Origin of the sequence: Cryobacterium cryoconiti, from assembly GCF_004403065.1 — a bacterium.
Classification (GTDB): Bacteria; Actinomycetota; Actinomycetes; order Actinomycetales; family Microbacteriaceae; genus Cryobacterium; species Cryobacterium cryoconiti.
Map to the genome: position 1 here is coordinate 107,424 of NZ_SOHA01000039.1, position 56,329 is coordinate 163,752.

General features: G+C 68.0%; 56 protein-coding genes and 1 riboswitch (2 of these 57 only partly in view). Of the genes, 24 read left to right on the plus strand and 32 right to left on the minus strand.

Annotated features, from left to right (window positions below):
* From E3T49_RS13390 to E3T49_RS13430, 9 genes are all read left to right on the plus strand, one after another.
* A protein-coding gene (locus E3T49_RS13390) for a hypothetical protein (RefSeq protein ID WP_134425397.1) crosses the window boundary here: on the plus strand, positions 1 to 53 show its final stretch. The gene continues 802 nt to the left of window position 1, outside the view; the window shows 53 of its 855 coding nt (coding positions 803-855); its start codon lies beyond the left edge, outside the window; the stop codon is at positions 51 to 53.
* Entirely contained in the window at positions 37 to 1,146 is a 1,110-nt protein-coding gene (locus E3T49_RS13395) for a hypothetical protein (protein WP_134425398.1), read from the plus strand. Before E3T49_RS13390 ends, E3T49_RS13395 begins: the two co-directional genes overlap by 17 nt.
* Positions 1,146 to 2,003: a hypothetical protein gene (locus tag E3T49_RS13400; RefSeq protein WP_134425399.1), complete on the plus strand. Its 858-nt coding sequence runs from the start codon at positions 1,146 to 1,148 to the stop codon at positions 2,001 to 2,003. The genes E3T49_RS13395 and E3T49_RS13400 overlap by 1 nt, the downstream gene beginning before the upstream one ends.
* A 55-nt stretch (positions 2,004 to 2,058) precedes the next feature.
* The gene (locus E3T49_RS13405) at positions 2,059 to 2,559 is read left to right on the plus strand and encodes a gp53-like domain-containing protein (RefSeq protein ID WP_134425400.1); all 501 of its coding nucleotides are present in this window, start codon (positions 2,059 to 2,061) and stop codon (positions 2,557 to 2,559) included.
* Entirely contained in the window at positions 2,559 to 3,353 is a 795-nt protein-coding gene (locus tag E3T49_RS13410; protein WP_134425401.1) for a M23 family metallopeptidase, read from the plus strand. The genes E3T49_RS13405 and E3T49_RS13410 overlap by 1 nt, the downstream gene beginning before the upstream one ends.
* Before the next feature lie 236 nt (positions 3,354 to 3,589).
* Positions 3,590 to 3,853 carry a hypothetical protein gene (locus E3T49_RS13415; protein ID WP_134425402.1) on the plus strand — a complete coding sequence of 88 codons (264 nt, stop codon included), beginning with the start codon at positions 3,590 to 3,592 and terminating at the stop codon, positions 3,851 to 3,853.
* Positions 3,850 to 4,512 carry a hypothetical protein gene (locus tag E3T49_RS13420; protein WP_134425403.1) on the plus strand — a complete coding sequence of 221 codons (663 nt, stop codon included), beginning with the start codon at positions 3,850 to 3,852 and terminating at the stop codon, positions 4,510 to 4,512. Before E3T49_RS13415 ends, E3T49_RS13420 begins: the two co-directional genes overlap by 4 nt.
* Positions 4,509 to 4,844: a hypothetical protein gene (locus E3T49_RS13425; RefSeq protein ID WP_134425404.1), complete on the plus strand. Its 336-nt coding sequence runs from the start codon at positions 4,509 to 4,511 to the stop codon at positions 4,842 to 4,844. The genes E3T49_RS13420 and E3T49_RS13425 overlap by 4 nt, the downstream gene beginning before the upstream one ends.
* A 241-nt stretch (positions 4,845 to 5,085) precedes the next feature.
* A complete protein-coding gene (locus tag E3T49_RS13430; protein WP_134425405.1) occupies positions 5,086 to 7,020 on the plus strand; it encodes a hypothetical protein in 1,935 nt (644 codons plus the stop codon).
* Here the strand turns inward: E3T49_RS13430 and E3T49_RS13435 are convergent.
* Complete coding sequence (locus tag E3T49_RS13435) at positions 7,004 to 8,128, minus strand: O-antigen ligase family protein (protein WP_166785556.1); 1,125 nt, start codon at positions 8,126 to 8,128, stop codon at positions 7,004 to 7,006. The two genes, E3T49_RS13430 and E3T49_RS13435, sit on opposite strands and share 17 nt — an antisense overlap.
* A gap of 307 nt (positions 8,129 to 8,435) precedes the next feature.
* Here E3T49_RS13435 and E3T49_RS13440 point away from each other — a divergent pair, with 307 nt between their 5' ends.
* Complete coding sequence (locus E3T49_RS13440) at positions 8,436 to 9,350, plus strand: tyrosine-type recombinase/integrase (protein WP_134425407.1); 915 nt, start codon at positions 8,436 to 8,438, stop codon at positions 9,348 to 9,350.
* Positions 9,351 to 9,378: 28 nt separating this feature from the next.
* Here the strand turns inward: E3T49_RS13440 and E3T49_RS16240 are convergent, their stop codons facing one another.
* Positions 9,379 to 9,546, minus strand: coding sequence for a hypothetical protein (locus E3T49_RS16240; protein ID WP_166785557.1), 168 nt, complete (start codon positions 9,544 to 9,546; stop codon positions 9,379 to 9,381).
* 419 nt (positions 9,547 to 9,965) lie between these two features.
* On the opposite strand from E3T49_RS16240, the gene E3T49_RS13445 reads away from it, so the two are divergent.
* Genes E3T49_RS13445 through E3T49_RS13455 form a run of 3 tightly spaced genes read left to right on the plus strand, consistent with a single transcriptional unit; the run spans position 9,966 to position 12,591 of the window.
* Positions 9,966 to 10,862 carry an ABC transporter substrate-binding protein gene (locus tag E3T49_RS13445; RefSeq protein WP_134425408.1) on the plus strand — a complete coding sequence of 299 codons (897 nt, stop codon included), beginning with the start codon at positions 9,966 to 9,968 and terminating at the stop codon, positions 10,860 to 10,862.
* A gap of 53 nt (positions 10,863 to 10,915) precedes the next feature.
* Complete coding sequence (locus tag E3T49_RS13450; RefSeq protein ID WP_134425485.1) at positions 10,916 to 11,266, plus strand: metallopeptidase family protein; 351 nt, start codon at positions 10,916 to 10,918, stop codon at positions 11,264 to 11,266.
* Positions 11,267 to 11,289: 23 nt separating this feature from the next.
* Positions 11,290 to 12,591 (plus strand): D-alanyl-D-alanine carboxypeptidase family protein, encoded by a 1,302-nt coding sequence (locus E3T49_RS13455; protein ID WP_134425409.1) that lies wholly within the window; start codon positions 11,290 to 11,292, stop codon positions 12,589 to 12,591.
* 29 nt (positions 12,592 to 12,620) lie between these two features.
* Here E3T49_RS13455 and E3T49_RS13460 read toward each other — a convergent pair whose 3' ends face one another.
* The 5 genes from E3T49_RS13460 to E3T49_RS13480 are packed head-to-tail and all read right to left on the minus strand — an operon-like array spanning position 12,621 to position 16,437.
* A complete protein-coding gene (locus tag E3T49_RS13460) occupies positions 12,621 to 12,881 on the minus strand; it encodes a hypothetical protein (protein WP_134425410.1) in 261 nt (86 codons plus the stop codon).
* A 9-nt stretch (positions 12,882 to 12,890) separates the two neighbouring features.
* Complete coding sequence (locus E3T49_RS13465) at positions 12,891 to 13,463, minus strand: nucleoside/nucleotide kinase family protein (RefSeq protein WP_134425411.1); 573 nt, start codon at positions 13,461 to 13,463, stop codon at positions 12,891 to 12,893.
* 40 nt (positions 13,464 to 13,503) lie between these two features.
* Positions 13,504 to 14,286: an energy-coupling factor transporter transmembrane component T family protein gene (locus tag E3T49_RS13470; protein WP_134425412.1), complete on the minus strand. Its 783-nt coding sequence runs from the start codon at positions 14,284 to 14,286 to the stop codon at positions 13,504 to 13,506.
* Complete coding sequence (locus E3T49_RS13475) at positions 14,283 to 15,794, minus strand: ABC transporter ATP-binding protein (RefSeq protein ID WP_134425413.1); 1,512 nt, start codon at positions 15,792 to 15,794, stop codon at positions 14,283 to 14,285. The genes E3T49_RS13470 and E3T49_RS13475 overlap by 4 nt, the downstream gene beginning before the upstream one ends.
* A gap of 10 nt (positions 15,795 to 15,804) precedes the next feature.
* A complete protein-coding gene (locus tag E3T49_RS13480) occupies positions 15,805 to 16,437 on the minus strand; it encodes an ECF transporter S component (RefSeq protein WP_134425414.1) in 633 nt (210 codons plus the stop codon).
* A gap of 37 nt (positions 16,438 to 16,474) precedes the next feature.
* Positions 16,475 to 16,584, minus strand: a riboswitch (TPP riboswitch).
* A gap of 69 nt (positions 16,585 to 16,653) precedes the next feature.
* On the opposite strand from E3T49_RS13480, the gene E3T49_RS13485 reads away from it, so the two are divergent.
* Together E3T49_RS13485 and nhaA are read left to right on the plus strand one after the other, a co-directional pair.
* Complete coding sequence (locus E3T49_RS13485; protein ID WP_134425415.1) at positions 16,654 to 16,833, plus strand: hypothetical protein; 180 nt, start codon at positions 16,654 to 16,656, stop codon at positions 16,831 to 16,833.
* A 92-nt stretch (positions 16,834 to 16,925) separates the two neighbouring features.
* The gene (gene nhaA / locus E3T49_RS13490; protein ID WP_134425416.1) at positions 16,926 to 18,302 is read left to right on the plus strand and encodes a Na+/H+ antiporter NhaA; all 1,377 of its coding nucleotides are present in this window, start codon (positions 16,926 to 16,928) and stop codon (positions 18,300 to 18,302) included.
* A gap of 78 nt (positions 18,303 to 18,380) precedes the next feature.
* Here the strand turns inward: nhaA and E3T49_RS13495 are convergent, their stop codons facing one another.
* Both E3T49_RS13495 and E3T49_RS13500 read right to left on the minus strand, forming a co-directional pair.
* The gene (locus tag E3T49_RS13495; protein WP_134425417.1) at positions 18,381 to 18,713 is read right to left on the minus strand and encodes a hypothetical protein; all 333 of its coding nucleotides are present in this window, start codon (positions 18,711 to 18,713) and stop codon (positions 18,381 to 18,383) included.
* A 9-nt stretch (positions 18,714 to 18,722) separates the two neighbouring features.
* Complete coding sequence (locus E3T49_RS13500; protein WP_134425418.1) at positions 18,723 to 20,033, minus strand: DNA polymerase IV; 1,311 nt, start codon at positions 20,031 to 20,033, stop codon at positions 18,723 to 18,725.
* 184 nt (positions 20,034 to 20,217) lie between these two features.
* Here E3T49_RS13500 and E3T49_RS13505 point away from each other — a divergent pair, with 184 nt between their 5' ends.
* Complete coding sequence (locus E3T49_RS13505; RefSeq protein WP_134425419.1) at positions 20,218 to 20,778, plus strand: TIGR03086 family metal-binding protein; 561 nt, start codon at positions 20,218 to 20,220, stop codon at positions 20,776 to 20,778.
* Positions 20,779 to 21,133: 355 nt separating this feature from the next.
* Here the strand turns inward: E3T49_RS13505 and E3T49_RS13510 are convergent, their stop codons facing one another.
* Genes E3T49_RS13510 through E3T49_RS13535 form a run of 6 tightly spaced genes read right to left on the minus strand, consistent with a single transcriptional unit; the run spans position 21,134 to position 27,308 of the window.
* On the minus strand, positions 21,134 to 22,240 hold the full coding sequence (locus E3T49_RS13510; RefSeq protein WP_134425420.1) for a VIT1/CCC1 transporter family protein: 1,107 nt from the start codon (positions 22,238 to 22,240) through the stop codon (positions 21,134 to 21,136).
* Entirely contained in the window at positions 22,237 to 22,548 is a 312-nt protein-coding gene (locus E3T49_RS13515; protein WP_134425421.1) for a hypothetical protein, read from the minus strand. Before E3T49_RS13515 ends, E3T49_RS13510 begins: the two co-directional genes overlap by 4 nt.
* Positions 22,548 to 24,053: an Asp-tRNA(Asn)/Glu-tRNA(Gln) amidotransferase subunit GatB gene (gene gatB / locus E3T49_RS13520; RefSeq protein WP_134425422.1), complete on the minus strand. Its 1,506-nt coding sequence runs from the start codon at positions 24,051 to 24,053 to the stop codon at positions 22,548 to 22,550. The genes E3T49_RS13515 and gatB overlap by 1 nt, the downstream gene beginning before the upstream one ends.
* Positions 24,053 to 25,615 (minus strand): Asp-tRNA(Asn)/Glu-tRNA(Gln) amidotransferase subunit GatA, encoded by a 1,563-nt coding sequence (gatA, locus tag E3T49_RS13525; protein WP_134425423.1) that lies wholly within the window; start codon positions 25,613 to 25,615, stop codon positions 24,053 to 24,055. Before gatA ends, gatB begins: the two co-directional genes overlap by 1 nt.
* 2 nt (positions 25,616 to 25,617) lie before the next feature.
* A complete protein-coding gene (gene gatC / locus E3T49_RS13530) occupies positions 25,618 to 25,914 on the minus strand; it encodes an Asp-tRNA(Asn)/Glu-tRNA(Gln) amidotransferase subunit GatC (protein WP_166785559.1) in 297 nt (98 codons plus the stop codon).
* 38 nt (positions 25,915 to 25,952) lie between these two features.
* Complete coding sequence (locus E3T49_RS13535; RefSeq protein ID WP_134425424.1) at positions 25,953 to 27,308, minus strand: alpha/beta hydrolase; 1,356 nt, start codon at positions 27,306 to 27,308, stop codon at positions 25,953 to 25,955.
* 261 nt (positions 27,309 to 27,569) lie between these two features.
* Between E3T49_RS13535 and E3T49_RS13540 the strand changes: the two genes are divergently transcribed.
* Both E3T49_RS13540 and E3T49_RS13545 read left to right on the plus strand, forming a co-directional pair.
* On the plus strand, positions 27,570 to 28,115 hold the full coding sequence (locus tag E3T49_RS13540; RefSeq protein WP_134425425.1) for a PadR family transcriptional regulator: 546 nt from the start codon (positions 27,570 to 27,572) through the stop codon (positions 28,113 to 28,115).
* Complete coding sequence (locus E3T49_RS13545; protein WP_134425426.1) at positions 28,112 to 28,906, plus strand: alpha/beta fold hydrolase; 795 nt, start codon at positions 28,112 to 28,114, stop codon at positions 28,904 to 28,906. Before E3T49_RS13540 ends, E3T49_RS13545 begins: the two co-directional genes overlap by 4 nt.
* Before the next feature lies 1 nt (position 28,907).
* On the opposite strand, the gene ligA is transcribed toward E3T49_RS13545, so the two are convergent.
* The 5 genes from ligA to E3T49_RS13570 form a co-directional block, all read right to left on the minus strand.
* Positions 28,908 to 31,199, minus strand: coding sequence for an NAD-dependent DNA ligase LigA (ligA, locus tag E3T49_RS13550; RefSeq protein ID WP_134425427.1), 2,292 nt, complete (start codon positions 31,197 to 31,199; stop codon positions 28,908 to 28,910).
* Complete coding sequence (gene mnmA, locus E3T49_RS13555; RefSeq protein ID WP_174722426.1) at positions 31,192 to 32,388, minus strand: tRNA 2-thiouridine(34) synthase MnmA; 1,197 nt, start codon at positions 32,386 to 32,388, stop codon at positions 31,192 to 31,194. The genes ligA and mnmA overlap by 8 nt, the downstream gene beginning before the upstream one ends.
* A 264-nt stretch (positions 32,389 to 32,652) precedes the next feature.
* Positions 32,653 to 32,892: a hypothetical protein gene (locus tag E3T49_RS13560; RefSeq protein ID WP_134425428.1), complete on the minus strand. Its 240-nt coding sequence runs from the start codon at positions 32,890 to 32,892 to the stop codon at positions 32,653 to 32,655.
* Positions 32,892 to 33,197: an ArsR/SmtB family transcription factor gene (locus E3T49_RS13565; RefSeq protein WP_134425429.1), complete on the minus strand. Its 306-nt coding sequence runs from the start codon at positions 33,195 to 33,197 to the stop codon at positions 32,892 to 32,894. The genes E3T49_RS13560 and E3T49_RS13565 overlap by 1 nt, the downstream gene beginning before the upstream one ends.
* A gap of 66 nt (positions 33,198 to 33,263) precedes the next feature.
* A complete protein-coding gene (locus E3T49_RS13570; RefSeq protein ID WP_134425430.1) occupies positions 33,264 to 34,448 on the minus strand; it encodes a cysteine desulfurase family protein in 1,185 nt (394 codons plus the stop codon).
* Between the two features lie 82 nt (positions 34,449 to 34,530).
* Between E3T49_RS13570 and glgX the strand changes: the two genes are divergently transcribed.
* Entirely contained in the window at positions 34,531 to 36,573 is a 2,043-nt protein-coding gene (glgX, locus tag E3T49_RS13575; protein WP_134425431.1) for a glycogen debranching protein GlgX, read from the plus strand.
* A 2-nt stretch (positions 36,574 to 36,575) separates the two neighbouring features.
* Positions 36,576 to 37,070 carry a Cys-tRNA(Pro) deacylase gene (gene ybaK, locus E3T49_RS13580; protein WP_134425432.1) on the plus strand — a complete coding sequence of 165 codons (495 nt, stop codon included), beginning with the start codon at positions 36,576 to 36,578 and terminating at the stop codon, positions 37,068 to 37,070.
* A gap of 57 nt (positions 37,071 to 37,127) precedes the next feature.
* On the opposite strand, the gene glgP is transcribed toward ybaK, so the two are convergent.
* Positions 37,128 to 39,701, minus strand: a complete 2,574-nt coding sequence (gene glgP, locus E3T49_RS13585) for an alpha-glucan family phosphorylase (RefSeq protein WP_134425433.1) — start codon at positions 39,699 to 39,701, stop codon at positions 37,128 to 37,130.
* A 77-nt stretch (positions 39,702 to 39,778) separates the two neighbouring features.
* Between glgP and E3T49_RS13590 the strand changes: the two genes are divergently transcribed.
* Together E3T49_RS13590 and glgB are read left to right on the plus strand one after the other, a co-directional pair.
* Positions 39,779 to 41,854: an alpha-1,4-glucan--maltose-1-phosphate maltosyltransferase gene (locus E3T49_RS13590; protein WP_174722427.1), complete on the plus strand. Its 2,076-nt coding sequence runs from the start codon at positions 39,779 to 39,781 to the stop codon at positions 41,852 to 41,854.
* Entirely contained in the window at positions 41,851 to 44,067 is a 2,217-nt protein-coding gene (gene glgB / locus E3T49_RS13595) for a 1,4-alpha-glucan branching protein GlgB (RefSeq protein ID WP_134425434.1), read from the plus strand. Before E3T49_RS13590 ends, glgB begins: the two co-directional genes overlap by 4 nt.
* 94 nt (positions 44,068 to 44,161) lie before the next feature.
* Here glgB and E3T49_RS13600 read toward each other — a convergent pair whose 3' ends face one another.
* Together E3T49_RS13600 and E3T49_RS13605 are read right to left on the minus strand one after the other, a co-directional pair.
* Positions 44,162 to 45,139 (minus strand): tetratricopeptide repeat protein, encoded by a 978-nt coding sequence (locus tag E3T49_RS13600; protein ID WP_134425435.1) that lies wholly within the window; start codon positions 45,137 to 45,139, stop codon positions 44,162 to 44,164.
* Complete coding sequence (locus E3T49_RS13605; RefSeq protein WP_134425436.1) at positions 45,136 to 46,947, minus strand: DUF8094 domain-containing protein; 1,812 nt, start codon at positions 46,945 to 46,947, stop codon at positions 45,136 to 45,138. The genes E3T49_RS13600 and E3T49_RS13605 overlap by 4 nt, the downstream gene beginning before the upstream one ends.
* A gap of 230 nt (positions 46,948 to 47,177) precedes the next feature.
* Here E3T49_RS13605 and E3T49_RS13610 point away from each other — a divergent pair, with 230 nt between their 5' ends.
* A complete protein-coding gene (locus tag E3T49_RS13610) occupies positions 47,178 to 48,800 on the plus strand; it encodes a hypothetical protein (protein WP_134425437.1) in 1,623 nt (540 codons plus the stop codon).
* Between the two features lie 20 nt (positions 48,801 to 48,820).
* A complete protein-coding gene (locus E3T49_RS13615; RefSeq protein WP_134425438.1) occupies positions 48,821 to 49,870 on the plus strand; it encodes an AI-2E family transporter in 1,050 nt (349 codons plus the stop codon).
* On the opposite strand, the gene E3T49_RS13620 is transcribed toward E3T49_RS13615, so the two are convergent.
* The 9 genes from E3T49_RS13620 to rpsB form a co-directional block, all read right to left on the minus strand.
* The gene (locus tag E3T49_RS13620; RefSeq protein WP_134425489.1) at positions 49,867 to 50,583 is read right to left on the minus strand and encodes an alpha/beta hydrolase; all 717 of its coding nucleotides are present in this window, start codon (positions 50,581 to 50,583) and stop codon (positions 49,867 to 49,869) included. The two genes, E3T49_RS13615 and E3T49_RS13620, sit on opposite strands and share 4 nt — an antisense overlap.
* Positions 50,584 to 50,620: 37 nt before the next feature.
* Complete coding sequence (locus E3T49_RS13625) at positions 50,621 to 50,917, minus strand: hypothetical protein (protein WP_134425439.1); 297 nt, start codon at positions 50,915 to 50,917, stop codon at positions 50,621 to 50,623.
* A gap of 39 nt (positions 50,918 to 50,956) precedes the next feature.
* Positions 50,957 to 51,586 (minus strand): aggregation-promoting factor C-terminal-like domain-containing protein, encoded by a 630-nt coding sequence (locus E3T49_RS13630; protein ID WP_134425440.1) that lies wholly within the window; start codon positions 51,584 to 51,586, stop codon positions 50,957 to 50,959.
* Positions 51,587 to 51,714: 128 nt separating this feature from the next.
* Positions 51,715 to 52,263, minus strand: coding sequence for a DivIVA domain-containing protein (locus tag E3T49_RS13635; protein ID WP_134425441.1), 549 nt, complete (start codon positions 52,261 to 52,263; stop codon positions 51,715 to 51,717).
* Between the two features lie 48 nt (positions 52,264 to 52,311).
* Entirely contained in the window at positions 52,312 to 53,319 is a 1,008-nt protein-coding gene (locus E3T49_RS13640; protein ID WP_241972823.1) for a phosphatidate cytidylyltransferase, read from the minus strand.
* A gap of 15 nt (positions 53,320 to 53,334) precedes the next feature.
* Entirely contained in the window at positions 53,335 to 53,889 is a 555-nt protein-coding gene (gene frr / locus E3T49_RS13645) for a ribosome recycling factor (protein WP_134425442.1), read from the minus strand.
* Positions 53,890 to 53,920: 31 nt separating this feature from the next.
* A complete protein-coding gene (pyrH, locus tag E3T49_RS13650; protein WP_134425443.1) occupies positions 53,921 to 54,637 on the minus strand; it encodes a UMP kinase in 717 nt (238 codons plus the stop codon).
* Positions 54,638 to 54,785: 148 nt separating this feature from the next.
* A complete protein-coding gene (tsf, locus tag E3T49_RS13655; RefSeq protein ID WP_134425444.1) occupies positions 54,786 to 55,613 on the minus strand; it encodes a translation elongation factor Ts in 828 nt (275 codons plus the stop codon).
* Between the two features lie 9 nt (positions 55,614 to 55,622).
* A protein-coding gene (rpsB, locus tag E3T49_RS13660) for a 30S ribosomal protein S2 (RefSeq protein WP_134425445.1) crosses the window boundary here: on the minus strand, positions 55,623 to 56,329 show its 3' portion. 205 nt of this gene lie beyond the right edge of the window; the window shows 707 of its 912 coding nt (coding positions 206-912); its start codon lies off the right edge, out of view; the stop codon is at positions 55,623 to 55,625.

Here is a 56,329-nt window from a genome sequence, read left to right on the forward strand (position 1 = left end):
CTGTGAACCGCCGCTACGACCTGATTGGAGCATCCAATGAGAGCGCACTCTGACGCACTCGCGCAGGTCCTCAGGGGCTCCTTCTCGCGCCGGCTGATCGCTGACGTGTTCCACGGTTCGGAGCGTGTTCTGCAAGACGTGGACCTGCTGTCTTGGTCGCTGGACGGCGATCTTGGGGCGGAGGTGAAGATGGGCGGCTCGGGTACGGTCGCGCACCAGTCAGTGCATGGAGAGTCCCTGACGCCGGAGGGGGCGGAGGGCATTCTGTCTCCGTTCCGCGCCCGCCTGTTCCTGCTCATGGAGGTAACAGTCGGCGGATTCTCGGAGACGGTACAGCTCGGCTGGTTCAAGGTGACGGGGGCCCCGTACGCGCAGGACCATTTCGCAACGGTGAACGGTGAGCGGGTGGTGATCGCGTCGGTCGTCGACCTGGTGTTCGAGTCGCTGGACGTGAACTTGAAGCGCCGCGGGTTCCGCAGCGAGGAGCAGCCGCCGTCTCTGGCGTCGTGCTGGGCTGAGATTCGCCGCATCACGAACATGCCCGTCGTCGAGTCGGTCCCTGATAAGCCAATCCCGGCCGCCATTGTGTACGAGGCGACGCGGGGTGGGCGACTCAAAGGCGTGCAGGCTCTCGCGGGGGTTCTGGGTGGGTCGGGTGTCATAAACCCGGCAGGCGCTGTCGTGGTCGTTCCCGACGTTGCTGGCGATCCGGTCGGCTCCCTGCTCATCGGCATGAACGGAACCGTGACAGATGTGCCTTATGCGGTGGAGACAGAGACCGTCTACAACTGCGTGGTGGGAAACTTCGAGACGGCTGAGCGCACGCCAATCTACGCAGTGGCACAGGTCACCATCGGCCCGCTCGCTGTCAGCGGCCCATATGGGGAGAACACCCTCTACGTGAGCAGCGACCTCGTGAAAACACAGGCACAGGCTGACGCATTCGTCGCAGCGAGGTTGGCTGCATCTGTGGGTTCGCAGCAGTTCGAGGTACCCATTCAGTGCATCATCAACCCGCTATTCGAACTGGGCGACCCGCTCAAAGTAGTTGGGCATGTCCGACCCCTGCAGGGAGTGCTCGTGAAGTTCGCCATGTCGGATTCGGAGCTGATGACGGTGACGTTGAAAGCCTCGCGGGTGCTCTGATGGCGTCGGACACTGAGCTGATCCTGAACAAGCTGGCGACGATCCCCGACGTTGGCTCCAAGCTGGGTGTGTTCGTTCGCATGGAGGGTGTGTTGGCGGTCGTGAACGTGGGCGACCGCGCCGTCACCCTCCCGTGCACAGGCTTCTACCCACCAGTCGAGGGCATGTCGGTGCAGCTTGAGCGCCGCAATGGGGCTCTGATCGTGACGGGGCCGGCCGCACAGTTGGCCCCGCTCGGTGTGATCAAGGCTGGCGGTTCCCCGAAGTGCACGGTGTTGGTCAGCGGCATCGAGCACATGCTCGGTTACCGCGACGGCTACGTGCCCGCGATCGGCGATGACGTGGAGATCAACTGGGCGACGGGCATCATTCAAGGCAAGGTGACGAGCGTTCCAGTGACGGTGATGCCAACGGAGAATCAGAGCGCGGCCCCGGTTGCGTTCGGGAACCTGCTCGTCATGGCCGCGCAATCAGGGTCGTTCAATGGGCGCTGGTGGACGAATGATGTCTACAACGGCGACAACAACACGGGTGCATGGTTCTACAGCTCCCGTGTGGCGGATGCCTTGCGCGGTGCGACGGTCACGAAGGTAGAAATATTCCTCAACCCCCGGCAGGCGTCCGGCAACTCCCCACAGATCGGCACGCACCCCTCGGGTTCAATGGGCGGCAACGTGGCAGTGTCCGGTCAGATCGCCCTTGAACCGCGCTCAGGCTGGGTGCAGATCCCGCTCGCATGGGTGGCTGCCCTCATGGCTGGCGGCGGAATCGGTGTCACCCGATCCGGATACACCATCTGGCGCGGCACCGGATCCGATGCGCTCTCGGGTGCGCTCCGGTTCACCGGCACCCGCTAACCCTTCCCATTCATGGCCTCGCTTCGGCGGGGCTATTCGCATTTAGGAGCACACTTTGGCAGCATCCACAGCAGTCGGCCCGCGCGGCCAACTCCGCTTCAACGTCCTCGAGGGCCCCGACCTGGGCGTCGACGAGGAGCTTCTCTCTGACCAGTGCGCCGAGATTGGCACGCGCCGAGTCGGCACCACTGCTGACCGCAACGCCCTCAGCGGGGCAAAAAAGTTCGTGGGCCTCCTATGGGGGGACACAACAGACAACCTCGAGTACCGGTATACGTCGACTGGGTGGAAGAAAGTGACCGGCCTCATTCGAGGCGGGGTTGGTGCCGGCACAAGCTCACAGGGCGGCGACATCACCGTGACGTTCTCATCGCCGTTCACGTCTGCCTGCACCGCCATCGTCGTCACTGACTCCAATACGGGCGGCGGCATCGGGCCGGTTCCTCTGAAGGTCGTTTCTCGGAGTGCTACGGGCGCGGTCATCCGGGTCATGCAGAACGAAGTTGCGGTTTCCGGCTTCCCGACATCGTTCAACTACATTGCGTTCGGCGACTGATGCTGAAGAACTACGTACTCAACGGGCCCTCGATCGTAATCGAGGATGACGACCGCAGCCCCGCCATTTCTTGGCTCAACCACCTGGCGCGAACCGGCGGCAAGCGCCCCGGGATCGACCTGGTGGCGCAAACCCCGCAGCCCGTGTACGCGCCCACCGATGGAGTCATGGAACGTCGACCGAACGACGGATCAGCGGGTAACTCCTGCCGGTTCTGGCACAAGCAGAACGCGGGCTGGGCGGACGTGTTCTCCCACCTGTCGACCTACGTGGGCCGCAATATGCAGGAGTTCAAACAGGGCGACCTCATCGCCTACACGGGCGACACCGGCGGGGTCACGGCGCACCTGCACCGACACCTACTCAATCCTGCCGGTGTGCGCTGCAACCCGTGGGACTACTTCATCTCATCCACCTCGCCCGCGGGGCTCGACGAGACCCCACTCCCCGAACTCTCGAAGGACACAGACATGCAGATTTTCAAAGTTGCCGGCGGCGCGATCGCCCTCGTCGGAGAACACACCGCCCTCGTCTACGGTTCGGCGTCGGGAGGCAACGCCTTCTCGATCGGCTCCAACGAGAAGGCGTTCGGCGCAGTCGGCGGGCTCAGCGCCGACGAACTGACCACCATCGTCCGTGAAGCGCAGGGCCGCCGTAACGACCTCGTGCGCGACGTCGCGGCTGCTGTTGCCAAGGCACTCCCAGCGTCTGTCGGCGGGTCCACACCAGCCATCGACTACGCAGCGCTCGCCAAGGCAGTGAACGACGACGCGGCACGCCGGCTGGCTCAGTAGCTGCCTGATGCCGTGCCGTCACGACCCTGCCTCGGTATGCCCGTGCTGGCGGTCGTGCGACTGGTGCATCTGCCCGAAGCCTGAAAGACCCAGCACCCCCGGCGCGTGATCCAACATGCGCCGGGGGCTGACCCGCCCCGCCAATAGCAGCAAGGAGGGCTAGCCATGAACGCTACCCGAGCCCACCCCGCCCACCCCCGAGCAGACCCACATCTGAGGATGCAACGAGCGCGCGCGTGACCGCCGAACCCGAGCCGAACGGGTGGGAACTCCTACGCAGCATCCGCGACCTCAAAGACTCCGTCGACGGTGTCGCCCGCGGCATGGTCACTCAGATCCAGCACACCGCGGCAACCGATCGAATCCAGAAGCTGGAAACCGACCGTGACGAGCAGCGGAAAACGAGGGCCCAGCAATGGTTCGCCATCGGCATCAGCTTCCTCGGCATGGTCGGCACCGTCGTCACAGGCATCGTCCTGTTCAGTATCAAAGGAGCATGATGATCCGCACCGAACGAAAATGGCAGATCGCCACTGGGATTGTGGGGATGCTGACCCTCTCCATATTCACGGCCGGGGCCGTCTACCTCGGGGCCGCCAACGCCGACCTGCGCTCTGAGCTCACCGCCGCCAGGCAGGACACGCGCGCGGCCACGGAGAACGCGAACGGGCTCTACCAGCAGCTGCTCACCTCCGGCATCGAGCCGGAAGCGGAGAAGCCCGCGGAGGTCATCGCGGGCGACACCGGCAAGTCCGGCAACGACGGCGCACCCGGGCGGCCACCCACCGCCGAAGAGGTGTCGTCGTCCGTGGCCGCCTACTGTCTGATCCGCCTCGACTGTGTCGGCGCTGCAGGTCCGGCTGGCCCGGTCGCTCCCGCACTCATCCCGCTCGACGGTGAGGACGGGGCCGACGGCACAGACGGGGCCGCTGGCGCAGACTCGACCACCCCCGGCCCGGTGGGCACGACTGGCGCTGATTCAACCGTCCCCGGCCCCGCTGGACCGAGCGGCCCTGGCATCACCGCCGTTGCCTGCCAGGACGACGGGGACTGGCTGTTCACCCTCACTCACCCCGACACCACCACAACCACCCTGACCGTCGCAGGCCCCTGCCGCGTCGAGCCGATCACCACCCCCTCCGAAGGAGCGACCCCATGACCATCACCTTCCCCCCGATCCGCGAACGCGCGATCGCCTACATCCGCACGTTCGTGCCCCTCGTCGTCGGCTCTGCCCTCGGCTGGGCGCTGCTCACCTTCACGTGGCTCGGTGACTTCCTCAGCTCCGCCGCGACATTCCTGCCCCCGGACGTGTCGCCACGGGTACTCCTGAACGCTGCGGCCACCGCGGCCGTCATCGCCCTCTACTACTGGGGTGCCCGCCAGCTCGGCAAACGCTGGCCGCAGGCGGAGAAGTGGCTGCTCGGATCCAGCGCGGTCCCGACCTACACCGCCGTCGAGCCCTCCCGTACAGCCCAGCACTCGCTCTAACCACCCCTGATCCAAAGGAGCACTCGTGCCCACATTTTCACCCACCCCACCCCTGCTGAACGGCGCTGAAGAACTCGCAGGCGGCACCATTTACACGAACGCGCCCACCCCGTTCTCGACCTCGGCGGGTCTGATTACCAGCGCCCGGGCCAAGGGCATCGTCAAGGCCGGCGTGATCCTCCGTGAGGATGAGCTCGGCCCGTTCGTGATCCCGGCGGCGACAGCTGACGCACCTCTCGAGGTGCTGCTCATCCTGGACTCGTGGGTGAACGGAAAGATGGAGTCGGTGTCGTGGCCGCGCACGGTGATGGTGCCGGGCACGGCGACGGTGACATGGGCCGACCTGGTCGACGTGGTGCCGGTGAACACTGCGGGCTACGCGGTACCGCTGTGGATGGCGGACGTCATCGCGGCCCGGGACGCAACCGTGACTGCCGCCGCTGCTGCCGAGACTTCCCGCGTGGCCGCTGCTACTGCCGCCGCATCCGTCCCCACCGAAGCGGAACTAACTGCCACTATGGCACCAGTGACAACGCAGGTCCCGCCGACGTTGCGTAACGCGGTCATCACCGTGAACGGTGGCACCGACCCCCGCTTTGTGGAGTATTTCGGCGGCTACATGTGGGGCGGCAACGGTTCAATCGGAGACATTTACCGCAGCGCTGATGAGGGTGTGACTTGGCAGCTGTATTGCAACTCGTGGCCCGGTGTTGGTGATGAGGCGTTCATTGGCCGCATTGTTCCCACATCGGATGGTGAGGTGCTGGTTATGTCTGCGCATGAACTGCGCAAGTCTTCTGGCTGGGCGAACGGGAACGCCGCCACTTGGTCAACGTCGAAGATCACCCCGAACGGCACCGGCATTTTCAACAGCTTCGGCCTCGACGGCGACGGAACCAAGTTCATCATGGTCGAATATTCGGCTACAACATGGGCTGACTCCCGCTACGGGTACATCAGTACCGACTCGGGCAGCACGTTCATTCGCCGGTATGACTCGGTGTTGCAGATCGGCACCGCAAACACCGCAGTGTCGCACCTGCACGGTGCCTGCTACGACCCGATCAGTGACCGCTTCTACGTGGGCGAGGGCCACGGGCCAGGCGGTGGAATCCACCACTCGTCCAACAACGGACTGACGTGGGCTGTCGCACCGGGCATGCGAATGGCGGAAGATAACGGCAACTTCAACGCGCCGACCGTGATCCGTTCAACCGTGGACGGTCTTGTTCTCGGCTCTGACAATGGGCACAACGGTCTGTTCGGTGTTGTTCGTGAGGCCGACCCCATGAAGCAGGTTGTTGTGCAAACCTGGAACATGAAAACGGGGCGTGCGGGCCTCGTCGCTTTCGCTACGGGTTCGTGGAAGGACCCGCGCGACAACTTCGTCTATGTGACGTTCCGCGCCGAATATGACGACACCCGCCCCGCCATCGCAGCCGGCACCGCACATTCTGGCGGGCTTGTCTACGAATGGCCGACCCTCCCCAGCCTTGGCGGGCAGGACTCGTTCTTCACCGCAGTTCGTACAGGGCCGAACACGATGACTGCGTATGCGCTCATCAATGGCAGCCCGACGACCGTTCGCGGCTCCATCGGTGCCCCCGGCAGTGTCCGAATTTGGGAGGCTGACACTGGGGACGTGTTCGGCGGCCACACCACCACGGACACGTCAACTGCTGTCGGCCTTGCAATGGTGGTCGGCGGACAGTCTGTCGCCATTGGTGCCGGTGCCGCTGCGACCGGTGCTGACATTGTGGCGGTCGGATACAAGACCGTCGTCACCGCTGACGCCGGAACCGCCATCGGTCGCCTCGCATCTGCCGGCAACGCCGGGACCGCTGTGGGCCGTGGCGCAACCGCCGTCAGTGGCGCGGTTGCTGTCGGGTACGGCACCAACTCGTCGGGTACGGATGCGGTAACGATCGGTGTGAACGCCAAAGCCGTGGTCAGCTCCATAGCAATTGGTTCCGGGGCAGACGCGACCGGCTACGGAAACACTGTTGCGCTCGGCGCGGGCACGGTCGTCACCCGCGCCTCACAGGTTGCCGTGGGCGACCGCGACGTGGAAGTGCAGTCCACAACGAAGGGGTTCGTGCTCGCCTCCCCCGATGGAACCCGCTACCGCATCCGCGTAGGAAACGGTGGGGCGCTCAGTATCACCGTGGCTGCGTAACCATTCGACCGTGTGACACCCGCACCGACCCGACACTCAACGGGTCCGGTGCGGGTGCCAACACGGCAAGGCGTGAGAACACGGCCAAAACCACCCACGAAGCCGGGGCCGATTCCCACGTGCCCGACAAGTAAGCGGGGGCTGACGCGAGCAAGAACGCACCCAGAAGGACAGCACGCAGGCGGGCATCAACCGCCCCAACACCATTTGAGAGCGTCGTCCAGAACAAGGCCACGAACAGCAGCAACCCCACCAGACCCAAGCTGACACCCACCTCTAACAAGGCGTTGTGCGCACCAATCCCCGTCCCGCTCTCAACATGAAACCCACCCATGCCAATCCCGGCCAGCGGGTGCTGCGCCCAAATCTGACGCGCCAACGGCCACAGAACAAGCCGCCCCGACCAGTCACCTGTCGCACGGTCGCCACCCTCAAACACAAGAGACGCCTTATCTGACACCCCCGAAATCATCAGGACGCACACCACCAGCAACGCGACCACCAGAGCCTTCAACGGCGGGCGGCGGGCAGCCCAGCAAAGAACGAGCCACACGGCAACAAGGCCCACCCCGAGCAGCGCACCACGGGTCCCTGCGAGTTCAACGCCGACCGCAAGGGAAACCAGCACAACGAGCAGCGCCACCCGTGCACGCTTGGTGCGCGGCCCCGTCATCCACAGCAGAACAATCAGCGCGAACCCGGACGCTAGGGCGTAGGCCAAGTAGTTGACGTTCAAACCCTCCACCCCAACACGAGCACCCTCTGCCGCCTGATTCTCGAAGATGGTTTGAGCCACAGCAAAGAACGCCCCTACGAGGTAGCCGGTGGCCACAAGGCGCAATTGTTGGAGGGTCTGGATGTAGTCCACGGTTGCGATGAAGATGATGAGCAGCGCCGCCCACATGATTGTGGATTGTCCCGCAGCGGGGTTGACGGACCAGCTCACAGACAGCCAAATCCAAGCCAGCAACGCGATTGCGAGGAGGACGGATGGTGTGATGCGCAACCGTCCCGGCCTGCCGAACAAGAACACGACACAGGCGACGAACGGCCCAACGGTGAGAACCAGTGTGGGGTCAAAAGTGGAGAGGCCCGCAAGTGCAGCCATGAGCCATCCGCGCGGCCCTACACCTGGCTGTGTAATGTTTTGTGGGCGCATGGTTGCGAGTGTATCTCAGCGCGCAATATCAACCGCAGGCATACCGGCCTACACCCCGTCTAAACAACCCACATAGCAGCACGACACCTCGGCCCCGGTCGCTCTCTTCGGAGGGCGGCCGGGGCCGTTTCGTCGTGGTGGTCGGCGCTGTCACCTCGAGGGCGTATAGTCGCACGAACAAGAAAGGCCCCGCCCGGTGCGCTAACACCAGACGAGGCAGTCAACCCCAGCACCGATCAGAGCACATGGAGTCAACATGACAAACCCTAGCGCCATCACGCATCTCTTCAAGGCCAGCATGACTGAGGAAGAGATCGCCGCCGCGGCCTTCCTCGCCCGGTACACCGGCGACACCCGCACCATGTACCTGGCGGACCTGCGCATCCTCTTCGACTGGTGCGCCGTCAACGGCATCAACCCCCTGCAGGCGTCCCGCGTGCACCTGGAGTTCTTCGCCCGCTACCTCGAGGAGGAACGCGGCAACGGGGCCGCCGCCGTGCACCGCCGCCTCTCCACCCTCAAAGGCTTCTACCGCATCGCACTCGCCGACGACCGCATCACGAAGGACCCGACCGTGTTCCTGCGGATGCCGAAGGTCCAGTACGACGAGGCGCGCACGCTCGGCCTCTCCCGGATCGAGCTGGGCCGCTTGGTTGCCACCGCCCGGGCGAGCTCGCCGACAAACGGTGCCCTGGTCACGCTGATGGGGTTGCTCGGCCTGCGCGTCTCCGAGGCCTGCAACGTGCAGATCGAGGACTTCGCGCACGAGGTCCGCGGCCACCAGGTGCTGCGCCTGGTCGGCAAGGGCGGGAAGCCGGCCACCATCCCCCTGCCGGTGCCGGTGCTCCGCGCGCTGCGGGAGTGCGCCGGCGACCGCACCTCGGGCCCGCTCATCCTCCGGAAGAACGGCACGCCGATGGACCGCCGCGCCGCGTACACCCGGATCAAGTCTCTGGCCAAGGCCGCCGGGCTCCCCGCCGGCGTCCACCCGCACACCCTGAGGCACGCGAGCATCACAGCGGCGCTCGATGCGGGTGCCCCGCTCCGTGACGCGCAGATCTTCGCGAGGCACTCCGACCCCCGAATCACCACTCGGTATGACCGTGGCCGGCAGAACCTCGATCGGCACGCCGCGCACCTGGTCAGCGCGTTCATCTCCGGCGCAGCGTAGCCGCCCGGCCCCTCGGCCTCGCCCCGTCCTACTCCGGTAGGGCGGGGCGTTTCGCTGTGCCCCGGAGCTCGACGACGTCGCCCTCCTGCGAGCGCAGCTGTGCGAGTCGGTGGTGGCCGGAGATCAGGTCGGGGTCGTCGTCGGGGAGGGTGTCGGGATCCTCGTCGAGATGGAGGTGTTCGAGGTCGTCTCGCATGCCCGGCAGCATACCTACATTCGGGCGGGTGCTGGTTTCCGTCTGGGTGCCGGTGGTTTCTGTTCGGGTACCTCGTTTTGGGGGTGGGTTTTCGACAGCGCCGGGGTGATTAGGTGTAGGTATACCTACATATGGGGTCTGTTTGGGGATAGTGTGGGCCTACAACCGAAAAGGGAAATTCCCTGATAATCCGCGTCATTGCCGGGAAGTAGGGGGTAAGCGCTATCGTGCCTGCACGGTTTCAAGCCCCGTTACTCACCCCAATAGAAACACGCAGTGGCCGCCCTGTGGTCGTGCGACCGGAGCATCGTCTCCCGGTCGCACGGCCACATCTCCGGTACCACCCGTTTCCCCCTGCCAGTCCTCGCTGTGGCCTCTCCATCGGTCCGACGGCTCGGGACAGCTGAAAGTAGTCCTTCATGCGTGCTCGCTCCGTCCTCCTCTTCGTGGCTGCCCTGGCCGCCCTGGCGCTCACGGGCTGCGTCGACAACACCGTGCCGGTCGCCGGCGCCGCCGGAACCGCGCCCGCCCGCGTCGTCACCGAGGACACTGCCGCCGCCGCGTTGGTCCCGGAGGAGGTGCGTGCCTCCGGCATGCTGGTGATCGGAACGAGCCCCAACTACTCCCCCAATGAGTTCAAAGACGCCTCCGGCAACCCGATCGGCTGGGGCGTCGAATTGGGCACCGCGGTCGCCGCCAAGCTGGGTCTGACCCCCGACTACACGGTGGCGAACTTCGAGACCATCATCCCGAGCCTCATGGGCGGCAAGCTCGACGTGGGCAACTCGTCGTTCACCGACAACCTCAAGCGCGAGGAGCAGGTCGACTTCGTCAACTACTACAGCGCGGGCATCCAATGGGCCTCCGCCACCGGGTCGACCGTGGACCCCGACGACGCCTGCGGCCTGAAGGTCGCCGTGCAGTCCGCCAGCTACGAGGACACCGAAGAGATTCCCGCCAAGAACGCCGACTGTGTCGCGGCAGGCAAGCCCCCGATCGTCAAGCTCAAGTTCGAAACCCAGGACCTGGCCGCCAACGCCACGGTGCTCGGCCAGGCCGACGCCTTCAGCGCCGATTCACCGGTCACCCTCTACGCGATCCAGCGGACCGCCGGCAAGCTGCAGAAGGCCGGCAGCTCCTTCGACGAGACGTCGTACGGCATGGCCGTGGAGAAGGACTCCGGTATGGCTGAGGCCGTGCAGGCCGCTCTGCAGTCGATGGTCGCTGACGGTTCCTACGGTGAGATCCTTGCCGCCTGGGGGGTCGCCGACGGCGCGCTCACGACCATCACGATCAATGCGGCCGCCAACGGCTGATCCGCCGCGGGCCTGCCGCGTGAGATGCTGATCGGGTGCCTGATTCTGAACGGATGCCGCAGCTGGACCACGAGGAATTCGAACGTCTGGTCGTCGAGGAGCTGGATCTGCTGCCCAACGACATGATCGACGGCCTGGACAACGTGATCTTCGTGGTCGAGGACCGGCCCGAGGACGGCACCCTCGACACTCTCGGCCTCTACGACGGGGTGGCCCTGACCGAGCGCGGGCAGTACGGCTTCGGTGAGATGCCCGACCGGATCGTGCTCTACCGCGAACCTCTGCTGGAACTGTGCGCCGACCTCGACGAGCTGCGCGACCAGGTGCACATCACGCTCGTGCACGAGATCGCGCATTTCTACGGCATCGACGACGACAGGCTGCACGACCTCGGCTGGGGATGACGAACCACCGTTAGCCTTGCGTCATGAGTAGATCACGGCCTGCCCGCATCATCGGCGCCACGGTCGGCGCGCTCGTCATCCTGACCGTCGGAGTGTACGGCCCGGCCACTCTGCTCGGGCCGCTGCCGGAGGCCACGGCCACACTCGTCACCCCGGCGGCGGGCGAGGCGGTGCCGTTCCCGCCCGTGCTGCCGGCCACCGGCGGCAGCGCCGTCATCGGGCTGGCAGCGATGGCCCCCGACCCGGCGGCTCCCGACGTGACCGTGCTGGACGCCGCCGCCCTGGCGACCACCGAACCTCTCGCAGTGGCCGGCACGAGCGATCCGCTGCCGATGGCCGCCGCAACGAAGATCGTGACCGCCCTGGTCGTCCTCGACGCCAAGCCCCTGGCCCTCGGTGAGACCGGACCTGAGGTCGCGATCACGGCCGCCGACTACCAGGGTTACATCGACTACGGCAATTCCGGTGCCCGCGCCGTTGTCGTCTTCCCGGGTGAGCGGTGGACCCAGACGGAGCTGCTCCAGGCGATGGTCCTCGGCTCCAGCAACAACCACGCCGACACCCTGGCCCGGTGGGCCTTCGGCTCCCTCGATGCGTACACCGCCGCGGCCAACGCCTGGCTCGCCGAGCAGGGCCTATCCGCAACGAGCGTCGCCGACGCCACCGGCCTCAGCGACGACAGCGTGGGAACGGCGAGCGATCTCGCCCGGCTGGCCGGCCTGGCCGCCACCGACCCGGTGGTCGCCGGCATCCTCGCCCAGCCTGCCTCGGCCCTGGTGGGCCAGCGCGGCGTTGACAACACCACGGCGTTCCTGGCCGAGGAAGGCGTGACCGGCATCACCCGCAGCTACACGGACGGCGCCGGCGTCTGCTTCCTCTTCACCGCCCAGGTGCAGGGCCCCGCCTCGGTGTACACGTTCGCCGGGGCGCTGATCGGCGAACCTGACTACGACACCCTCACCGCCGACGTCACGGCCCTGATGGAGAGCGCCCGTGCCGGCGTGCGCGATCTGCCCACCCTCGCCCAGGGTGACGCCTACGTGGAGTTCAGCACCCCGTGGGGCGAGACGGCCTCCGGAACAGTGCGCACGGCGAAGACCACCTTCGGCTGGCAGGCCGAGGCCCCGACCGCCGCCGAGGTGACCCTGGAGACCTTCGCCACCGGCCGGGCCGGCAAGGACGTCGGCCGGGTCACGGTCGAGGCAGGCGGAGCCGAGGTGTCGTCGAAGCTCGTGCTCGACCAGACGATCAGCGCCCCCGGACTCGGCTGGCGTCTGCTGCACCCGGTTCCGATGATCTCCGCACTGATCGAGTCGACCAGATAGTCGACCCGTCAGCCGTCCGGTTCGGGCCGCTACTCGCCTTCGCGGGTAGGCAGGTACGGATCGCTCTCGCCGGCGTCGAACCGGTACCGCACATGCAGGCGGCCCTGCACGTCGCGCGTGTCGACCTCGTCGTACCAGAACAGAGTCTCGACGCCTTCGACGGCCGCCAGCATGCTGACCCGCGGGTCATGCTTGCCGTGGATCAGTACCCGGTTGTCGACCTGCCCGGCGAGGGGCCCGTCGATGAACTCCGCGGTGTAAAGAACGTTTTCAGCACCTTGATCAGCCATACGTTCAACCTAGCCCCTCGCACGGTCTGGCGGGCGACGGATGCCCGGAGTCCCCAGGAGCACGACCGTCGCCTGCTGCTCGGGCTGCTCCCGTGCGCGGTACGCCTCCCAATCGGCCTCCCACTCGTCCCAGTGCGAACGGAACAGCTCGCCGTCTCGGGCGAGGGCCCGCTGTTTGCGGATCCGGTCGTCGGCGCCCAGCCACACCCGGATGTCGCTCCGCGCCGTGTGCGCCGCAGCGAGGGTGCCGCAACCCTCCACGATCAGCGGACGGTCCGCGCGCACCGGATGCCACTCCGCCGGTTCGCCCCGCGACCAGTCGTAGCGCTGCCAGGCAGCCGGCAGACCGAGCGCCCGCGGCACGAGCACATGCTCGGCCAGGTGCACGGAGGCGGCGTCCAGCCCCTGCCAGCCGGGGTAGATGTCGTCCAGCCGCACCAGGGTGGGGCGGAACGCACCCGGCCAGGCGTCGACCAGCGCGTCGGCGAGGGTGCTCTTTCCGGCCCCGCTCGGCCCGTCGATGAGAACGACGGGCGTGGCGCCGACGGCGGCGAGATCCCGGATCACGGGGGCCAGCAGCATCCGTCGGTCGTGGAGCGGATCGGCGGAAGCCTGAGGCCTCTCAGGTGAGGACAAAATTCCAGCTTCCCGTTGCCACGGACACGCCCACCGAGAGCAGGGCCACGGCCAGCCCGATGCCGACCAGGGCCAGCTCCCGGCCTCGGAACGTGGACTCGCGGGCCCAGCTGCGCCGTCCCGGGGCGCCGAACCCGCGGGCTTCCATGGCGGTCGCCAGTTTGCTGCCGCGGCGGATCGACAGCACGAGCAGGGCGAACGCCTGACTGAGGAGCCGCCGCACGGCCCCGCCGTCCGCGATGCCTCGGGCCCGACGGGCCAGTTCCAGCGCGCGCCAGTCCTCGAGGAACAGCCCGACCAGGCGCAGCCCGGCCAGGCCTCCCAGCACGAATCGGGCCGGCAGCTTCACGACCTGGGCGAGGCCGTCGGCCAGATCGGTCGGGTCTACCGTCACGAACAGCACCACCGACGGCAGCCCGACGGCAAGGATGCGCAGGGTCGTCGCGATCGCGAGCTCCACCGACCCCTCGGTCACGTTCACAAACCCGAACGCCCAGTAGACGGTTCCGGCCGACTGCCCGTAGAGCAGGGTGGTGACGCCCGCGGTGGGCGCAGCGATCCAGACCGGCAGGGTGCGCAGCGCGAAGGATTTCAGTGACAGGCCCGCCCAGAAGAACAGCACGAGCTCGCAGGCCAGCGCGACGGCGGCGGACACCCAGTCGATGGTGAGGATGAGCACACCCGCCAGCAGCAGGGCTGCCGCCAGCTTCGCCACCGGGTTGATCCGGAAGATGGCCCGGTGCCCCTGGGCGGGCGCGAGCAGGCTCATCGCGGCACCGCGCCCGCGGTGACGGCCGGAGCGGCCGCTCGCCCGGCCAACCGGTACTCCCGGTGCGCCACGGTGGCCACGAAATCGACGTCGTGGGAGACCGCGACCAGGGCGGTGCCCTCCCGGAGGAGTTCGTCGAGCAGGGCCACGATCTCCCGCCAGGTGCGCAGGTCCTGCCCGAAGGTCGGTTCGTCGAGCACGAGCAGTTTCGGCTGTGTGGCCAGCACGGTGCCCACCGACAGGCGGCGTTTCTCACCGCCGGAGAGGGTGAACGGATTCGCGTCCGCCAGGTGATCCAGGCGCAGCCGTTGCAGAACCTGGTCGACCCGGGCGGTGATCGCCGCCTCCGGCTGTCTGAGGGCGCGCGGCCCCACGGAGAGCTCCGCCCTGACGGTGGCCGCCACGAACTGATGCTCGGGGTCCTGAAAGACAGTACCGATGCGGGTGAGCAGCTGGCGCGACTTCCAGCGGATGGGCTCGGGGCCGGCTCCGGCGGCGAACTCCGGGACGGCGAGCACCGCTCCCCCGGCCGGTTTCAGCAGGCCTGCGAGGGTGAGCGCGAGCGTGGACTTGCCGGCCCCATTCGGCCCGGTGAGGGCCAGCGCCGTCCCGGCCAGAACCTCCACCTCGATGTCCCGGGCGACGATCTCGGCCTTGGTTCGCGCGATGGCGAGTCCGGGAGTCCGCAGCAGCGTCGCCGTCCCGGCGGGAGCGTCCCGCCGGGCGGCGACCAGGCCGCTGCCCCGCCCGGGCACCCACACGCCCGCGGCCGCGAGCCGGTCCCCCTGGCTCGTCAGCACGTCGTCGGGACACCCGTCGGCCAGAACCCCTCCGGCCGCATCGAGCACGATCACCCGGTTGACGAGGTTCTGCCAGATCGCGACCCGGTGCTCGATCACGATGAAGGTCGCCTCGGAGCGCTCGAGCACCCGGGCCACGGATTCCCGCACCTCGAGAACCCCCTCTGGGTCGAGGTTCGCGGTCGGCTCGTCGAGCAGCAGCAGCCCCGGCCGCATGGCCAGCACGCCGGCCAGGGCCAGCCGCTGCTTCTGCCCGCCCGACAACGCCGAGGTCGGATGATCCAGCGGCACGTTCAGGCCCACCATCGTGAGGGCATCCGTCACCCGGCGCCAGATCTCGTCGCGGGGCACGCCGAGGTTCTCACAGCCGAACGCGACGTCGTCGCCGACGCGCGCCAGGATCACCTGGGAGTCCGGATCCTGCAGCAGCAGGCCGGACTGGCCGCGCGCGCCGCTCGGCTCGGCGCCGTTCACAAGCAGCTGACCGCGCCGCTCACCCTCCTCCTCCCCGCCGAGCACGCCCGCAAGGGCGTGCAGCAGGGTGGATTTGCCGGCCCCGGAAGCACCCAGCAGCAGCACACGCTCGCCCGGCTCGATCCGGAGATCGACGCCGTCGACCGCCCAGGCCCGCCGCCCGGCATGCCGCCAGCCCCAGCCGCGGGCCACGACGGACGCGCCCGAGACGGATGCCGCGGCTTTCGGTGTCATGGAAGACCCCTCATACCCGGGTGCGGCTGGAGCGCCCGGCGGCGAAGCGCGACAACGCCCCGGTGCGGGCGAGGCCGCGCATGAAGAGCCAGGACAGCAACCCGGCCACGACGATGCCGGAGACGATCGAGGAGGCGGTGTAGATGGTGATGAAGGGAGCGGCCGAGCCGGGGTACCAGAGCAGCAGGTCGTTGACCGCGAGGGCGAGCCCGGCTCCCGCTCCGGCCAGCAGTGCGACGTAGAGGCGGTAGTTGGCGTAGAAGAACAGCGCGAAGACCAGCTCGGCACCGAGACCCTGCACCAGGCCGGACACCAGGATGGTGGCTCCCCAGGCGGTGCCGCCGACCAGGGTCGACACGACCGCTGCGAGCAGTTCGGTGTAGATCGCGGCGCCGGGTTTGCGGATGATGAGGCCGCCGAGGACCCCGGCGAACAGCCATCCGCCGCCCAGCAGAGCCTGCAGGCCCGGCAGCAACGGGGTCAGCAGTCCGCTGAGCGGGTTGTACGCCTGATTCCAGACGATGAAGATCAGCCCGCTGGCCACACCGATGACGCTGGCGATGACGATGTCGACGACACGCCAGCGGTACGAGCGTGGCTGCCGGGACGTGGAGGGGGTGAGAAGGGTGGATGTAGCGTGCACTGGTCGTGCCCTTTCCGTAGATGGTTCCAGGGCACGGGAACGAGAAAATCTGCCTCCCTGCGCTGGCATGATCCAGATCAGGTTCGACGGTCGAAGCTTCCGAAGCTTCCTCTCAGCCCGGTTGACCGGACTCCCGTGTTCGTTTCGAGTATAGACCGCGGCCTAGACTCACGGGATGGGATCCAGGGCGTACCGGTGCAGCCAGGCCGAGTGCCGATGACGTTCGTCGTTCCTCTGCTCCTCGCCGCGCTGCTGCTCTTCCTGCTGCGTGTGCTCATCCGGCGCCGGCGACGCATGCTGCGCGGCCTGCCCGTGCGCGGTCCCTGGCACTTTCCCGCACGCTGGCGCGGCTGGCCCGGCCGGTGGTGGCACCGCCGGCGTGGGCGGCGACGCTAGCCCGAACGCGGTACGCTCGAAGCGGTGAGTCGGGAAGTCTGGTCGACAGTATTGTTCGTGTGCCATAAAACCCGATTGCCTGAGGCTCGTCTATGACGACACCACCACCATCCCTGCCTGCCGCCCCGAAGCAGAACGTCTTCCGCCGCGGCAGCTACCGCGAGTACCTGCATGTCGCGACCATCCTGCGCAAGGAGACCGTCGGCGGCGCACTTCTGCTCGTGGCGACCGTTCTGGCGCTGATCCTGGCCAACACAGGTGCTTCCGACTTCTACTATTCGGTGCGGGACTTCCAGGTCGGCTATGAGCCGTGGCACCTGAACCTGAGCCTCGGAGCGTGGGCGGCCGATGGACTCCTGGCGATCTTCTTCTTCATCGCAGGCCTCGAACTCAAGCGTGAGTTCGTCGCCGGCGATCTGCGCAGTTTCAGCCGCGCCGTCGTACCGGTCGCCGCGGCCGTCGGCGGCGTCGTCGTGCCGGCGCTGATCTTCGCCGCCATCGCGTTCAGCTCAGGGCCGGAGATGTTGCGCGGCTGGGCCATTCCCACCGCCACCGATATCGCTTTCGCCGTGGCCGTGCTGGCCGTGATCGGCTCCCGCCTCCCCAGTGCGCTGCGGATCTTCCTCCTGACCCTGGCCGTGGTCGACGACCTGCTCGCCATCGCCATCATCGCGTTCTTCTACTCGGGAGACCTCCAACCGATCCTGCTGCTGCTCGCAATCGTGCCGCTCGGCCTGTTCGCGTTCCTGGCCCACAAGTACTCCTACCTGCTCGGCACCACGAGATGGGCCGCGGGCGCCATCCTCTTGCCGCTCGGCTTCGTGACCTGGGCTCTCGTACACGGTTCCGGCATCCACGCCACTGTTGCCGGTGTGCTGCTCGGCTTCGCCGTGCCGGTGCTGCGCAGTCGCCGCGGCGGCGGGCCGGAGGCCGGCCCGGGTCTGGCCGAGATTCTCGAGCACCGCATCCGCCCACTGTCGGCCGGGTTCGCCGTGCCGGTGTTCGCGTTCTTCTCCGCCGGAGTCACGATCGGCGGAGTGGACGGCCTGGCGACGGCGCTGACCGACCCGGTCGCGATCGGAATCGTCGTGGCCCTGGTCGTCGGCAAGCCGGTCGGTATCCTGCTGGCGACCGTGCTGGTCACCAAGACCACCCGGGGGGCGCTGGACCCGGATCTGGCCTGGGTGGACGTGATCGGGGTCGCCATGCTCGCCGGGGTCGGTTTCACGGTGTCCCTGCTGATCAGCGAACTGGCCTTCGGCCAGGGCAGCCCGCACGACGACCACGCCAAGGTGGCCATCCTGACCGGTTCGCTGCTGGCCGCCCTGCTGGCGACGGTGGTACTGCGGAGCCGCGACCGGCACTACGGGCGCATCGCCGACAAGGAAGCGCTCGACGCCGACAACGACGGCATTCCCGACGTGTTCCAGGCCGAGCCTGCTCGCGCCGGGCGCGGCACCGGGCACTGACCGCGCCGAAGCACAGTCGGCCGCCCGGCCGCCTCAACCGTGGAGGCTGGGCGGCCGGGCGGCCGGTGCTTTTCGCTGCTAGCGCTTCAGGGCGCGGATGATGCGCGCGATTGTCTTGCCGGCAACCCAGACGAACGGGATGCCCACGGCGAGCAGCGAGATGACGTTGGGTTCGAAACGCGCGGTCGCGCCGGACTTCACGTAGGCGCCGATCGGCAGGGACGCACCGCCACCGCCGCCGCCGGAACCGCTGCCGGTGGCCGCGGAGTCACCCTCGCCGCCGCCGAAGCCGTAGTAGACGAGGGCGACGGGAATCAGGGTCACGCCGTCCACCTGGACGGGATCGCCGTACGCCGACCGGACGCCGGCGGAACGGGAGATGTCTGCGAGTCGTTCTGGAAGGCTAGTCATGCTTTCAGGCTACCCCCTGTCGGGTTTGGGCTGGTCAGAGGGGCCGGCCGCGGGCTCGCGGGTGCCGGGCTCGCGGGTTCCGGGCTCTCGGGTGCCGGGCTCGCGGGCGCTCGGCTCGAGCAGCGATGCCGGTCGCACCGTGCCCCGCCCGAACCGGGCCGTCAGCGAGTCCACCGCCCGTTCCGCGCCGCGCCAGTCGTCGTCGGGGTCCCACAGGGCCACCCCGGCGCCGTCGCCGTCGCTGAGCTGTTCGACGCGCACACCGATCAGGCGCACCCGGATTCCCCGGGCCGCGAGCACCCCGAAACTGGCGGCCGCCTCCTCGTAGATGCGGCGGCCCACATCGGTCGGCTCGGCGAGTGTGCGCGAGCGTGTGACGGTACTGAAGTCCGCGTAACGCAGCTTGAGCACCACGCAGCGGCCGACGAGGCCGGCGCGGCGCAGCCGGGCCGCCACGGCGTCGGACTGCCGCAGCAGTTCGCTGCGGAGCCGGGCGACATCCGTCACGTCGTGTTCGAAGGTGACCTCGTGACCGACGCTCTTCTCCTCGTGTTCCACCGTGACGGCCCGCGGATCTCTCCCCCAGGCCAGATCATGCAGCTTGCGCCCCGAGGCCTCACCCACGCTTTTCTGCAGTGCAGCCAGCGGGATGGCGGCCAGGTCACCGATGGTGCGCAGTCCCTGCCCGATCAGGGTCTGCTCGGTCGTGGCGCCGACCCCCCAGAGAGCGGCGACGGGCAGCGGATGCAGGAACGCGAGGGTGTCGTCGGCCGGCACCACAAGCAGGCCGTTGGGTTTCGCCCGGCCCGAGGCCATCTTGGCGACGAACTTCGTGCTGGCCGCGCCGACCGAGCAGGTCAGCCCGGTCTCGGCCACGACCCGGGCCCGGATCTGCGCCCCGATCTCGGCCGGAGAGCCGTGCAGGCGGCGCGCCCCTGCCACGTCCAGGAAGGCCTCGTCGATGCCGAGCTGCTCGACCAGGGGGGTGAAGTCGCCGAAGATGCGCATCACCCGGGCGGAGTAGTCCTTGTACCGGCTCATGTGCGGTTCGAGCACCACCGCCGAGGGGCAGCGCCGCAGGGCGATGGCCATGGGCATGGCCGAATTGACGCCGTAGCGCCGGGCGACGTAGTTCGCCGCCGTGACCACCGAGCGGCCGGAGCGGTGCCCCACGATCACGGGACGGTCGACCAACTCGGGGTGGTCGAGCAGTTCCACCGACGCGAAGAACGCGTCCAGGTCGATGTGAAGCAGGGTCGCCGTGCTGTCGTCGACCGCGTCGGTCGAGACCGTGCGATCACTGCCGTCCTGCCTGCCCATGGAGAGACCCTAACCCGGACCGGTGACAGGGCGCGACAGCCGGTGGCGCCCTGCTCGCGTTTGCGCTATCGGAGAACGACGCCTCCGCCGCAGCCGGAATGCGAGGCGGCGGACGCCGGTTGTACCGTTTGAAGAGTGTCACCGTTTCACCCAGAGCCACCGCACCACACAGGGAGTCCCATACATGCACGACTGGATCGCACTCCAGAAACTGGCCGCCGACGAGTTCGCCGCCCGCCTGCACCTGATCACCGATTGGAACGCCTCCACCCCCGACACCGAGTGGACCGTGACCGACCTCGTGCGGCACGTGGTGCTCGAGCAACAGTGGGTCGCTCCGCTACTGGGCGGCCTGTCCGTGCTCGACGCCCGGCGCTCCCTCGCCCCGCTGGGCCCGGACCTGACGACGGAGTGGGCCACCCATTCGGCACGGGCAGCCGAAGCCTGGGCGGCGACACCGGCGGACGCCCCGGTGACCCTGTCGTATGACACCGTGACAGCAGCCGACTATCTGCGCGAGCAGGTCTCCGACGTCACGATCCATTCCTGGGACCTGGCCCGGGCCACGGATGCCGACGAGACGTTGGACGCCGACCTGGTCGCCGGGGTGTGGACGGTGTTCGAGGCGCAACGGGACACCCTCGAGGCCAGCGGCCTCTTCGCCTCGGCGGTGCCGGCCGATGAGAACGCACCCCTGCAGCACCGGCTGCTTGCCCTGACCGGCCGAGACCCGCGCCGGCCGTAGGCGGCGGCAGGGCTACCGGGTCACCTTCTCGGCCCCGGCGAGACCCGGTGGTCGAGCGTGTCGAGACCCGGTGGTCGAGCTCGTCGAGACCCGGTGGTCGAGCTTGTCGAGACCCGGTGCCGGCCTCGGTAGGGGTGCCACCGGCATCCGTCGTCGCCGACCGCGGTAACCTCGGAGATTTTCGCGACACGCCGATCACCCGGCCAGCAGAACCGGCGATTCCCGAAAATCTCCGCAGTTGCGTGACGACGGATCCACCGGGTTTCGACAGGCTCAACCACCGGGTTTCGACAGGCTCAACCACCGGATTTCGACAGGCTCAACCACCGGGTTTCGACGAGCTCAACCACCGGGGTTAGGCGATCGACGTTCCGAAGACGAGTCCGAGGAGGTAGGTGACCCCGGCGGCGCCGAACCCGATGATGAGCTGACGGATGGCCCGGCGCCAGGGCGGCCCACCGGACAGGAGCCCGACGGTGGCACCGGTGGCCAACAGCGCGAGCCCCACGAGTACAGCGGCGATGATCACCGCGGTGATCCCCTCGAAGCCGAACAGGTACGGCAGCACGGGCAGGATCGCCCCGGAGGCGAAGAAGCAGAAGCTCGACGTGGCTGCGCCGATGCCGGTGCCGATGGCTTCATGCTCGTCCACCGCCGGGGCCAGGCCGCCGGTCGTCTTGACCTCGACCGGGCCGGTGGCGATGGCCACCGTGCGCAGCACCTCACGCGCATGGATCTCTGCCTTCTCCGGAGACATCCCCTGCGCTCGATAGACCAGGGTCAGCTCGTTCGCGGCCAGATCGAGGTGGGACAGGACGCTCCGGGACGCCGGGTTCGGCGTGGACGCCTCGAGGAGTTCCCGCTGCGACCGCACCGACACGTACTCGCCTGCACCCATCGAGAGAGCCCCCGCCAGGAGGCCGGCGATACCGGTGAAGAGGATGGTCGCGGCGGGCACTCCGGTGGCGCCGATGCCCAGCACCAGAGCCAGGTTGCTGACGAGACCGTCGTTGATCCCGAACACGGCGGCCCGGAAGGTTCCCGCCAGACGCTGACGACCGCGGGCGGCCAGCCCGCGCACGACCTCCTCGTGGATGCGCTCGTCGGCCGCCATGGTCTCGGTGGCGTCCGCGTCTGCGTCGTACGGTGAGCGGGCCTCGGCACGCTGGGCGAGGGCGAGCACGAACACCGAGCCGAAGCGTCGGGCCAGCAGTCCCAGGAACCGGGTGCGCAGGGCTCCGCGACGGGGCGGCCCGACCTGGTCGCCCAGCAGGCGCCGCCAGTGCGCCTCGTGGCGGCCCTCGGCATCGGCGAGGGCGAGCAAGATCTCGCGTTCCTCCCCGGAGCGGCGCCCGGCCAGGTCACGGTAGACGGTCGCCTCGGCCCGTTCATCGGCGAGATACCGTCGCCAGCGACGAATCTCCTGGGAAGACGCCGGACGTTCCTGCTCCACGACGCTCATGCCTCGGGGGCGGCTTCGAGCGAGCTCTGAGCGACCCGGGCCGACGCGTGCGGGCCCGATCCGTCGAGGCCGAAGAAGGGTTCGTCGAACTGCACGACCCACACGGCCTCACGCCCGGACACGGGGGCGTAGAGTGCCGCCCCGTCGAGTTCGCCGGCCGCCACGATCACGCCGCTCGGGTCCTCCGCGGTGGCGTCCGGATAGCGCACGCGGTCCAGGCGCACGACAACCTGCGCACCGACGCCGAGCGCGCCGGCCCCGGAAGCGGTGCGCCCGGTGGCGGGCCCGCGCCTGTTCCGCAGGCCCATTACTCGGCCGTTCCGGCCCGCTCCAGCACGAGCTCGCGCACACGGGCGGCATCCGCCTGTCCCCGCATGGCCTTCATCACGGCGCCGATCACGGCCCCAGCCGCCTGCACCTTGCCATCACGGATTTTCGCGAGGACGTCCGGCTGGGCAGCGAGAGCCTCGTCGATCGCGACGATGAGCGCACCGTCGTCGGAGACGACCGCCAGACCCCGGGATTCGACGACCTCGAGCGGAGTTCCCTCGCCGGCGATGACACCCTCGAGCACCTGCCGGGCCAGTCGGTCGGTCAGGGTGCCGGCCACGACCAGCTCGATCAGGGCCGCGACCTGCACCGGCTGCACGAGCGAGTCGGCTGAGACACCGGAGACGTTCGCGAGGCGGGCGACCTCGCCGGTCCACCACTTGCGGGCGGCCTGGGCTGCGGCACCGGCCGCGATGGTGGCTTCCACGGCGTCGAGGAGGTCGGAGTTGACGACATCCTGGAATTCGAGGTCGGCGAAGCCCCAGTCGGCCTGGAGCCGCTTGCGGCGGGCGGCCGGAGGCTCGGGCAGGGTGGCACGGAGTTCTTCCACCCACTCCCGCGACGGGGCCACGGGGACGAGGTCGGGCTCCGGGAAGTACCGGTAGTCGTCGGCGTCGGACTTGGGCCGGCCGGCCGAGGTGATGCCGGTGTCTTCATGCCAGTGCCGGGTCTCCTGGGTGATGGTCCCGCCCGCGTGCAGGAGCGCCGCCTGGCGCTGGATCTCGTAGCGCACGGCCCGTTCGACCGACCGCAGCGAGTTCACGTTCTTGGTCTCGGTGCGCGTGCCGAGCACGTTCGAGCCGCGCGGGCGAAGGGACACGTTCGCGTCGCAGCGCACGTTGCCCTCTTCCATCCGGGCGTTGGAGACGCCGAGCGCCTTGACGATCTCGCGGATGGCGGCGACGTAGGTGCGGCCGATCTCGGGCGAGTCGGCCTCACCGCCCTCGATCATCTGGGTGACGATCTCGACCAACGGCACGCCGCCACGGTTGTAGTCGACCAGCGAGTAGTCGGCGCCCTGGATGCGGCCGGTCGCCCCACCCACGTGGGTGAGCTTGCCGGCGTCGTCCTCCATGTGGGCGCGCTCGATGTCGACCGTGACCTGGCGTCCGCTCTCCAGTTCGATCGTGAGCTGACCGTTGAACGCGATCGGCTCGTCGTACTGCGAGGTCTGGAAGTTCTTCGCCGTGTCCGGGTAGAAGTAGTTCTTGCGCGCGAACCGCGAGTACTCCGCGATCTCGCAGCCGAGGGCGAGCCCCAGCCGGATACTGGACTCGATGGCCTGCGCGTTCACCTGCGGCAGCCCGCCGGGCAGGCCCAGGCAGGTCGGGCAGGTGTTCGTGTTGGCACCCTGGCCGAATTCGTTGGCACAGCCGCAGAACATCTTGGTCTTGGTGTTGAGCTCGACGTGCACCTCGAAGCCGAGCACCGGCTCGAACAGCTCCAGGGCCTTGTCGTAATCCATCAGTTCGGCCTTCTTCATCAGATGGCTCCCTCTGTGCTTGTGAACGCGGCGCGTGTGATCTTTTCTGTCGACGCCAGGTCCGGCGCCTGGCTGAGGAGCGTGTGCCCCCAGGATGCCTCGAGCAGCGCCTCGACGGCCGCTCCGAAGCTGTAGAGACGGGCATCCATTTTCGCGGGCGCCATGATCTGCAGGCCCACCGGCAGTCCGTCTTCGGGTGCGAGACCCATCGGCAGGCTCATTCCGGGCACGCCGGCCAGGTTGGCCGGGATCGTGGTGACGTCGTTGAGGTACATGGCCATCGGATCGGCCATCTTCTCGCCGAACTTGAACGCGGTGGTCGGTGCACTGGGCGACACCAGCACGTCGACCTTCGCGAAGGCCGCGTCGAAGTCCCGCTGGATCAGGGTGCGCACCTTCTGCGCGCTGCCGTAGTACGCGTCGTAGTAGCCGGCGCTGAGGGCGTAGGTGCCGAGGATGATGCGGCGCTTGACCTCGGGGCCGAAGCCCGCGTCGCGCGTGGCCGCCATGACCCGCTCGCTGGTCAGGGGGCCGTCTTCCGGGTTGACCCGGATGCCGAAGCGAACCGAGTCGAAGCGCGCCAGGTTGCTCGACGCCTCAGCCGGGAGAATCAGGTAGTAGGCGGCGATCGCGTACTCGAAGTTCGGGGCGCTGACCTCGACGATCTCGGCGCCGGCCGCTGAGAGCAGCGCGAGGGTTTCGGTGAAGCGCTGCGAGACGCCGGCCTGGAATCCATCGCCGTTCAACTCCTTGATCACACCGACCCGCACCCCCTTGAGGGCGCCGTCGGCGAGGCCGGAGCGGGCCGCGGCGGCCATCGACGGCCAGGAATCCGTGAGCGACGTGGAGTCGAGCGGGTCGTGCCCGCCGATCACGTCGTGCAGCAGTGCGGCGTCGAGCACCGTGCGAGTGACCGGGCCGACCTGGTCCAGAGAGGATGCGAGAGCGATCGAGCCATAGCGGGACACGCCGCCGTACGTCGGCTTGACGCCGACCGACCCGGTGACGGCGGCCGGCTGGCGGATCGAGCCGCCGGTGTCACTGCCGAGCGCGAGCGGCGCCTCGAAGGAGCTGACCGCTGCCGCGGAGCCACCGCCGGAGCCGCCGGGAATCCGGTCGAAATCCCACGGGTTGTGCGTCGGGCCGTAGGCGGAGAACTCGGTCGACGAACCCATCGCGAATTCGTCCATGTTGGTCTTGCCGAGAGGGATCAGTCCGGCGTCCCGCACGCGCTTGACCACGGTGGCGTCGTAGGGCGGAATCCAGCCCTCGAGAATCCTGGAACCGGCGGTCGAGGGCATGTCGATGGTGGCGAGCACGTCCTTGATGGCGATGGGCACCCCGGCAAGCGGTCCGAGCACCTCACCGGCGGCCCGGCGGGCGTCGACGCGGGCGGCGGCGGCAAGCGCGGCCTCGCCGGACACGTGCAGGAAAGCGTGCACGCCGGTGTCGATGGCCTCGATGCGATCCAGGTGAGCCTGGGTCACCTCGACGGAACTGACGGACCGATCGGACAGAAGCTCGGAGAGAGCGGAGGCGGACAGCTTGATCACGTTGGTCATGGTTACTCCTCGTCCAGGATTGCGGGCACGCGGAACTTGTCGCCGTCCCTGTCGGGAGCCCCGGAGAGGGCCTGTTCGACCGTGAGCGAGGGAACGACCGTGTCGGCGCGGAAGACGTTGGTCAGCGGCATCGGGTGGCTCGTCGCCGGCACGTCCGGCGTGGCCACTTCGGCTACCTTGGCGACCGAGTCAACGATCTGGCCGAGTTCCGAGGTGAGGCGGGTGATCTCCTCAGAGCTGAGGTCGATCCGCGCAAGGTTTGCCAAATGGGCAACCTGCTCGGCCGTGATTTCAGACATGTTGCTCCGTACGATCGTCGGGGGTGGATTCCCCAATTCTATTCGGAGCCGTCGGTGACAAGATCCGCGTTGCCCGTGCCGATCAGCGCCATGTTGTGCAGGGACTCGCTGCCGAGATCGAAATAGGCATTGTGGCCGACCGATCCGGTCAGCCAGTCACCGGTGCTCCGGTCGTACGATCCGGAGACGCCGAGGGTGTTCGCCCCGTAGGATTTCGCACCGGGATCGCTGCCGAAGAACGCGCTGTTCACGGTCGGGTCCCAATCCGCACTGCCCACATAGACGTTCCGCCGGGCCACGTTCAGGCTGTCCACGGACTGCACCTGACTGCCCGGGGAACCCACGAGCACGAGCGCGTCCACCCCGAACGTGCCCCGGGCCAGGGCCGTGAGCGCCACGGTCGACCCATAGGAGTGGGCGACGAGGGAGACGAAGGGCTTGCGCGAGCCGCGGTCCGCCTCGATACCGAGAACGGACTGCTCCAGGAAGTCCGCACCGGCTTCCGCCAGACCCGTTCCCCCCACATTGAACAGGTCCGGTGCCTCGTAGCCGATCCAGGCGATGGTGGCCACGGTCGACCGGGTCGCTCCCTGCCCGGCCGCGTTCGCCTGCTCCTGCAGCACCCGGGTCTGCTCGGCGTAGACCGCGTCGGCCGTATCGGTCCAATTGACCATCTGCGGCTCGACGCCGTAGTTCATGCCGGGCACGAGATAGCTGATGAAATCGGCGCTGTCCGGATTACCGAGGGCGATCGCGGCCCGACCGCCACCGGACGGGTCGAGGAGGATCAGGGAACGACGGGGCGCTCCGGCGGGAGTGCGCAGGGCCGCCTTGACCTGGGTCAGCACGTCCAGTTCACGGCTGAGCTCCCCGCGCTCGGCGTCGTCGGTGGCTTCGGCGAGTCTCTGGGTGACGGAGGCGAGACTCTGCGTGAGGTAGCGGGAATTCGCACGGCCCCGCTCGCGAAAGGGCACGCCCTCCAGATTGCCGACCAGTTTCGGGGCGGCGGCCAGCAGCGATGACCGTTCGGCTCCGCTCAGCTCGTTCCACAGGCCCGCAACCTCGGATGCTGCCGGCGGCGAAGCGAGCAGGGAGTCCAGCTGACCCGGTGACTGCCCGACGAAAGCAGACAGGTCGGCGACCGACAGGCCGGACAGGCCGACCAGAAGACTCGTACCGGTCATCCGACGCACGGATTCCGCAGTGACGACCGTGGCGGACTGCCGGCCGGAGGCGATCGGTTGCGCGGACACTATCGGGTCGCCGGCAGCAGGCACCCCGACCGACGTGCCGGCGCGCGCCGACAGGTTCAGCCAGAGCGGGTCCGCGGCGGCAGGTTCGGCACCCCGGTTCGGCACCGGTTGGCCCTGGACGGCGTTGCTGAGAGCGTGCACTTCAAAGGTCTCACTGACTCCATTGAGAGCCAGAGAGACAGTCAGAACCGCCGCTTCCAACAGCAAACCTGGGTACGTCCCCTCACGAACACCGAGCAGCGATCAGCTCGACCTCAAAAAGACAAGCGTTGCCCCTCCAGACTACTGAAACGCACGGCACGGTCGTGCCCCCATAGCGGGGATGCACAACCCCCGATCGGGGGGCACAGGCACCACAATTGATACTTGCTTGATCTGCTATAGGTGTGATCTTATATACGCATGACGTTGAAAATGGCCCTGCTGGGCATCCTGGACCTCACCCCGATGACCGGGTACGACCTCAAAAAGAGCATCGAGGCATCCGTCGCCCATTTCTGGTCGGCCGACCAGTCCCAGATCTACCGCACGCTGGCGGCACTGGTGACCGACGGTCTCGCCGAGGCCCTGGTCATCCCACAGGAGGGGCGCCCCGACCGGCGCGAACACCACATCACGCCGGCCGGGCGCGCGTCCCTGGCCGAGTGGCTGCGCTCACCACTGGAACCGGAAACGCCGCACGACACGTTCCTGATGCGGCTGTTCTTCGTCGGCGCACTGGGCATACCGGCCACGCGTGCGGTGCTCGACGCACGCCACAGTCAGGCCACCGCCCTGCTGGCCGGACTGCACTCCGTGATCGAACAGGAACAGGCCCGGCGGGAAGCCGGCCACCGCGCCGAGGACGACCTCGGACACGGACTGCGCCTCGCGACCCTGCGGAACGGCATCCTGCATGCCGAAGCGGAACTCGCCTGGCTCACCGAGACGACGGAGGCACTCGCATGAGCGACGCACGCTCCACCCCGGAGGCCCGCTATCCCCTCGAACACGGGGCTGATGCCGCAGGGACCGACACCATCGTGTTCCTGCACGGCGGAAATGTCGCGTCCTGGTCCTGGCAGCCCCAGGTCGAGGGTCTGCCGGGTCGACACCTGCTGACCCCGGATCTGCCGGGGTTCGGCACTCGGGCCGGCGAGGACTGGCGATCCCTCGGTCAGGCCGCGGACGATGTGGCCGGCATCATCGCCGCCCACGCGCGCGGCGGCCGGGCGCACCTGGTGGGGCTATCCCTGGGTGGTCTGGTCGCCACCCACGTCATGGCCCGGCACCCGGCCCTGCTGCGCTCGTGCCTGGTCTCCGGCGTTCCGCTCACCGGCGTGCACGGCCTGGCCCGGTTCCTGAACTCCCTGCAACTGCCGCTCTGGGACCGACCCTGGTACTGGCGAGCCCAGGCGAAGGCCTTCGGCCTGCCCGCCGACGCGGTCGACCTGTTCGTCGAACACGGGCTGAGCCTGCGCGCCGACAACGCCCGGCGCGTGTTCGACGACGTGAACCGCGGCGGCGCCCCGGAGGGTCTCGGCGGCTACCACGGCCCGCTGCTGGCGGTCGCGGGCGAGAGGGAGTCGCACCTCGTTCGGGACAGCTTCCCCCTGCTGGTCTCCCACCTGCCGCAGACGCGAACCTGGATCGCCCCCGGCATGCACCACGTCTGGAGCATCGAGAACGCGGACCTGTTCACCCGGATGGTGCTCGGCTGGGTGGACAGATCCGAGGTGCCGACCCCGGAGACCGACTGAATCAGGCCGGGTCGGTCTCCACGGTCGTCTCCGCGGACGTCTCCGCGGACGTCTCGGCCAGCGCGGCCGGACCCTCGGTGACGAGCAGACGGAACTGGGCTGCGTCGAGGATGCGCAGGCCGAGCGTCTCGGCCTTGGCGAGCTTCGACCCGGCACCCGGCCCCGCGGCGACGAAGTCGGTGTTCTTGGACACGCTCGAGGCCGATTTGCCACCCGCGGAGATGATCGCTTCCTGCGCCTCTTCACGGGTGTAGCCCTCGATCGACCCGGTCGCCACGACCGTGAGGCCGGCCAGCACTCCCCCGGCGGCGGCCGCGGCTCCCGGACCGGGATGTCCCGGGGTCGTGAACTGAACGCCGGCCCGGGTCCACTGCTCAACGATGTCCCGGTGCCAGTCCACCTCGAACCAGGCGAGGATCGCGTCGGCGATGATGCCGCCCACACCGTCGACCTGCGCGAGCTCCTCGCGCGATGCGGCCCGGATCAGGTCGATCGAGCCGAAGTGTCCGGCCAGGGCACGCGCCGCCACCGGCCCGACGTGACGGATGTTCAGGGCCACCAGGAGCCGCCAGAGCGGCTTGGTCTTCGCCAGATCGATCTCGCGCAGCAGCTTGAGGGCACTGGACGATGGCTGCGCGCCCGCCACACCCTGCTTCTTCTCGGCGGCCGTGGGGTTGCGCCGGAACGGCGTGCGCAACCGCACGGAGCCGTCCTCCTCCTCCTTGGCCAGCCCGGTCTCGGCGTCGCGCACGATGACCTCGATCGGCAGCAGGTCATCGAGGGTGAGGTCGAACAGGCCGGCTTCGGTGGGAAGGGGCGGCTCGGCTGGACGGGTGGGCTGAGTCAGGGCAGCGGCGGCGACCTCGCCGAGCACCTCGATGTCGAGGGCGCCGCGGGATCCGATGTGCTCGACCCGGCCGCGCACCTGCGCCGGGCAGCTGCGCGCGTTCGGGCAGCGCAGGTCGATGTCGCCCTCTTTGGCGGGGGCGAGCGGCGTGCCGCACTCCGGGCAGTCCGCCGGCATGATGAACGCGAATTCGGTGCCGTCCCGCAGTTCGAGCACCGGGCCGAGCACCTCGGGGATGACGTCGCCGGCCTTGCGCAACACGACGGTGTCGCCGATCAGGATGCCCTTGGCCTTGACCACGTCCTGATTGTGCAGAGTGGCCTGGCGCACCTCGGAACCGGCGACGCGGACCTTGCGCATCACGGCGAACGGGGTGGCGCGACCGGTGCGGCCCACGCTGACGACGATGTCGAGCAGCTTCGTGTTGACCTGCTCCGGCGGGTACTTGTACGCGATCGCCCACCGCGGCGCGCGACTGGTGGCGCCGAGCTCGGCATGCAGTGCCAACTCGTCGACCTTGATCACGATGCCGTCGATCTCGTGGTCCACGCTGGCCCGGTGCTCGCCGTAGTACTCGATGAACTCCGCCGCGAGCGCCGCGGACGGTTTCACCCGGAAGTAGGAGCTGGTGGGCAGACCCCAGCCGTGCAACAGGTCGTAGACGCCGGATTGGGCTGCGACCGGCGGGCTGGCCCACGCACCGATGCCGTGTACCAGCATCCGGAGCCGGCCGAGCCGGGCCCGCATCAGGCGGAGTGGTTCCGGGGCCTTGCCCTCCGCCTTCTGGCGCAGGGAGCCGGCCGCGGCGTTGCGGGGGTTCGCGAACACACGTTCGCCGGCGGCGACCTGTGCGGCGTTGAGCTCGAGGAAGGCGGCAACCGGGAAGAAGACCTCGCCGCGCACCTCCATCAGATCGGGGTGTCCGGTACCCTCGAGCTTTCCCGGGATGCCGGGCACCCAGGCGACATTCTCCGTGACGTCCTCGCCAACGACGCCGTCGCCGCGGGTGGCGGCGCTGACCAGCACCCCGTGCTCGTAGCGGAGGTTGATCGCGAGCCCGTCGATCTTCAGCTCACAGAGATAGTGCACGGGCCGCGCGGCGTCGCGTTCGACCTTCGCGGCCCAGAGTGCGAATTCGCCGATCGAGAACACGTTGTCGAGGCTGAGCATGCGCTCGGCGTGCGTCACCGGGTCGAACAGGCTGGTCTCGGCCCGGCCACCCACGGTCTGGGTGGGGCTGTCCTGGCTGGCCAGCTCGGGAAACTCACGCTCGAAATCGGCGAGACGGCCCACCAGCTCGTCGTACTCCGCATCGGAGATGACGACCTCGTTGCGGTCGTAGTACGCGTCGCGGGCTTCCAGGATGCGCTGAGTCAGGTCGCCGACCTCAGCGGCGGCGGTGTGCAGGGCAGCGGCCGCAGTGGAATCCTGCTCGGCGTCACGCATCGACGGTGACGGCGCTGTCGATCGTGCTGTCTTCGGCCGATTCGACGGCGCTGACCGTGCGGTCGATCGTGCACTGGCCGAGCACGCGGGTGCCGAGGTACACAACGGCGGTCTGCCCGGGGGCAACTCCGGTCAGCGGCTCGGCCGGAGTGATCACGAGTTCGGTGCCGGTACCGGTCCCGTGGCTGGCGCTGGTCTCGGCGGTGGAGTCGGCCGAAACCGCAACCACCTGCGCCACGGCAGGTACCGGGTCGGCATGCGCGCGGATCTGCACGTGGCAGTCGAAGGCGATCTCCGGGTGTGCGGGGGCGACGCCGCACCAGGTGAACTTCGTGCCGGCGATCTCCCCGATCGCGAGGGCCTCTTTCGGCCCCACCACGACCGTGTTGGAGATCGGGCGCACCTCGAGCACGAACCGGGGCTTGCCGTCGGCAGCGGGGGTGCCGATCTGCAGTCCCTTGCGCTGCCCGACGGTGAACGCGGCCGCACCCTCGTGCCGGCCGAGGGTGTTGCCGTCACGGTCCAGGATGTCCCCGGTCGCCGGCGCGACCCGCTCGGCCAGCCAGCCCCGGGTGTCGCCGTCGGGGATGAAGCAGATGTCGTAGGAGTCGGGCTTGTTCGCCACCGAGAAACCGCGTTCGGCGGCCTCGGCGCGCACCTCGGCCTTGGACGGTGTGGCGCCCAGCGGGAACATCGAGTGCGCCAGCTGCTCCTGGGTGAGGACGCCCAGCACGTAGGACTGGTCCTTGGCCCAGGCGCTGGCGCGGTGCAGCTCGCGATTGCCGTCGGCATCCGTCACGATCGTGGCGTAGTGGCCGGTGGCGACGGCATCGAAACCGAGGTCGAGGGCCTTCTCGAGGAGGGCGGCGAACTTGATGCGCTCGTTGCAGCGCATGCAGGGGTTGGGGGTGCGGCCGGCGGCGTATTCGGCGATGAAGTCGTCGACCACGTCGAGCTTGAAGCGTTCGGAGAAATCCCAGACATAGTAGGGAATGCCGATGATGTTGGCGGCGCGCTGGGCATCCATCGAATCCTCGACGGTGCAGCAACCTCGACTGCCGGTGCGCAGGGTGCCAGGCATCCGGCTGAGAGCCAGGTGAACCCCGACCACCTCGTGTCCCGCCTCGACCATGCGGGCTGCGGCGACGGCGGAGTCGACCCCACCGCTCATTGCTGCCAAAACCTTCACCCGTCGAGTGTAATCGGGCCGGGCGGATTGGCCAACGCGGGCGAGGCATGCTCCCTCGAGTCGGTGAGGGCGGGGACTTACACGAGGGTGCCCGTTCCGGTCGAGAGTGCCCGCCGCAGCGGTCGCTCTCGACCGGAACGGGCACTCTCACGCGCGTCACCTGTGTGCGGGAGCTGCGCCGCTGCGCGCGTGGCGTGCCCGGCGCGAAGCGGCGCAGCACCCGCGCAACGGGCAACTGCGTGCGACCGCTTCCTCGAGCCAGGGTCAGGGGATGTCGGTCAGGGTGCGCTCGATCGCGGCGAGACGGATGTCCAGCAGGTCGAGCCGGTCGAGCACGGCCTGGTTGCTCGCGGTGCCCTGTTCGACGAGGCCGTGGAGGTCCGCCGCACCGGCGAACTCCGCCTGCTTCTCACGCGACCGCAGCACGGCCGCGACGATGCTCGAGGTGACGCCGGCGATGATACCGACAATGGCGATCCAGGCGAACCAGGGAATGTTGTCCATCAGTGTGTGCTTTCTGTGTCGGCTGCGACCGCCGCAGCGATGCTTGCGACGTTGGTGGTGACCTCGAACGGAACGACCTCGAAGAACTTCAGGGCCTTGCCGTCGTCGGAGAGTTCGAGATGCCCGGTGACGTAACCGGCCGCCTCGAGACGTTGGAGGTGCATGTACAGCAGGGCCCGGGACATCCCCAGCCGGCGGGCGAGCTCGCTGACGTGGAGGGACTCCTCCGCGAGCAGGGCGATGATTCTGAACCGGTGCGGGTTGGCGAGGGCCGCGAGCCGGGCGATCTCGTCGTCGACCGTCATAGCCTTCGCCTCCCCCGCGCATCCTCTACCTGTTAGAAATAACTTACAGGTGTCGGGATCAAATGTCTAGCGCCCCGGGACCCGATCGGCCAGGCCGGCCTTGGCCGCCCGGGCATGCGCGGAGGGAAGCGCGGCGAGCAGGGCGTCGACGTCGGCCGTTGTGCTGGTGCGCCCGAGGGTGATCCGCAGGGCACCACGTGCCTCCACCTCACTCCGGCCCATGGCCCGGAGCACATGCGAGGGCTCCGGCACGCCCGCCTGGCAGGCGGAGCCCGTGGACACCGAGATGCCGGCCACGTCGAGAAGGAAGAGAAGCGAGTCTCCCTCGCACCCCGGGAAGCTGAAGTGGGCGGTGCCGGGCAGGCGGTTCGCCGGGTTCGGGTCGCCGTTCACCACGACCGAGGGCACGGATGCGCAGGCCCCGGTGACGAGGCGCTCGCGCAGCGCGGCGACCCGGGCGTTCTCCACCGACAGATCCTGCAGGGTGTTCGCCGCGACCGCGAACGCCACGGCCGCCGCGACGTCCTGAGTGCCACTGCGCACCTGGCGCTGTTGGCCGCCGCCGTGCAGCAGCGGCTCGACCGTCGCCCGGCGGGAGAGCGCGAGCGCACCGATCCCCACCGGGCCGCCGATCTTGTGCGCCGAGACGCTGAGCGCGGCCACGCCGGCCCGGCTGAGTGCCTGGAAGTCGATCGGGACATGCCCGTAGGCCGCCACCGCGTCCACGTGCACGGGGATGCCGTGGGCCGCGGCGAGCGCGGCGACCTCGGCGACGGGCTGCAGGGTGCCGACCTCGTTGTTGGCGCTGAGCAGTGTGACGAGGGCCACGTCGTCGGGGTTCGCGGCGATGCATCGAGCGACCGCGGCCAGATCGATCCGGCCGAGGGCGTCCAGCGGCAGCCACTCGACCACGGCGCCCTCATGGTGTTCGAGCCACTCGACGGTGTCCATGGTGGCATGGTGTTCCCCGCCGGGCACGAGGATGCGGTTGCGCGGCTGCCTGGCCCAGAACAGCCCCTTGATGCCGAGGTTGATCGCCTCGGTGCCGCCGCCGGTGAAGACCACTTCGATCGGGTCGCAGCCGAGGCTGGCGGCGACCTGCTCGCGGGCCTCCTCGAGCATCCGTTTCGCGTTCTGCCCCTGGCTGTGGACGGATGCGGGGTTGCCCACCACGGCCAGCGCCCGCACATAGGCCTCAATGGCGTCGGGCAGCATGGGTGTGGTGGCCGCATGGTCCAGATAGACAGCCATCTGACTTCCTTCCGCGCTCGCTCGATTCCGGCGAGTCCCACCGTGGTAAAACTCTGCTTCCGCACTCATTACTCTAGAACGCATGACACCGCCTGATCCCCTGCGCAACCTCGGCGTGCGTGTCACGACCCACGGCGGCGAACTCCGCGTGTGGTCGGAGACCGCCGACGCCATCGACCTGTGCATCTTCGACGCCACCGATCCCAATTGGATCATCAAGACCGTCCCCATGGTCAAGGATGAGCACGGCGTCTGGACCGGTCGGTCCCGCACCCTCTCCCCCGGACGCCGCTACGGAATCCGGGTCTCCGGCCCGACCGCACCCCGCAACTCCTTCCACCCCGAGAAAACACTGATCGAGCCGTATTCCCGGGGACTCGTGCGGGTCGGCCCCGACCAGTGGCAGTCCGCGGTCGTCGACGGCGAGTTCGACTGGGCCGGTTCGGTCAAGCCGAGGATCGCCCTGGACCACACGGTGGTCTACGAGGCCCACGTTCGTGGCCTGACCAACCTCAGCCCCTCGGTGCCCGCGCACCTGCGCGGCACCTATGCGGGGCTGGCCCACGAGTCGACGATCGACTATTTGAAGAACCTCGGCGTGACCTCGATCGAGCTGCTCCCGGTGCAGGCGTTCGTGTCCGAGCAGCGCCTGATCAAGCAGGGCCTGACCAATTACTGGGGATACAACACCTTCAATTTCTTCTCCCCGCACGCCGACTACGCCACCCAGGCGTCCCAGGCCGCCGGTCCCGAGGCGGTGCTCCGGGAGTTCAAGGGCATGGTCAAGCTGTTGCACGAAGCCGGCCTCGAGGTCATCCTCGACGTGGTCTACAACCACACCGCCGAGGAAGGTCCGAACGGCCCGGTCAGCAGCCTGCGCGGCATCGACAACGCCGCCTATTACCGGCAGAACAGTGCCGGCGGCTACATCGACGTGACGGGCTGCGGCAACACGCTGAACGTCTCCCACGACGTGCCCCGGCGCCTCGTGCTCGACTCGCTGCGCTACTGGGCGAACGAGGTGCAGATCGACGGCTTCCGCTTCGACCTGGCCGCCACCCTCGCCCGTGACGAAAACGTCGAATTCCAGCGGGACAGCCCGCTGCTCGCCGAAATCCAGGCCGACCCGGAACTCTCCAGGGTCAAGCTCATCGCCGAACCCTGGGACGTGGGGATGGGCGGCTGGCAGACCGGCAACTTCCCCGACGGGTGGACCGAGTGGAACGACCGCTACCGCGACCGCATGCGCTCGTTCTGGCTGACCGACCTCGCGGCCGCCCGCGACGGACACCCCGGCAGCGGCATCGGGCGCTTCGCGACCCGCCTGGCCGGTTCGGCGAACACGTTCTCCCGCGAGCGCGGCCCGCTCGCCTCGCTCAACTTCATCACCGCCCACGACGGTTTCACCATCGCCGACCTGACGTCGTACAACGTCAAGCACAACGTGGGCAACGGCGAGTCGAACCGGGACGGCACCGACTCGAACAACTCGTTCAACCACGGCGCGGAGGGCCCGACCCGCAACCGGGACATCCTGACCGCCCGGCGCAAGGCCATGCGCAACCTCCTCGCCACCCTGCTGCTCTCGGCCGGCGTGCCGATGATCACCGCGGGCGACGAATTCGGGCGCAGCCAGCGGGGCAACAACAACGCCTACTGCCACGACAGCGAGCTCACCTGGCTGAACTGGGACCTCGACGACTGGCAGGAAGACCTGCATCGGGTGACCCGGCGTCTGCTCCAGCTGCGCCGTGAAAACCCGGCGCTGCGCCCGGTGCGGTTCGGACGCCCCGGCGAGACGACACTCAGTGCCAGCGAGATGGACTGGTACAACGTGGAGGGCCGGTCCATGTCCGAGGACGACTGGCACTCGTCCAAGGAGCGCACCCTGCAGTACCTGGCGGCGAGCACCCCGGAGCACGAGGAGTTCAACCGCATCCTGCTGATCGTGCAGGGCCGGGAGGAAGAGGTGACGGTGACGCTGCCCGTGCACACGGGCGTCACGTCGTACTCGCTGCTCTGGGACTCCAGCCACGACGACCTGAGCGACGCGGTCATCGAGCACGCCCCCGGCGACCAGTTCCTCGTTCCGGCCGCGTCGATGCAACTGCTCCGCGCGCACTGACGGTGGCCAGACGGGTGGAGGGCAGCGCCGGCACGCCGGCGACGGTGGCGTTAGTGCGCGCCGGAATTCCCTTCACCCCGCACGCCTACGCGCACGAGGCGTCGTCGACGAGCTTCGGCCTGGAAGCGGCGGAGAAGCTCGACGTCGACGCGGGCCGGGTGTTCAAGACCCTGCTGACGGATGTCGACGGCCGGCTGGTCGTCGGCGTCGTACCGGTCACGGGCCAGCTCGACCTCAAGGCGCTGGCCGCCGCCGTGGGCGCGAAGAAGGCCGTGATGGCCGACCCGTCGCTCGCCGAGCGCAAAACCGGTTACGTGGTGGGCGGCATCAGCCCGATCGGGCAGAAGAGCAGGCTCACGACCGTGGTCGACGAGAGCGCCCTGACGTTCGACACCGTGTTCGTCTCCGGCGGGCGCCGCGGCTTCGACATCGAGCTCACGCCGGCCGACCTGGCCCGGGCCGCCTCAGCGGTCTTCGCGGCGATCGCCCGCCCCTGATCCACCGAGGAAGCGCCTTCGTCGAAACGAAGGCGCTTCCTCGGTGTGGAAACAGCGCTAGCCGGCGACGGCGATCAGGCCCATTTCGGCGGGGCTGACCAGGAGCTCGTTACGCGGCACGACCCGCACCGAGTAGCCGAATGCGCCGCCTCGGTCGAGTTCGATCGTGCCGGTGAACAGGGTCGGCGTACCGGCATCCGTCAGGCCTGGCACGGTCGGTTCCGCCGTCAGCGGCATGGTGCTGACATCGGTCAGGTCGTCGTTGACGAGGCTCTTCCCGTAGACCACCTCGACGGTGACGTCCTCGGGCGAGAGACCGTTCAACTGCACGTGCGCGCGCAGGTGCAGCTCGTCGCCGACCTGCGGCACCGGGGCGACGCCGCCGGATTCGACGTGGGCCACGGCTACGCCGGGCCACGCCGACACGATCCGCCCCTTCCAGGTGGCCAGTTCCCGGGCGGCCCGGTAGTTGTTCTCGGACAGACGGGCCTCCGCCTTGCCGGCAGGCCGGTACAGCTCGGTCACATACTGGCGTACCATCCGACCGGCGTTCAGCTCGGGTGAGAGCTTCGCGAGGGTCTGCCGGATGGAGGAGACCCAGCGTTCGGGTACCCCATCGGCGTTACGATCGTAGAACTTCGGTGCGACCTGGTGCTCGATCAGCTCGTACAGCGCGTCGGCCTCGAGCCGGTCGCGTTCGGCGGCGTCACCAGCGGCGTCCGCGGTCGGGATCGCCCAGCCGTTGTTGCCGTCGTAGTATTCCGGCCACCAACCGTCGAGGATGGACAGGTTGAGGGCGCCGTTCAGGGCCGCCTTCATCCCGGAGGTGCCGCAGGCCTCCAGCGGGCGCAGCGGGTTGTTCAGCCACACATCCGTGCCCGGGTACATCAGCTGGGCCATCCCGATGTTGTAGTCGGGCAGGAACGCGATCTTGGTGCGGAGCGCCGGGTCGGCCGCGAACTGCACGATGCGCTGGATGAGGCGCTTGCCCTCCTCGTCGGCCGGGTGTGACTTGCCTGCGATCACGATCTGGATCGGGTGCTCCGAGTGCAGCAGCAGCGCGCGCAAACGCTCGGGGTCGTGCAGCATCAGCGTCAGGCGCTTATACGTCGGAACGCGACGGGCGAAGCCGATCGTGAGCACGTTCGGGTCGAAGACCCGCCCGATCCAGGAGGGCACGATGCCGCCCGGATTCTGAACCTCCCAGGCGGCGGCGATCCGTCGGCGGGCGTCCTCGACGAACTGCAGGCGCATCTGGCCGCGTACCTGCCACAGGTCCGTGTCGGACACGGCGGGCGACGCCCAATCCGCCTCGGACGTGTCACTGGTGCCCAACCGGCTCTGCGCGAGGGCGAGCAGGGCCGGGTCGGTCCAGGTGGGGGCGTGCACACCGTTCGTGATCGAGGCGATCGGAACGTCGTCGGCGTCGAACCCCGGCCAGAGGCCCTTGAACATGACCCGGCTGACCTGACCGTGCAACTTCGAGACACCGTTGGCGCGCTGTCCCAGCCGCAGCCCCATCAGGGCCATGTTGAAGACGTCCGGGTTGCCGTCCTCGAAGCTCTCCGCACCGAGGGCGAGGAGGTCGTCGACAGCGACGCCCGGCAGCAGGTCGGTCTCGAAGTAGCGCCGCACCAGGCTGCGGTCGAAGCGGTCGATGCCGGCGGCGACGGGCGTGTGGGTCGTGAACACGGTTCCGGCACGGGCCACCTGCAGCGCCTCCGAGAAGCTGAGCCCCTCGCCGATCAGGCTGGAAATGCGCTCGAGGCCGAGGAACCCGGCGTGCCCCTCATTGGTGTGGAACACCTCTGGGTCGGCCTGCCCGTTCAGGCTGCTCCACAACTTCACGGCGCGCGCGCCACCGATGCCGAGCAGCAGCTCCTGCAACAGGCGGTGCTCGCCGCCGCCGCCGTACAGGCGGTCGGTGACCAGGCGCAGGTCGTCGGTGTTCTCCGGGATGTCGGTGTCGAGCATCAACAGACGGATGCGCCCGACCATGGCCTGCCAGACCCGCGCGTGCAGCGTGCGGTCGTCGGGCAGCGCCAGCGAAACCTGCACGGGCGAGCCGTCGGCCCGGCGCAGCACCGACAGCGGCAGACCGTCGGGGTCGAGCAACGGGTAGCTCTCCAGCTGCCAGCCGTCGGGCGAGATCGCCTGGCTGAAGTAGCCGGCCCGGTAGAACAGTCCGACGCCCACCAGCGGCACGCCGAGGTCGGAGGCGCTCTTCAGGTGGTCCCCCGCCAGGATGCCGAGTCCGCCCGAGTACTGCGGGAGGGCGGCGGCGATGCCGAACTCCGGCGAGAAGTAGGCGATGGATGCGGGCTTGTCGCCCTCCAGTCCCTGGTACCAGCGGGGCTTCTCGAGGTATTCGCGCAATTCGTCCCGGGTGGAGTTCGCCCAGGCCACGTAGCCGTCGTCCTGCGCCAGCGCTTCGAGGCGGGCCGTGTCGACGGCCCCCAGCAACGCGACGGGATCGGTCCCGGTCTCACGCCACAATTCGGGGGCGATGTGCTCGAACAACTGACGGGTCGGCTCATGCCAGGACCAGCGCAGGTTACCGGCAAGCTCGTCGAGCGCGGCGAGCGACTCGGGCAGCACGGTGCGGACTGTAAATTTGCGGATCGCTTTCACGAGACCAGCCTAGGGGCGCGACGCGTCGCGCAGGTAGTAGCACGAGCTTTGGACCCAGAATCCGCTACGGTCGATACGTGGCTAAGACAGTAAAACGCACAGGCGCGGCTCCTGAAACCCCCGGCGCGGTTCAGGAACTCCAGACGACAGTCCCGGTCGAGCCCCGGATCGGCCGGATACCGATCCTCGATCTCTCCCCGCAGCTGAACGACAATCTGTGGCCCGCGAAAGCGTTCGTGGGCGAAGCGGTACCGTTCGCGGCCACGGCGTTCCGCGAGGGACACGATCTCATCGGCGCCATGCTGCTGCTGACCGCTCCGGATGGAACCGAGTCCCAGCATCCGATGTCCCCAGGCGCCCCGGGCACCGACCGCTGGGAGACGCTCGTCACCCTCGGCGCCCAGGGCCGCTGGACCTACCGCGTGCGCGCCTACGCCGACGACTGGGCCACCTGGCGCCACAACGCGGCGCTGAAGATCCCGGCCGAGGTCGACGTGGAACTCACGTTCCTGATCGGTTCCGCCCTCCTCACGCGCGAAAGCGCCGACAAGAGCCGGCCTCTCGCCGAGCGCCGCGCATTCACCGCGGCCGCCAAGACCCTGGCCGACCCGGCCACGTCCGTCGCCACCCGCTTCGCGCTGCTCGCCGACCCGAAGTTGAACGCCGCGGCCGCCGTGCGCCCGATGGCCGGGCTGGAGTCCGTCTCGGAGCCCCGCACCGTGCTGGTCGAACGCACCCGCGCCGGCGTCGGCTCCTGGTACGAGTTCTTCCCGCGCTCCGAGGGCGCCGTGAAGCGCGTCGACGGTTCCTGGCAGAGCGGCACCTTCCGCACGGCCGCCGACCGGCTGCCTGCCGTTGCCGCCATGGGCTTCGACGTGCTGTACCTGCCGCCGATCCACCCGATCGGCCGGTCCTTCCGGAAGGGTCCCAACAACACGCTCAACGCCGGACCGAACGACCCGGGCTCGCCCTGGGCGATCGGGTCGGCGGACGGCGGGCACGACGCCATCCACCCGGACCTGGGCACCGTGGACGACTTCTCGTTCTTCCTCGCGGCCGCCCGCGACAACGGGCTCGAAATCGCCCTCGACCTGGCCCTGCAGGCGTCTCCCGACCACCCTTGGGTCACCGAGCACCCCGAATGGTTCACCACCCTGCCGGACGGGTCGATCGCCTACGCCGAGAACCCACCGAAGAAGTACCAGGACATCTACCCGGTGAACTTCGACAACGACCCCCTGGGCATCCGGGCCGAGGTTCTGCGCATCGTGCGCCACTGGATCGGCCTGGGCGTCAGCATCTTCCGGGTCGACAATCCGCACACCAAACCGCTCGACTTCTGGGAGTGGCTGATCCGCGAGATCAACGCCGAATTCCCGGATGTGTTCTTCCTCGCCGAGGCCTTCACGCGTCCCGCTCTGCTGCAGGGGCTGGGCAAGGTCGGGTTCCAGCAGTCGTACACGTACTTCACCTGGCGCAACACGAAGGAAGAGCTGTCCGAGTTCTTCGAGGGTCTCGCCCACGAGACCGCCGACTTCCTGCGGCCGAACCTGTTCGTGAACACGCCCGACATCCTCTCCGAGTACCTGCAGTTCGGTGGTCCCGCGGCGTTCAAGATCCGGGCTGCCCTCGCAGCCACCGCGGCGCCGACCTGGGGTGTCTACGCGGGCTTCGACCTGTTCGAGAGCGTGGCCCGCCCCGGCGCCGAGGAGAACATCGACAACGAGAAGTACCAGTACCGGCCGCGCGACTTCGCCGCCGCCGAGGCCGCCGGTGCTTCCCTGGCTCCCTACCTCACGCGGCTCAACCGCATCCGTTCCGAGCACCCGGCTCTCGGGCAGTTGCGCAACCTCGACATCCACAGCAGCGAAGACGACGGAATCCTCGTCTACAGCAAGTTCCTCGACGCGTCGTTCACCGGCACCGGACAGGCCGACGCGCTGATCATCGTGGCCAACGTGGACCCGCACTCCGTGCGCCAGACGGTCGTGCACCTGGACGTCACCCGGTTCGGTCTCCCCCGCGGCTCCTCGTTCGTGGTGGAAGACCTGATCACCGGCGCCGTCTGGACATGGTCCGCCGACAACTTCGTGCGTCTCGACGCATTCACCGAACCGGTGCACATCCTGCACGTGAAGGGACTCACACAATGAAGCACGCGAAGGGGCAGCCTGTGAACGCGCTGCCCGTCGTTCCGGAGCACGTCCTGGAAGCGGTCGGTGCCGGCAGCTACTACAACCCCCACGAGGTGCTCGGCCAGCACCTGCTCGGCGAGGCCGGCGTGACCGACCCGCTCACCGTCATCCGTGCCCTCCGGCCGCTCGCAACCGAGGTGTTCGCTGTGCTGCCCACGGGCGCGCACGTGGAGATGTCCCACCTGGGCCACGGCATCTGGCAGGGCGTCAGCACGCTCGGCCTGCAGGACTACCAGCTCGAGGCCCGGTACAGCGACGCCCCCACCTGGATCGTGGACGACCCGTATCGCTACGGACCCACCCTCGGGGAGCTGGACCTGCACCTGATCGGCGAGGGACGCCACGAGCGCCTCTGGGACGTGCTCGGCGCCCACTACCGGCCCGCCGCCGGCCCGCTCGGCACGTCCTCCGGCACGTCCTTCGCCGTGTGGGCACCCCACGCGCGCGCCGTACGCGTGATCGGTGACTTCAACCAGTGGAGCGGCATCCTGCACTCCATGCGCAACATGGGCAGCACGGGGGTCTGGGAGCTGTTCGTCCCCGGGCTGACCGCGGGCTCCAACTACAAGTTCGAGTTGCAGACCCGCGCGGGCGACTGGGTGCGCAAGGCCGACCCGATGGCCCGCTACACCGAGATCCCGCCCAAGACGGCGTCCGTGATCGGCGAGACCGCCTACGAGTGGGCGGATGCCGGCTGGCTCACCGAACGCTCCGCCACCGACGCCCACAACCGGGCGATGAGCATCTACGAGATGCACGTGGGCTCGTGGCGTCCGGGGCTCAGCTACCGCGACCTTGCCGACCAGCTGATCGAGTACCTGCACGAGCTGGCCTACACGCACGTGGAGTTCATGCCGCTCACCGAGCATCCGTTCGGCGGTTCCTGGGGTTACCAGGTCACCGGCTACTACGCGCCGACGAGCCGGTTCGGCCACCCCGACGACCTGCGCTACCTGATCGACCGGCTGCACCAGGCCGGTATCGGCGTGCTGATGGACTGGGTTCCCGGCCACTTCCCGAAGGATGACTTCGCCCTGGCCCGCTTCGACGGCGAGGCGCTGTACGAGCACCCGGACCCGCGCCGCGGCGAACAGATGGACTGGGGCACCTACGTCTTCGACTTCGGTCAGAAGCAGGTGCGCAACTTCCTGGTCGCGAACGCGCTGTACTGGCTCGAGGAGTTCCACATCGACGGCCTGCGGGTCGACGCCGTGGCCTCGATGCTCTACCTGGACTACTCCCGCGAGGACGGTCAGTGGGAGCCGAACATCTACGGCGGCAACGAGAACCTCGAGGCGATCAGCCTGTTGCAGGAGATCACCGCCACCGCGTACAAGCGCAACCCCGGCACGGTCATGATCGCCGAGGAATCCACCAACTGGGGCGGGGTGACGGCGCCCACGAGTGCCGGCGGGCTCGGTTTCGGCTTCAAGTGGAATATGGGCTGGATGCACGACACGCTGGAGTACATGGCGGTCGACCCGATGTACCGGGCGCACCACCACAACCAGATCACGTTCTCGTTCGTCTACGCGTTCAGCGAGAACTTCCTGCTGCCGATCAGCCACGACGAGGTCGTGCACGGCAAGGGTTCGCTCGTGGCCAAAATGCCCGGCGACTCCTGGCAGCAGTTGGCGAACATGCGCGCCTACTACGCCTTCATGTGGGCGCACCCCGGCAAGCAGTTGCTGTTCATGGGCCAGGAATTCGGGCAGCGCTCCGAGTGGAGCGAATCGCGCGGCCTGGACTGGTGGACTCTCGACCAGCCGGCCCACCGTGGCCTGTTCAACCTGGTCGGCCAGCTCAACCGGGTGTACCGCGCCAACCCGAGCCTGTGGTCGCTGGACAACGATCCGAGCGGCTTCGAACTGCTCGACGGCGGTGCGGCCGCCCAGAACGTGGTGTCGTTCCTGCGCTGGGACGCCGACGGCAACCCCATCGCCTGCCTGTTCAACTTCTCCGGGGCACCGCACACCGACTACCAGGTCGGCCTGCCGTTCGCCGGGGTCTGGGAGGAGATCCTGAACACGGATGCCGAGGACTTCGGCGGCTCCGGGGTCGGAAACCTGGGCGCCGTGACGGCGGTCGACGTTCCGTGGGGCGGACGCCCGGCATCCGCCGTGCTGACGCTGCCCCCGCTGGCCGGTCTCTGGTTGCGCCTGCAGCGCTGACCCGCTTACCCTCCGCTCGCGAGAGCGCAAAAATTGCCCCTTCGGTAACGCCGAAGGGGCAATTTTTGCGCTCTCGCGGGAGTCTTCTGCGGGTTTAGTAGAGCAGCGCGGTGAGGCGAGAACGCGTGGGCGGCACGCGCGGGTCGTCCTGGCCGACGACCTCGAACAGTTCCAGGATGCGCTGGCGGATCTCATTGCGCCCCGCCGGGTCCTGCGACGGGAAGAGGGCCAGCAGACGGTCGAAGGCGTCCTCGATGTGGCCGCCGGAGAGGTCGAGGTCGGCCACCGTGAGCTGCGCCTGCAGGTCGTCGGGAGCGGCAGCGGCGGCCGAGCGGATCTCGGCCATGGTCTTGCCGTTCAACCGGGCCAGCAGGCTCACCTGGGCCAGGCCGGCGACGGCCATCTGGTCCCGCGGGTCCCGCGCCAGGGCGGTCTTATAAAGGGCGATCGCGGCATCGTAGTCGCCGCGCTCGATGGCGTCGTACGCCTCCTGGTGCAGCGGCGGCAGCTCGGGTTCGACGGGGGCGGATGCCTCAACGGCCTCACCCTCGGCAGCGTCGGGTGGCACAGCCGTGCCGGTGACGCCGTGCTGCGCCGCGAGCTCGAAGACGCGGTGCAGAACCTCGCGCACCTGGCCCTCGGGCAGCGCGCCGCTGAAGAGCTGCACCGGCTGACCGCCGATGACCGCGGCCACGGTCGGGATGGACTGCGCCTGGAAGGCCTGGGTGAGCTGCGGATTCGAGTCCACGTCGACCTTGGCCAGCACGAACTGGCCGGCGTACTCCGTGACCAGCTTCTCCAGGATCGGCGTGAGCTGCTTGCACGGCTCACACCATTCGGCCCAGAGGTCGACGATGACCGGAACGCTCATCGAGAGTTCCAGGATCTCGCCGAAGTTCGCATCCGTGCCCTCGAGTACGAGGCTGGGAACCGCAACGGGCCCTGCCGCAGGGGCACCCGGTGCGCCGGCCGCCGCCGGTGCGCCGGCCGCGGGAGCGGCCGGACGGTTCACCAAGGAGGACAGGTCGACGGCTCCGCGCAGATTCATGCCGGATGGGGGGACAACACTCATGGAAGCTCCGTTGATGAGATCAGGCCCTGGGAGAAACCAAGGAGGACGATTTTTTCATTCGAACCGGCGGCCGGCACGTGGAACAAGAGCTGGTCGCCGTACGTGCTGGTGATGCCCTTGGCCGTGGCCGAGATGCCGGAGAGCGCCTTGCTGGCTCCTTCGGTGCCGACCGTCGCCCCGGGATCCACCGGTTTGACCGTCTCGGACTCGGTCAGGCTCACGGCGACGATGCTGCCGGAGTCATTGGTCGCCAAGGCCACGGTGCGTCCGGTGCCGGCGGCAGCGGTGAACTCGATCGACGCGGTGCTCGGCAACTTTTCCTTGCGCGAGGTCTGCAGGTCGGCGACCTGGGTGCGGAAGCTGTCGCCTTCCGCTTCGAACAGGGCGTAGGAGGGGCTGGCCTCCCCCAGGGAGAGCACGTCCGCGTAGGCCGCTGCGACCTGGTCGGGTGAGAGCAGGAGGAAGGTGGAGTCCGGCGCGATGACCGGGGCGCCGATGGTGGCCGGAGCCACCTTGGGTACCGTTGCGGCCGCCTCGAGCTGGATCATGTACTCGACCAGATAGTCGGCACGTGGCGACTCCTGCCGGAGCACGAGGGCCGTGGGCGCTGCGGTGGGGTCTGCCTCGTCCTGGATCACCGTCATGACGACGCGTGGCCAGGTAGACGACTGCTGCGGCAGGGTGAGCCGCAGGGACGACGACGGCAGAGTGGGCAGGCCTGCGATGGCCGGGTCCGCGGCCCGGATCTTATAGTTCGCCAGGCGCTTCTCCAGCGCGGGCCCGGTGAACCGGGTCGCGATGGTGTCCGCGTTGAGGTTCGCGTCGGCATCCGCCGTCAGCGTGGCGATCTCGGTCACGATGCGTTCCAGCTGCGGCACCGTCACGGCCGGCGGCGGTACGTCCTGGGCCGGTGCGGGGGTTCCGGTCGGAGTCGGCGTCGCACTGACCGCGGCCTCGGGAGACATGCTCCGGGGCCAGAAATCGGCCGAGCATCCGCTGAGCACGAGACCGGAGACCAGGATCACGGGAACGGCGACCATGGACCGGGTGAGAGGCTTGCGCGAGCCGGTGATCTGGTTGGCCTTGATCGCCTTAGGGCGCGGAACGCGCGGGAGTCGGGGCATCCGTGGGCCGCGGGGAAGGTTGCGGCGCGGGCCACGTGATCGCCGCAGGTGCAGCAGGGCGAGCAGGTAAAGGATCAGGCCGACCATGCCGACGACGCCGCCGCCCACGATCAGCGGGCCGGCTAGTGGAGTGGAGTTGTCGGTGGGCCAGGACAGGCTGACGTCGGTCGGCGCGGGGGCCGTGCCGTCGGAGGCGACAATCATCGAAATGCCGTCCGGAACCTTCACCGTGGTGGTCAGCGTGTTCGCCGCAGTGAACTCCGCCAGCCAGAGGTCGGAGCCCGCGGGGTTGGTGATCGTCTCCGGCTCGGCCTCGGCGGCAGGGTCGGTCGCATCGGGGTCGGATTCGGGCACTGCTTCGGGCTCGACGATCTTGCTGCTGAGCGTCGCCGCGTTCTTGGCCAGACGGATGTCGGCGTAGGGTTCGTCGCCGAGCCACGCCTTCACGTCGTCGGTGCGGCCGTAGGCCATGAAGACCGTGTCGGATCCGCTGATGGTGATCGTCTGGCTGCCCGGGCGGGCGTTGAGCGCACTGGGCTCAACCACGGCGAATCGGGCATCTTCGGCCACGGTGGCGCTGAGGCTCACCGAGGCCGGCTCGAGAAAAATGGTCCGCTGGGCGATTCCGAGAACTATCATCGCCGCCGCAAGGACGAATGCCGCAATGGCAAGAACAAAACGCACGTCAACCCTCCTGTGTCGCCGGCCGCTCATCACGCGCTCAAGCGCGCACGACCCGGATTCGGGCCGGATCAGCAACAGACAGGACGTTTCACGATACTGGATGCCCCTGAGAGGCACCTAATAGACCCTCAAGTTGGGACGCGCCATGCCCTCCGCAACAGACTAAAATTATGGAGGCTCCCCGTGTAAGTCCGTAAACAGGGGTCAGAGCCCCATTTTGAGGAGACAGCGTGGCGAACGAAGAAGCCGATTTCACCCAGGTATTCCGTGGATACGACCGTGACGAGGTCGACAAGACCATCCAGGGTCTGCGCCGCGAGCTGATTCAGGCGAACACTCAGGGCACCGAGGCGAACAAGGAGATCAAGCGCCTCAACACGCACATCGACGACCTGAATGCGGAAATCGAGGAAGTGGGCAGCCCCACTTTCTCCGGCCTCGGCACCAAGCTCGAGAACACCCTGCGCGTCGCCGAGGAGCAGTCGACGCGCGTGATCGCCCAGGCTGACATCGACGCCGAGCGGTTGCGCGCTTCGGCTGCCAGCGAAGTGCAGACGCTCCGCCGGGAGGGCAAGGAAGCGGCCGAACGGGCACTATCGGATGCCGCGGTGAAGGCCGGGCGCATTCTCGACGATGCCCTCGCCGAGGCCGACGACCTGCTCGCCCGCGCCCACGACGACTCCACCACCCTGACCGGGGACGCCGTGCACGAAGCCGCCGCGATCCGCGGCGCGGTGGCTACCGAAGCCGCCGAGTTGCGTGCCACCGTCAAACGGGAGGTGGCCGCGATTCGCTCCGAAGCCGAACGCGAGGCCGCCGAGATGCGGGTGGTGGCCCAGCGTGAGGCGACCGAGGCCCGAGAGGTCGCTGCCGGCCTCACCAGCGAGACCGAGCTGACCCGTGCGGAGGTCGCCCACGAACTCGACCAGCAGCGTGCCGACCTGGCCCGGGAGACCGAGCAGGCCCGCATCGACCTGGCGGCCGAGACCGAACAGCACCGCATCGACCTGGCCCGGGAAACCGAGCAGGCCCGGATCGATCTCGCCCACGAGACCGAGCTGGCGAACACCGATCTGGCCATCGAGATCGAGCAGGCCCGAACCGACCTCGACCGGGAAATCGAGCAGTCTCGAGCCGAACTGGAGAACGAGCGCGAACAGGCACAGACCGAGCTGGCCCGCGACCTCGAACGCCAGCGGGCAGACCTCGCCCGCGAGATCGAGAAGGCACGCGTCGATCTCGTCGCAGAGATCGAGCAGTCCCGGGCCGACCTCGGCCGTGACCATGAGCAGACCCGGGCCGACTTCGCCGCCGATAGCGAGCAGCTCCGCATCGATCTGGAGAACCACCTCACGGCCGCCCGCAAGCGCGGCGAGCACGAGGCCGCGAAGCTCAAGCGGGAGATCGACCAAACCCGCGCCGACCTGGACGTGGAGTTGAAGGCCCGTCGGGACGAGGCCGAGCAGGGCCAGCTGGCCCGGCACCAGGAAGCCGTCGCCCAGACTCAGAAATTCGTCAGCGACGCCACCCGCCAGCTGGCCGAGACGAACCAGCGCACGGTGGAGCTCCGCGCACTGAACGACCAGCTCGACGCATCCGCCAGGGACGAGGCGAAGGTGTCCAAGAAGGCCGCGGAGGAGACTTCCGAGCGCATCGTTCGCGACGCCGAGGCACGCGCGACCGCGCTCGTGAGCGAAGCCGAAACACGCACTCGTGCGCTGGTGGCGGACGCCGAGGAGCGCCTGTCCCAGATTAGGATTGAACGCGACGCTGTTGCGGGCTACTTCGAAAGCCTGCGCGGGCTGCTCACGCAGGCGGAAAACGTCACCGCCAGCGACGACGACAACCGCTGACACCAGCCGGGGGGATACAAGTGAAGATTCAGAATGCCTTTCGCGTCGGACTGATCGGGACCCTCGGCGTCGGCGTGGGGCTGCTGATCATCACCTCGGTGATCACGCTGCAGACGATCATCACGTACATCGGTGCGGCGCTGTTCCTCGCCTTGGGGCTCGACCCTGCCGTGTCGTGGCTGGAAAAGAAGAGGTTCCCCCGTTGGGCGGCCATCCTGACGGTGCTCGTTGCCGTCATCGGCGTGCTGACCGGGGTGATCTTCGCCGTCGTGCCGATCATCGTCGACCAGGTCACGAAGCTGTCCAAGGCCGTTCCGGACCTCGTCACGTCCATCAACACCTCCACCTTCCTTGCTGACATTCAGAAGCAGTTCCCGGCCCTGCCCCTGTCGAAGATCACCGGTTCAGTCACCGATTTCGTCGGCGGAAACATCACCAATATCACCAGCACCATCATCCAGTCCGGTCTGGCGATCGTCAGCGGCCTGTTCGGCGCACTGATCATCCTGATCCTCACGCTCTACTTCACGGCTTCGCTGAACAGCATCAAACAGGCCATGTACCAGTTGGTCCCGGCCTCCAAGCGCGCCCGGTTCGCCGATCTCAGCGAGCAGATCACCACCGCCGTCGGCCGGTTCGTGATCGGTCAGGGTGCCCTGGCGCTCTGCAACGGCGTGCTCAGCTTCATCTTCCTGTCGATCATCGGGGCGCCGTTCCCGGCCCTGCTCGCATTGATCGCGTTCCTGTTCTCGCTGATCCCCCTCGTGGGCACGATCACCGGTTCGGTCATCATCGTGCTGACCTGCCTGATCCCCGGCATCGGCAGCTCGATGTTCACGGCCCTCGTCGCCGCGATCTACTACCTGATCTACATGCAGGTGGAGGCCTACCTGCTCAGCCCGAACATCATGAACCGGGCCGTGGCCGTGCCCGGCGCCGTCGTCGTGGTGGCCGCCCTTGCCGGTGGCAACCTGCTCGGCATCCTCGGCGCGCTGATCGCCATCCCGGTCGCCGCGGCGACCATCATGATCGTCAAGCAGGTCGTGATCCCCCGGCAGAACGAGCTCTAGACCGGAACGGTCCACTCCTCGGGCAGAGGAGCTGCCGCAGGGTTGACGACCGCGACGACCTCGTCGAGGACCCTTCGAGTGGCGCTCTCCCCCACCCACAGGTGCTTACCGCCGGCAACGGCGATGAAACGAGTGCCGGGCACGCTGGCGAAGCGCGTTCTGGCCTCGTCCGGGCGCAGGTAGTCGTCGAATTCGGGGATGACCGCGACCAGCTTCGCGTCCCGGCCCGCCCAGGCGGCCAACTCGGCGTCGGAGGCCCGGTGCAGGGGCGGCGACAACAGGATGGCGCCACGAATCGGGTGCTCCAGGCCGTACTTGATGGCCAGTTCGGTGCCGAACGACCAGCCGAGCAGCCAGGGGTCGGGCAGTCCGCGCTCGGCGACGAACGCCATCGCGGCCGCCACGTCCATCCGTTCGTCGATGCCGTCGCCGAAGCTGCCGCCGCTCGTGCCGCGCGGCGAGCTCGTGCCGCGCGTGTTGAAGCGCAGCACCGCCAGATCGGCGAGGGCCGGGAGTCTCGCGGCCGCCTTGCGCAGGATGTGCGAGTCCATGAAACCGCCGTGGGTGGGCAGCGGATGCAGCGTCACGAGGGTGGCGACCGGCGGGCGACCCAGCGGGGTGGCCAGTTCACCCACCAGGGTGAGCCCGTCCGCGGTGTGCAACTCGATCTCCTCGCGCACGGCCGGCAACTCGATACCGCCACGAATCTCCAGGCTGGAACTCACGCTGTCTCCCTCGGTGCCGATGCGGCTAGTTGATCTTCCAGCAGTGCGAGTGCCAATGGCGCCTCGCGGCCAGGTCGGATGCCTCGCCCATGACGCCGTCGCCGCGCCAGGCGACGACGTGCGCGGTTCCCGGGGCCACCTCGCGGTGGCAACCGGGGCAGACATACGATTTCACGGCCTGGGGGCCGGACACGGGCTGTACCGTCCAGAGGCCGTCGCGGCGGGTTTCCGTGCGACGCCAGCCGGCCCGCATCCGTTCGATTCCGTCATCATCCGAGCCCGGACCGGGCTTGCGGCCACGGGGTCGGTTGCTGCGGGCCATTGGGACAGTCTACGTGCGGGCCCCGATTCTGGACGTGCGCTAGTACCAGCCGACGTCGCCGGAATGCGCCCACGCGCCGCAGGGGGTTCCGTAGCGCCCGGAGATGTAGCCGAGGCCCCATTCGATCTGGGTGGCGGCGTTGGTCTGCCAATCGTCGCCGGCCGTGGCCATCTTGGAGCCCGGGAGGGCCTGCGGAATGCCGTAGGCACCGCTCGAGCTGTTCTCGGCGTTGACGCGCCAGCCGGATTCCTTGTTCCACAGCGACACCAGGCAGTTGAACTGGTCGTCGCCCCAGCCGCGGGCGGCCACGGCGTCGGCCGCGATCGCCTGGGCGGAACCGGGGTCGGGAACGGCGGCCGACGGAGCGGCGCTCGACGTCGACTTGGGTGCGGAAGCCGCGGCCACCGGCGCGGCAACCGGAACGGGAACGGGCTTTGGCTTCTCGGTGACGGTGAATCCGTCGCGAGTGAACGTGTTCGCGGCCACAGCACCGGCAACCTGGATCTCCTGAGCAGCCTCTCCGCCGAATCGATCTCCGGCGAGCTGGAAGTAGGGGGAAGCCGTGGCGCCGGAATACGGGTCCACAACGCTCACGAGAACGAACGCCGCAGCAGCTGTGAAAGCGAAGACGAAGAGGGAGCCACGCCCGCGGGAGCGAGGCCTTTTCATCCTGACTTGGGCTGGTCTGGTGGCGTGTTCGGACGAAATGATCTCTAGATGTCTACCCACGATTTCTTGAGCCTATCTGAAATCCGGCATAACAGCGAGATAACGGGCCGATCGAACGCTGGTTCGATTCAGCGAACGGCGAGGATGACATCGACGACACCGTCGAGGACGACGTCGACCTGTGCTTCGCGGTAGCCGCCGCGCTGTGGTCGGAAGACGGCGCAGCGCACATCATCGACCGTGATCGGGAAGCCGTCTTCGAAATACCGCACCAGACGCTGGGAGAACCGGTCGACATCCGCCCGGTTGTAACCGACGCTGAGGACGCTCACCCGGCCGAATCGGTGACCGTCTCTGCGACTGAGCCGGTTCACGAGAACTTGAGCCAGACCGTGCACCTCGGCCAGCCAGGCCTCTGACCCCTGAGCCTGTGCCGCCCGGTCACGGTCACGGGTTGCGAAGGCGTCTTCCAGCCGCTCGAGGGCAGCGTCCACATGCGCGGGTGAGTAGCCGCCCTTGTGCATACTGAACGCGGTGTGGCGGATGTCTTCGGCCGTCAAAACGACGCTGTCATCGACACCGTCGTAGGCCGTACGGGCAACGGCGAGGAACTCATCGACCTGTGCGGCGCTGTAGCCAAGCGTCTTCTTGCCAGTGCGGGGGAACGTGGTGGTCACTGATTCATTCTGCCTCACGTGCTGTCGCCTCACGAAACCGAAAGTCAGCTAGGCGAAAATCAGGTAGAGGGCGTAGGCGGCTGCGGCCGACGGCAGGATGGAGTCGAGTCGGTCCAGGAATCCGCCATGCCCGGGCAGCCACGAACTCATGTCCTTGATGCCGAGGTCTCGCTTGATCAGGGATTCGGCCAGGTCGCCGAAGGTGGCGCTGAGCAGCATGACCGCACCGAAGATCAGGCCGAACCACCAGGGCTGGCCGAGCATGAACACGGACAGCAGCACACCGACACCGAGGCAGGCAATGCCCGCTCCGGCGAACCCCTCCCAGGTCTTCTTCGGGCTGATCGTGGGAACCATGCGGTGCTTGCCGAAGCTCAGGCCGGCGGCGTAGGCCGCCGTGTCGGAGGAGATCACCAGCAGGAGGAAGGCGAGCGTCCACCACTGCCCATCGGGCTGGGCGACCAGGAGTACCGAGAAACTGCCCAGGAACACGACATACGACTGGATCAGGAAGCCGCCGCCGATGTCACCGAGCACATCCTTCGCCGGAGCGCGGTGGTTCTTCCAGAGCAGGAGGGCGACGCGCCACAGCCCGATCAGTACGATCCCGGCGAGCGTGGCCAACCACTGGCCTGCCGCACCGAGGTAGAACGCGGCTGGAACGACCCCTACGGACGCCAGCACCACCGGGACCCGCGGAACGTTGCGCCCGGCATGACGGAGTGCCTGAGCCAGTTCGAAGGCGGTGAAGCCCACGAATGCGATCGCGCAGACCATGAATAGGTCTTTGATGAAGATCAGGCTGAACAGCATGAAAAGGCCCAGAGCGAGCCCGATCAGGGTGGCCAGGATCAGATTACGCCCGGTGCGCGCCTGGATCCGTTCCTGGGTGGCATCCAGTTGAGCCCGGGTCGCCAGCATCTGACGCTCGAGTTCGACCCGTTTCGACTGCATCTGGGCGCGGAATTCGGCACGGCTGACGCCACGCTCGCGCTTGCCGGGCAGCCCCTGACGTGAATCGCCTGAATCGCCTGAATCGCCTGAATCTTCCGTCATGAGGCTGGCTGGTCCTTAGATCTCGAGGAGTTCGGCTTCTTTGCGCTTGAGTGCGTCGTCGATGGCGTCCACGTGCGCCTTGGTGATGAGCTCGAGTTCCTTTTCAGCGCGTGCCACGTCGTCGTCACCCACTTCGCTCTTCAGGTCTTCGAGCTCGTCCTTGGCCTTGCGGCGCAGGTTACGCACGGACACCTTGGCGTCTTCCGCCTTGGTGCGCACGATCTTGACGTATTCCTTGCGACGGTCGGCCGTGAGCTCCGGCAGGGTCGCACGGATGACGTTGCCGTCGTTGCCGAGGTTGGCGCCCAGGTTCGGGGTGTCGCGGATGGCCTGCTCGATGTCGCGCAGGGCACCCTTGTCGTACGGCCCGATCAGGAGCGTGCGTGCTTCCTGGTTCTGCAGGGATGCGAGCTGTTCCAGCGGTGTCTGCGTGCCGTAGTAGTTGACCAGGATCTTGGCGAACATCTGCGGGTTCGCTCGTCCGGTTCGCACGGTCGCGAAGTCGTCCTTGGCGGCTTCGACGGCCTTGTTCATGCGGGCGGTGGCGTCGGACAGAACATCCGTGATCACGGTGACTCCTTCTTCGATGGCATTGACAAGCTTAGTTGGAGACGAGGGTTCCCAGATCGGCGCCGAGAATGGCGGCGGTCACGTTGCCGTGCGGGGCCATGCCGAAGACCTGCATCGGCATCCCGTTGTCCATGCACAGGCTGAACGCGGTTGAGTCGACGACCTTCAGGCCGCGCTGCAGGGCGTCCTGATACGTGATGCGGTCGATCTTGTGCGCGTCGGGGTTGGTGCGCGGGTCGTCGGAGTAGACGCCGTCGACGCCGTTCTTGGCGACGAGCACGATTTCAGCGTCGATCTCGAGGGCCCGCTGGGCGGCGACCGTATCGGTCGAGAAGTAGGGCAACCCGGCGCCGGCGCCGAAGATGACGACGCGACCCTTTTCGAGGTGGCGCTCCGCGCGGCGCGGGATGTACGGTTCGGCGACCTGAGTCATGGCTATGGCGGACTGCACTCGCGTCTCCGCGCCGGCCTGCTCGAGGAAGTCCTGCAGGGCGAGGGCGTTCATGACGGTCCCGAGCATGCCCATGTAATCGGCCCGGCCTCGGTCCATGCCGCGCTGGGATAGTTCGGCGCCGCGGAAGAAGTTGCCGCCACCGACGACGATCGCGATCTCGACCTGCTTGGCCGCTTCGGCGATCTCCCGTGCGAGGGCGCTGATCACGTCGGGGTTAACGCCGAGGCTGCCTGCCCCGAACGCTTCACCGGAAAGTTTGAGGAGGACCCTGCGCTTCTTGACCGTGTCTGACATGCTGTGCGCTTCTTCCCGTTGTGCTGGCTCTGCGTTCGGTGTTCTGTGCTTCTTCTAAAGCTACTGCGTGGAGTACTGGGTGCCCACACAGAGAAGGAGACCGGATTGCGACTGCAACCCGATCTCCCTCAGTGAATCAAACGTCCGGTTACGCGCCGACCTTGAATCGGGCGAAGCCCGACACGGTCAGTCCGGCGTCGGCCAGGACCTTGCTGACGGACAACTTGTTGTCCTTGGCGTAGTCCTGCTCGAGCAATGCGACCTGCTTGAAGTACGCGGTGACGCGACCCTCGACGATCTTGGGCAGCGCCGCTTCCGGCTTGCCCTCGTTCTTCGAGATCTCGGTGACGATCCGGCGTTCAGCCTCAACGGCGTCGGCGGGAACGTCTTCGCGAGCGAGGTACTCGGGGTTCGCGAAGGAGATGTGCTGAGCCACGCTGCGCGCGGTGTCTGCGTCGTCTCCGGTGTAGCCGAGAACAACGCCGACCTGCGGGGGCAGGTCCTTGCTGGTCTTGTGCAGGTAGATCGCGAACTTCTCACCGGTGACGGATGCGACGCGGCGAAGTTCGAACTTCTCGCCGATGATCGCGGCTTCGCCGTCGATGAGCTGGCCGACGGTCTGGGCGTCGACCGGAGCGGCCAGGCCCTCTTCGACCGTGGTGGCGCCGGCAGCGGCGACCGCGTCCAGGACCTTGTCCGCCAGCGCGACGAACTTGTCACCCTTGGCGACGAAGTCGGTCTCGCAGGCGAGCTCGATCAGGGTGGCAGTGTTGCCGATTTCCTTGGCGGCGACGAGTCCCTCGGAAGTGGAACGGTCGGCGCGCTTGGCGTTGCCCTTCGCACCCTTCATCCGGAGGAGTTCGACGGCCTTTTCCATGTCGCCGTCTGCTTCAACGAGGGCGTTCTTGGTGTCGACCATGCCGGTACCGAGACGCTCGCGCAGCGCTTTGACGTCTGCGAGGCTGATGCTTGCCATGCTTAGTCCTTACTTGGTTTCTTCGGCGGGAGCGTCGGCTGCAACCTCGGTTGCGGCTTCTGCTTCTGCTTCTGCAGCGGGGGCTTCGACGGCAACCTCTTCGGTGGCCGGCTCAGCAACGACGGTCTCGGTGGCGACGGTCTCGTCAGCTGCCGGGGTGGTCTCGGCCGGAGCGGCCAGGAGTTCGGCTTCCCACGCGGCGAGAGGCTCGATTTCGGCCTCCGGCTTGGCGTGACGCTGGATGAGGCCCTCGGCTGCGGCGTCCGCGATGATGCGGGTCAGCAGGCCGACGGAGCGGATGGCGTCGTCGTTGCCCGGGATCGGGTACTGGACGTCGTCCGGGTCGCAGTTGGTGTCGAGGATCGCGATGACGGGGATGCCGAGCTTGCGGGCCTCGTCAATGGCGAGGTGCTCCTTGTTGGTGTCCACAACCCACAGCGCCGACGGCGTCTTCGTGAGGTTGCGGATTCCGCCGAGGCTCTTGTGAAGCTTGACGAGCTCGCGCTTCTTGATGAGCATTTCCTTCTTCGTGAAACCGCTCTTGGCGGTGTCCTCGAAGTCGAGCTCTTCGAGCTCTTTCATGCGGGCCAGACGCTTGGAAACGGTCTGGAAGTTGGTGAGGAGGCCACCGAGCCAGCGCTGGTTGACGTAGGGCTGGCCCACGCGGATCGCCTGTTCGGCGATCGATTCCTGCGCCTGCTTCTTCGTTCCGACGA

Coding starts and splice junctions, on each gene's coding strand:
- E3T49_RS13640 (WP_241972823.1), bottom strand. CDS start 53,319: ATGACGGAAGATTCAGGCGATTCAGGCGATTCAGGCGATTCACGTCAG.
- E3T49_RS13395 (WP_134425398.1), top strand. CDS start 37: ATGAGAGCGCACTCTGACGCACTCGCGCAGGTCCTCAGGGGCTCCTTC.
- E3T49_RS13470 (WP_134425412.1), bottom strand. CDS start 14,286: ATGAGCCTGCTCGCGCCCGCCCAGGGGCACCGGGCCATCTTCCGGATC.
- E3T49_RS13495 (WP_134425417.1), bottom strand. CDS start 18,713: ATGACTAGCCTTCCAGAACGACTCGCAGACATCTCCCGTTCCGCCGGC.
- E3T49_RS13500 (WP_134425418.1), bottom strand. CDS start 20,033: ATGGGCAGGCAGGACGGCAGTGATCGCACGGTCTCGACCGACGCGGTC.
- pyrH (WP_134425443.1), bottom strand. CDS start 54,637: ATGTCAGACACGGTCAAGAAGCGCAGGGTCCTCCTCAAACTTTCCGGT.
- E3T49_RS13455 (WP_134425409.1), top strand. CDS start 11,290: ATGAGTAGATCACGGCCTGCCCGCATCATCGGCGCCACGGTCGGCGCG.
- tsf (WP_134425444.1), bottom strand. CDS start 55,613: ATGGCAAGCATCAGCCTCGCAGACGTCAAAGCGCTGCGCGAGCGTCTC.
- gatA (WP_134425423.1), bottom strand. CDS start 25,615: ATGACCAACGTGATCAAGCTGTCCGCCTCCGCTCTCTCCGAGCTTCTG.
- E3T49_RS13410 (WP_134425401.1), top strand. CDS start 2,559: ATGCTGAAGAACTACGTACTCAACGGGCCCTCGATCGTAATCGAGGAT.
- E3T49_RS13545 (WP_134425426.1), top strand. CDS start 28,112: ATGAGCGACGCACGCTCCACCCCGGAGGCCCGCTATCCCCTCGAACAC.
- E3T49_RS13630 (WP_134425440.1), bottom strand. CDS start 51,586: ATGAAAAGGCCTCGCTCCCGCGGGCGTGGCTCCCTCTTCGTCTTCGCT.
- E3T49_RS13425 (WP_134425404.1), top strand. CDS start 4,509: ATGACCATCACCTTCCCCCCGATCCGCGAACGCGCGATCGCCTACATC.
- gatC (WP_166785559.1), bottom strand. CDS start 25,914: ATGTCTGAAATCACGGCCGAGCAGGTTGCCCATTTGGCAAACCTTGCG.
- glgX (WP_134425431.1), top strand. CDS start 34,531: ATGACACCGCCTGATCCCCTGCGCAACCTCGGCGTGCGTGTCACGACC.
- E3T49_RS13515 (WP_134425421.1), bottom strand. CDS start 22,548: ATGGGCCTGCGGAACAGGCGCGGGCCCGCCACCGGGCGCACCGCTTCC.
- glgB (WP_134425434.1), top strand. CDS start 41,851: ATGAAGCACGCGAAGGGGCAGCCTGTGAACGCGCTGCCCGTCGTTCCG.
- E3T49_RS13505 (WP_134425419.1), top strand. CDS start 20,218: ATGCACGACTGGATCGCACTCCAGAAACTGGCCGCCGACGAGTTCGCC.
- nhaA (WP_134425416.1), top strand. CDS start 16,926: ATGACGACACCACCACCATCCCTGCCTGCCGCCCCGAAGCAGAACGTC.
- E3T49_RS13485 (WP_134425415.1), top strand. CDS start 16,654: ATGACGTTCGTCGTTCCTCTGCTCCTCGCCGCGCTGCTGCTCTTCCTG.
- E3T49_RS13420 (WP_134425403.1), top strand. CDS start 3,850: ATGATGATCCGCACCGAACGAAAATGGCAGATCGCCACTGGGATTGTG.
- E3T49_RS13445 (WP_134425408.1), top strand. CDS start 9,966: ATGCGTGCTCGCTCCGTCCTCCTCTTCGTGGCTGCCCTGGCCGCCCTG.
- E3T49_RS13570 (WP_134425430.1), bottom strand. CDS start 34,448: ATGGCTGTCTATCTGGACCATGCGGCCACCACACCCATGCTGCCCGAC.
- E3T49_RS13475 (WP_134425413.1), bottom strand. CDS start 15,794: ATGACACCGAAAGCCGCGGCATCCGTCTCGGGCGCGTCCGTCGTGGCC.
- E3T49_RS13465 (WP_134425411.1), bottom strand. CDS start 13,463: ATGCTGCTGGCCCCCGTGATCCGGGATCTCGCCGCCGTCGGCGCCACG.
- E3T49_RS13560 (WP_134425428.1), bottom strand. CDS start 32,892: ATGGACAACATTCCCTGGTTCGCCTGGATCGCCATTGTCGGTATCATC.
- E3T49_RS13400 (WP_134425399.1), top strand. CDS start 1,146: ATGGCGTCGGACACTGAGCTGATCCTGAACAAGCTGGCGACGATCCCC.
- E3T49_RS13540 (WP_134425425.1), top strand. CDS start 27,570: ATGACGTTGAAAATGGCCCTGCTGGGCATCCTGGACCTCACCCCGATG.
- E3T49_RS13600 (WP_134425435.1), bottom strand. CDS start 45,139: ATGAGTGTTGTCCCCCCATCCGGCATGAATCTGCGCGGAGCCGTCGAC.
- E3T49_RS13440 (WP_134425407.1), top strand. CDS start 8,436: ATGACAAACCCTAGCGCCATCACGCATCTCTTCAAGGCCAGCATGACT.
- E3T49_RS13460 (WP_134425410.1), bottom strand. CDS start 12,881: ATGGCTGATCAAGGTGCTGAAAACGTTCTTTACACCGCGGAGTTCATC.
- E3T49_RS13625 (WP_134425439.1), bottom strand. CDS start 50,917: ATGGCCCGCAGCAACCGACCCCGTGGCCGCAAGCCCGGTCCGGGCTCG.
- E3T49_RS13565 (WP_134425429.1), bottom strand. CDS start 33,197: ATGACGGTCGACGACGAGATCGCCCGGCTCGCGGCCCTCGCCAACCCG.
- E3T49_RS13450 (WP_134425485.1), top strand. CDS start 10,916: ATGCCGCAGCTGGACCACGAGGAATTCGAACGTCTGGTCGTCGAGGAG.
- E3T49_RS13510 (WP_134425420.1), bottom strand. CDS start 22,240: ATGAGCGTCGTGGAGCAGGAACGTCCGGCGTCTTCCCAGGAGATTCGT.
- E3T49_RS13435 (WP_166785556.1), bottom strand. CDS start 8,128: ATGGCTGCACTTGCGGGCCTCTCCACTTTTGACCCCACACTGGTTCTC.
- gatB (WP_134425422.1), bottom strand. CDS start 24,053: ATGAAGAAGGCCGAACTGATGGATTACGACAAGGCCCTGGAGCTGTTC.
- E3T49_RS16240 (WP_166785557.1), bottom strand. CDS start 9,546: ATGCGAGACGACCTCGAACACCTCCATCTCGACGAGGATCCCGACACC.
- ligA (WP_134425427.1), bottom strand. CDS start 31,199: ATGCGTGACGCCGAGCAGGATTCCACTGCGGCCGCTGCCCTGCACACC.